General features: G+C 68.6%; 59 protein-coding genes and 1 tRNA gene (1 of these 60 only partly in view). 25 read left to right on the plus strand and 35 right to left on the minus strand.

Going from position 1 to position 54,447, the window contains the following annotated elements; all coding sequences use genetic code 11:
- Window positions 1-36 precede the first annotated feature (36 nt).
- Window positions 37-1,383 carry an ABC transporter substrate-binding protein gene (locus tag NGM10_RS00005; protein ID WP_253480389.1) on the plus strand — a complete coding sequence of 449 codons (1,347 nt, stop codon included), beginning with the start codon at window positions 37-39 and terminating at the stop codon, window positions 1,381-1,383.
- 400 nt (window positions 1,384-1,783) lie between these two features.
- On the opposite strand, the gene NGM10_RS00010 is transcribed toward NGM10_RS00005, so the two are convergent.
- The 7 genes from NGM10_RS00010 to NGM10_RS00040 form a co-directional block, all read right to left on the minus strand.
- Entirely contained in the window at window positions 1,784-2,521 is a 738-nt protein-coding gene (locus NGM10_RS00010; protein WP_253480391.1) for an ABC transporter ATP-binding protein, read from the minus strand.
- A 2-nt stretch (window positions 2,522-2,523) separates the two neighbouring features.
- Window positions 2,524-3,534, minus strand: coding sequence for an ABC transporter ATP-binding protein (locus NGM10_RS00015; RefSeq protein ID WP_253480393.1), 1,011 nt, complete (start codon window positions 3,532-3,534; stop codon window positions 2,524-2,526).
- Window positions 3,531-3,680 (minus strand): hypothetical protein, encoded by a 150-nt coding sequence (locus NGM10_RS00020; RefSeq protein WP_253480395.1) that lies wholly within the window; start codon window positions 3,678-3,680, stop codon window positions 3,531-3,533. Before NGM10_RS00020 ends, NGM10_RS00015 begins: the two co-directional genes overlap by 4 nt.
- Before the next feature lie 46 nt (window positions 3,681-3,726).
- Window positions 3,727-5,433, minus strand: a complete 1,707-nt coding sequence (locus tag NGM10_RS00025) for a branched-chain amino acid ABC transporter permease (protein WP_253480397.1) — start codon at window positions 5,431-5,433, stop codon at window positions 3,727-3,729.
- Between the two features lies 1 nt (window position 5,434).
- Window positions 5,435-6,871, minus strand: a complete 1,437-nt coding sequence (locus NGM10_RS00030) for a branched-chain amino acid ABC transporter permease (protein ID WP_253480398.1) — start codon at window positions 6,869-6,871, stop codon at window positions 5,435-5,437.
- Window positions 6,872-7,053: 182 nt separating this feature from the next.
- Complete coding sequence (locus tag NGM10_RS00035; protein ID WP_253480400.1) at window positions 7,054-7,662, minus strand: CBS domain-containing protein; 609 nt, start codon at window positions 7,660-7,662, stop codon at window positions 7,054-7,056.
- A gap of 129 nt (window positions 7,663-7,791) precedes the next feature.
- Entirely contained in the window at window positions 7,792-8,553 is a 762-nt protein-coding gene (locus NGM10_RS00040) for a GTP cyclohydrolase III (protein ID WP_253480402.1), read from the minus strand.
- A gap of 150 nt (window positions 8,554-8,703) precedes the next feature.
- Between NGM10_RS00040 and NGM10_RS00045 the strand changes: the two genes are divergently transcribed.
- Entirely contained in the window at window positions 8,704-9,048 is a 345-nt protein-coding gene (locus tag NGM10_RS00045) for a hypothetical protein (protein WP_253480404.1), read from the plus strand.
- 78 nt (window positions 9,049-9,126) lie between these two features.
- Window positions 9,127-9,933, plus strand: coding sequence for a uridine kinase (gene udk / locus NGM10_RS00050; protein ID WP_253480405.1), 807 nt, complete (start codon window positions 9,127-9,129; stop codon window positions 9,931-9,933).
- A gap of 1 nt (window position 9,934) precedes the next feature.
- Here the strand turns inward: udk and NGM10_RS00055 are convergent, their stop codons facing one another.
- On the minus strand, window positions 9,935-10,255 hold the full coding sequence (locus tag NGM10_RS00055; protein ID WP_253480407.1) for a DUF5785 family protein: 321 nt from the start codon (window positions 10,253-10,255) through the stop codon (window positions 9,935-9,937).
- A 149-nt stretch (window positions 10,256-10,404) separates the two neighbouring features.
- Here NGM10_RS00055 and NGM10_RS00060 point away from each other — a divergent pair, with 149 nt between their 5' ends.
- Entirely contained in the window at window positions 10,405-10,839 is a 435-nt protein-coding gene (locus NGM10_RS00060) for a GNAT family N-acetyltransferase (protein WP_253480409.1), read from the plus strand.
- A 42-nt stretch (window positions 10,840-10,881) separates the two neighbouring features.
- On the opposite strand, the gene NGM10_RS00065 is transcribed toward NGM10_RS00060, so the two are convergent.
- A tRNA-Ser gene (locus NGM10_RS00065) sits at window positions 10,882-10,964 on the minus strand.
- Between the two features lie 446 nt (window positions 10,965-11,410).
- On the opposite strand from NGM10_RS00065, the gene NGM10_RS00070 reads away from it, so the two are divergent.
- Complete coding sequence (locus tag NGM10_RS00070) at window positions 11,411-12,241, plus strand: alpha/beta hydrolase (RefSeq protein WP_253480411.1); 831 nt, start codon at window positions 11,411-11,413, stop codon at window positions 12,239-12,241.
- A 6-nt stretch (window positions 12,242-12,247) separates the two neighbouring features.
- Here the strand turns inward: NGM10_RS00070 and NGM10_RS00075 are convergent, their stop codons facing one another.
- Window positions 12,248-13,006, minus strand: a complete 759-nt coding sequence (locus tag NGM10_RS00075; protein ID WP_253480412.1) for a TIGR04282 family arsenosugar biosynthesis glycosyltransferase — start codon at window positions 13,004-13,006, stop codon at window positions 12,248-12,250.
- 112 nt (window positions 13,007-13,118) lie between these two features.
- On the opposite strand from NGM10_RS00075, the gene NGM10_RS00080 reads away from it, so the two are divergent.
- Window positions 13,119-13,319, plus strand: a complete 201-nt coding sequence (locus NGM10_RS00080) for a hypothetical protein (protein WP_253480413.1) — start codon at window positions 13,119-13,121, stop codon at window positions 13,317-13,319.
- Here the strand turns inward: NGM10_RS00080 and NGM10_RS00085 are convergent, their stop codons facing one another.
- Together NGM10_RS00085 and NGM10_RS00090 are read right to left on the minus strand one after the other, a co-directional pair.
- A complete protein-coding gene (locus NGM10_RS00085; RefSeq protein WP_253480414.1) occupies window positions 13,320-13,952 on the minus strand; it encodes a uracil-DNA glycosylase in 633 nt (210 codons plus the stop codon). It lies immediately after the preceding gene.
- 59 nt (window positions 13,953-14,011) lie between these two features.
- Window positions 14,012-14,497, minus strand: a complete 486-nt coding sequence (locus tag NGM10_RS00090) for a protein-tyrosine phosphatase family protein (RefSeq protein WP_253480415.1) — start codon at window positions 14,495-14,497, stop codon at window positions 14,012-14,014.
- A gap of 102 nt (window positions 14,498-14,599) precedes the next feature.
- Here NGM10_RS00090 and NGM10_RS00095 point away from each other — a divergent pair, with 102 nt between their 5' ends.
- On the plus strand, window positions 14,600-15,235 hold the full coding sequence (locus NGM10_RS00095; RefSeq protein WP_253480417.1) for an IS6 family transposase: 636 nt from the start codon (window positions 14,600-14,602) through the stop codon (window positions 15,233-15,235).
- Here the strand turns inward: NGM10_RS00095 and NGM10_RS00100 are convergent.
- Together NGM10_RS00100 and NGM10_RS00105 are read right to left on the minus strand one after the other, a co-directional pair.
- Window positions 15,223-15,828, minus strand: coding sequence for a DUF7504 family protein (locus NGM10_RS00100; protein ID WP_253480419.1), 606 nt, complete (start codon window positions 15,826-15,828; stop codon window positions 15,223-15,225). The two genes, NGM10_RS00095 and NGM10_RS00100, sit on opposite strands and share 13 nt — an antisense overlap.
- 12 nt (window positions 15,829-15,840) lie before the next feature.
- A complete protein-coding gene (locus NGM10_RS00105) occupies window positions 15,841-16,173 on the minus strand; it encodes a HalOD1 output domain-containing protein (protein ID WP_253480422.1) in 333 nt (110 codons plus the stop codon).
- 372 nt (window positions 16,174-16,545) lie between these two features.
- On the opposite strand from NGM10_RS00105, the gene NGM10_RS00110 reads away from it, so the two are divergent.
- Window positions 16,546-17,130 carry a plastocyanin/azurin family copper-binding protein gene (locus NGM10_RS00110; protein WP_253480425.1) on the plus strand — a complete coding sequence of 195 codons (585 nt, stop codon included), beginning with the start codon at window positions 16,546-16,548 and terminating at the stop codon, window positions 17,128-17,130.
- Between the two features lie 41 nt (window positions 17,131-17,171).
- Here NGM10_RS00110 and aroC read toward each other — a convergent pair whose 3' ends face one another.
- The 4 genes from aroC to NGM10_RS00130 form a co-directional block, all read right to left on the minus strand.
- Window positions 17,172-18,323 (minus strand): chorismate synthase, encoded by a 1,152-nt coding sequence (gene aroC / locus NGM10_RS00115; RefSeq protein ID WP_253480428.1) that lies wholly within the window; start codon window positions 18,321-18,323, stop codon window positions 17,172-17,174.
- A 55-nt stretch (window positions 18,324-18,378) separates the two neighbouring features.
- A complete protein-coding gene (locus NGM10_RS00120; protein WP_253480431.1) occupies window positions 18,379-19,638 on the minus strand; it encodes an alkaline phosphatase family protein in 1,260 nt (419 codons plus the stop codon).
- Between the two features lie 72 nt (window positions 19,639-19,710).
- Window positions 19,711-21,051, minus strand: coding sequence for a 3-phosphoshikimate 1-carboxyvinyltransferase (gene aroA / locus NGM10_RS00125; RefSeq protein WP_253480434.1), 1,341 nt, complete (start codon window positions 21,049-21,051; stop codon window positions 19,711-19,713).
- Window positions 21,052-21,186: 135 nt separating this feature from the next.
- Window positions 21,187-21,681 carry a universal stress protein gene (locus tag NGM10_RS00130; protein ID WP_253480437.1) on the minus strand — a complete coding sequence of 165 codons (495 nt, stop codon included), beginning with the start codon at window positions 21,679-21,681 and terminating at the stop codon, window positions 21,187-21,189.
- Window positions 21,682-21,713: 32 nt separating this feature from the next.
- Between NGM10_RS00130 and NGM10_RS00135 the strand changes: the two genes are divergently transcribed.
- Entirely contained in the window at window positions 21,714-22,013 is a 300-nt protein-coding gene (locus tag NGM10_RS00135) for a hypothetical protein (protein WP_253480440.1), read from the plus strand.
- Here the strand turns inward: NGM10_RS00135 and NGM10_RS00140 are convergent.
- Both NGM10_RS00140 and NGM10_RS00145 read right to left on the minus strand, forming a co-directional pair.
- A complete protein-coding gene (locus NGM10_RS00140; protein WP_253480443.1) occupies window positions 22,004-22,285 on the minus strand; it encodes a DUF8066 domain-containing protein in 282 nt (93 codons plus the stop codon). The genes NGM10_RS00135 and NGM10_RS00140 overlap by 10 nt on opposite strands.
- 111 nt (window positions 22,286-22,396) lie before the next feature.
- Window positions 22,397-23,404: a sodium:calcium antiporter gene (locus tag NGM10_RS00145; protein WP_253480446.1), complete on the minus strand. Its 1,008-nt coding sequence runs from the start codon at window positions 23,402-23,404 to the stop codon at window positions 22,397-22,399.
- A 104-nt stretch (window positions 23,405-23,508) separates the two neighbouring features.
- Here NGM10_RS00145 and NGM10_RS00150 point away from each other — a divergent pair, with 104 nt between their 5' ends.
- Window positions 23,509-24,684 (plus strand): M24 family metallopeptidase, encoded by a 1,176-nt coding sequence (locus NGM10_RS00150; protein WP_253480449.1) that lies wholly within the window; start codon window positions 23,509-23,511, stop codon window positions 24,682-24,684.
- Window positions 24,685-24,802: 118 nt separating this feature from the next.
- On the plus strand, window positions 24,803-25,396 hold the full coding sequence (locus tag NGM10_RS00155) for a DUF6663 family protein (RefSeq protein ID WP_253480452.1): 594 nt from the start codon (window positions 24,803-24,805) through the stop codon (window positions 25,394-25,396).
- Window positions 25,397-25,704: 308 nt separating this feature from the next.
- On the opposite strand, the gene NGM10_RS00160 is transcribed toward NGM10_RS00155, so the two are convergent.
- The gene (locus NGM10_RS00160) at window positions 25,705-25,848 is read right to left on the minus strand and encodes a hypothetical protein (protein WP_253480455.1); all 144 of its coding nucleotides are present in this window, start codon (window positions 25,846-25,848) and stop codon (window positions 25,705-25,707) included.
- 324 nt (window positions 25,849-26,172) lie between these two features.
- On the opposite strand from NGM10_RS00160, the gene NGM10_RS00165 reads away from it, so the two are divergent.
- The 7 genes from NGM10_RS00165 (at window position 26,173) to NGM10_RS00195 (ending at window position 33,160) form a co-directional block, all read left to right on the plus strand.
- Window positions 26,173-26,451 (plus strand): winged helix-turn-helix domain-containing protein, encoded by a 279-nt coding sequence (locus NGM10_RS00165; RefSeq protein ID WP_253480457.1) that lies wholly within the window; start codon window positions 26,173-26,175, stop codon window positions 26,449-26,451.
- Window positions 26,452-26,996: 545 nt separating this feature from the next.
- Window positions 26,997-27,791 (plus strand): aldo/keto reductase, encoded by a 795-nt coding sequence (locus NGM10_RS00170; protein ID WP_253483890.1) that lies wholly within the window; start codon window positions 26,997-26,999, stop codon window positions 27,789-27,791.
- A gap of 179 nt (window positions 27,792-27,970) precedes the next feature.
- Window positions 27,971-28,525 carry a GNAT family N-acetyltransferase gene (locus NGM10_RS00175; protein ID WP_253480460.1) on the plus strand — a complete coding sequence of 185 codons (555 nt, stop codon included), beginning with the start codon at window positions 27,971-27,973 and terminating at the stop codon, window positions 28,523-28,525.
- Window positions 28,526-28,595: 70 nt separating this feature from the next.
- A complete protein-coding gene (locus tag NGM10_RS00180; RefSeq protein WP_253480463.1) occupies window positions 28,596-29,336 on the plus strand; it encodes a prephenate dehydrogenase/arogenate dehydrogenase family protein in 741 nt (246 codons plus the stop codon).
- Entirely contained in the window at window positions 29,333-30,751 is a 1,419-nt protein-coding gene (locus NGM10_RS00185) for a small ribosomal subunit Rsm22 family protein (RefSeq protein WP_253480466.1), read from the plus strand. The genes NGM10_RS00180 and NGM10_RS00185 overlap by 4 nt, the downstream gene beginning before the upstream one ends.
- A 585-nt stretch (window positions 30,752-31,336) precedes the next feature.
- Complete coding sequence (locus NGM10_RS00190; RefSeq protein WP_253480469.1) at window positions 31,337-32,623, plus strand: carboxylate--amine ligase; 1,287 nt, start codon at window positions 31,337-31,339, stop codon at window positions 32,621-32,623.
- Between the two features lie 81 nt (window positions 32,624-32,704).
- Window positions 32,705-33,160 carry a DUF5804 family protein gene (locus tag NGM10_RS00195; RefSeq protein ID WP_253480472.1) on the plus strand — a complete coding sequence of 152 codons (456 nt, stop codon included), beginning with the start codon at window positions 32,705-32,707 and terminating at the stop codon, window positions 33,158-33,160.
- Between the two features lie 14 nt (window positions 33,161-33,174).
- Here NGM10_RS00195 and NGM10_RS18145 read toward each other — a convergent pair whose 3' ends face one another.
- From NGM10_RS18145 to NGM10_RS00245, 11 genes are all read right to left on the minus strand, one after another.
- Window positions 33,175-33,303, minus strand: a complete 129-nt coding sequence (locus NGM10_RS18145) for a hypothetical protein (RefSeq protein WP_256504311.1) — start codon at window positions 33,301-33,303, stop codon at window positions 33,175-33,177.
- 133 nt (window positions 33,304-33,436) lie between these two features.
- Window positions 33,437-34,612, minus strand: a complete 1,176-nt coding sequence (locus NGM10_RS00200; RefSeq protein WP_253480475.1) for a tRNA sulfurtransferase — start codon at window positions 34,610-34,612, stop codon at window positions 33,437-33,439.
- Between the two features lie 298 nt (window positions 34,613-34,910).
- Complete coding sequence (locus tag NGM10_RS00205) at window positions 34,911-36,122, minus strand: methionine adenosyltransferase (protein ID WP_253480477.1); 1,212 nt, start codon at window positions 36,120-36,122, stop codon at window positions 34,911-34,913.
- Window positions 36,123-36,221: 99 nt separating this feature from the next.
- Window positions 36,222-36,776 carry a class IV adenylate cyclase gene (cyaB, locus tag NGM10_RS00210; RefSeq protein ID WP_253480479.1) on the minus strand — a complete coding sequence of 185 codons (555 nt, stop codon included), beginning with the start codon at window positions 36,774-36,776 and terminating at the stop codon, window positions 36,222-36,224.
- A gap of 397 nt (window positions 36,777-37,173) precedes the next feature.
- Entirely contained in the window at window positions 37,174-38,247 is a 1,074-nt protein-coding gene (locus NGM10_RS00215) for a Gfo/Idh/MocA family protein (protein WP_253480481.1), read from the minus strand.
- A 138-nt stretch (window positions 38,248-38,385) separates the two neighbouring features.
- Window positions 38,386-38,589, minus strand: a complete 204-nt coding sequence (locus tag NGM10_RS00220; protein WP_253480483.1) for a DUF8005 family protein — start codon at window positions 38,587-38,589, stop codon at window positions 38,386-38,388.
- Window positions 38,589-39,776 (minus strand): ABC transporter ATP-binding protein, encoded by a 1,188-nt coding sequence (locus NGM10_RS00225; protein WP_253480485.1) that lies wholly within the window; start codon window positions 39,774-39,776, stop codon window positions 38,589-38,591. Before NGM10_RS00225 ends, NGM10_RS00220 begins: the two co-directional genes overlap by 1 nt.
- Before the next feature lie 6 nt (window positions 39,777-39,782).
- Complete coding sequence (locus NGM10_RS00230) at window positions 39,783-40,706, minus strand: carbohydrate ABC transporter permease (protein ID WP_253480487.1); 924 nt, start codon at window positions 40,704-40,706, stop codon at window positions 39,783-39,785.
- 2 nt (window positions 40,707-40,708) lie between these two features.
- Entirely contained in the window at window positions 40,709-41,698 is a 990-nt protein-coding gene (locus NGM10_RS00235) for a carbohydrate ABC transporter permease (RefSeq protein ID WP_253480489.1), read from the minus strand.
- 436 nt (window positions 41,699-42,134) lie between these two features.
- The gene (gene trmB / locus NGM10_RS00240) at window positions 42,135-43,190 is read right to left on the minus strand and encodes an HTH-type sugar sensing transcriptional regulator TrmB (RefSeq protein ID WP_253480492.1); all 1,056 of its coding nucleotides are present in this window, start codon (window positions 43,188-43,190) and stop codon (window positions 42,135-42,137) included.
- A 420-nt stretch (window positions 43,191-43,610) separates the two neighbouring features.
- Window positions 43,611-44,363 carry a proteasome assembly chaperone family protein gene (locus tag NGM10_RS00245; RefSeq protein ID WP_253480495.1) on the minus strand — a complete coding sequence of 251 codons (753 nt, stop codon included), beginning with the start codon at window positions 44,361-44,363 and terminating at the stop codon, window positions 43,611-43,613.
- Between the two features lie 89 nt (window positions 44,364-44,452).
- On the opposite strand from NGM10_RS00245, the gene NGM10_RS00250 reads away from it, so the two are divergent.
- On the plus strand, window positions 44,453-45,397 hold the full coding sequence (locus NGM10_RS00250; protein WP_253480498.1) for a mechanosensitive ion channel family protein: 945 nt from the start codon (window positions 44,453-44,455) through the stop codon (window positions 45,395-45,397).
- On the opposite strand, the gene NGM10_RS00255 is transcribed toward NGM10_RS00250, so the two are convergent.
- On the minus strand, window positions 45,394-45,792 hold the full coding sequence (locus tag NGM10_RS00255; protein WP_253480500.1) for a universal stress protein: 399 nt from the start codon (window positions 45,790-45,792) through the stop codon (window positions 45,394-45,396). The genes NGM10_RS00250 and NGM10_RS00255 overlap by 4 nt on opposite strands.
- 51 nt (window positions 45,793-45,843) lie before the next feature.
- A complete protein-coding gene (locus tag NGM10_RS00260) occupies window positions 45,844-47,196 on the minus strand; it encodes a bifunctional metallophosphatase/5'-nucleotidase (protein WP_253480503.1) in 1,353 nt (450 codons plus the stop codon).
- Between the two features lie 150 nt (window positions 47,197-47,346).
- Here NGM10_RS00260 and NGM10_RS00265 point away from each other — a divergent pair, with 150 nt between their 5' ends.
- Together NGM10_RS00265 and NGM10_RS00270 are read left to right on the plus strand one after the other, a co-directional pair.
- The gene (locus tag NGM10_RS00265) at window positions 47,347-48,510 is read left to right on the plus strand and encodes a thiolase C-terminal domain-containing protein (protein ID WP_253480507.1); all 1,164 of its coding nucleotides are present in this window, start codon (window positions 47,347-47,349) and stop codon (window positions 48,508-48,510) included.
- Window positions 48,507-48,896: a Zn-ribbon domain-containing OB-fold protein gene (locus NGM10_RS00270; RefSeq protein ID WP_253480510.1), complete on the plus strand. Its 390-nt coding sequence runs from the start codon at window positions 48,507-48,509 to the stop codon at window positions 48,894-48,896. Before NGM10_RS00265 ends, NGM10_RS00270 begins: the two co-directional genes overlap by 4 nt.
- A gap of 75 nt (window positions 48,897-48,971) precedes the next feature.
- Here the strand turns inward: NGM10_RS00270 and NGM10_RS00275 are convergent, their stop codons facing one another.
- Window positions 48,972-49,922 (minus strand): alpha/beta fold hydrolase, encoded by a 951-nt coding sequence (locus tag NGM10_RS00275; protein ID WP_253480513.1) that lies wholly within the window; start codon window positions 49,920-49,922, stop codon window positions 48,972-48,974.
- Between the two features lie 519 nt (window positions 49,923-50,441).
- On the opposite strand from NGM10_RS00275, the gene mvk reads away from it, so the two are divergent.
- The 4 genes from mvk to NGM10_RS00295 all read left to right on the plus strand — a co-directional run.
- Entirely contained in the window at window positions 50,442-51,443 is a 1,002-nt protein-coding gene (mvk, locus tag NGM10_RS00280; RefSeq protein ID WP_253480515.1) for a mevalonate kinase, read from the plus strand.
- Entirely contained in the window at window positions 51,440-52,189 is a 750-nt protein-coding gene (locus tag NGM10_RS00285) for an isopentenyl phosphate kinase (RefSeq protein WP_253480517.1), read from the plus strand. Before mvk ends, NGM10_RS00285 begins: the two co-directional genes overlap by 4 nt.
- 104 nt (window positions 52,190-52,293) lie before the next feature.
- Window positions 52,294-53,217: a DMT family transporter gene (locus NGM10_RS00290; RefSeq protein WP_253480519.1), complete on the plus strand. Its 924-nt coding sequence runs from the start codon at window positions 52,294-52,296 to the stop codon at window positions 53,215-53,217.
- Between the two features lie 88 nt (window positions 53,218-53,305).
- A protein-coding gene (locus NGM10_RS00295) for an LLM class flavin-dependent oxidoreductase (RefSeq protein ID WP_253480521.1) crosses the window boundary here: on the plus strand, window positions 53,306-54,447 show its 5' portion. 217 nt of this gene lie beyond the right edge of the window; the window shows 1,142 of its 1,359 coding nt (coding positions 1-1,142); it begins with the start codon at window positions 53,306-53,308; the stop codon falls past the right edge of the window.

The raw sequence follows: 54,447 nt of genomic DNA on the forward strand, positions 1-54,447 counted from the left end.
ATTTTATTATATTCCTCGTCGTCCCATACGTCGGAGATGTCAGAGAACTATCGAACGACGCGACGGAGCGTGCTCAGAGCCACGACGGCCGCGGGGGTGGCCGGGTTGGTCGGCGTCCCGACCTCGGCGGGCGCGCAGGACGGCCCCATCCAGATGGGGTCGATTCTGCCGATTACGGGCGAGCTCAGCGCGTACGGGAGCGGGATGCAGGAAGCGGTCAATCTCGCGGTCCAGGACGTAAACGACGCGGGCGGACCGCTCGACCGGGAGATCGAGATCAACAACACCGACAGCCAGACCGTGCCAGACCAGGCGATACAGCAGTACCAGACGCTGGTCAACGAGGACAACATCATCGGCTTCGTCGGCGCGGCCTCCAGCGGCGTGTCGGTGCCGCTGGCCCAACAGGTCGCCGACGACGAGGTGATGCAGGTGAGCAACGCCAGCACCACCCCGGTGCTCGCCAACATCGGGTACAACGAGGACGAGACGGTCAAGTACTTCGCGCGGACCGCGCCCAACGACGCCCAGCAGGGCATCGTGATGGGCCAGATCCTCAACGAGGACGACTACGTCGGCGCGGACACCGCCGCCTTCCTCCACGTCGCGAACCCCTACGGCGAGGGACTCGCCCAGAACGCCAGCGACGCCTTCGAGGGCGAGACCACAGAGATGGTCGCCTACGACCCGCAGGCGACCGACTACACCTCGACGCTCGACTCGGTGTTCGCTGGCGACCCCGACGCGGTCGGGTTCGTCGGCTATCCCGGGAACGGCCGGACCATCCTCGAACAGTGGTCGAATGGGGGCTACGGCGGCGAGTGGGTCCTCAGCGAGGGGCTCAACTCCGCGGAGTTCCTCCAGGAACTCAGCGACATCACGGCCGGGATGTACGTCGCCTCGCCCGACCCCGAGCAGACCGATGGGGCCGACGCCTTCGAGGAGAAGATCGGCGACGCCAACACCCTGTTCGCGCCCCACGCCTACGACGCGCTGTTCCTGATGGCGCTCGCCATCGAGCAGGGAGGCGAGGCCAGCGCCACCGCCATCGCCGAGAACATCCGGTCGGTCTCGCGGCCCGAAGCGGGAGCGATGGCAACCGAGACCGAAACTGCGACCGCCGAGGAGACCCCCTCGGGGTCGGTCGTCACCGTCGGGGAGTTCGACCGCGCGAAGGAACTCATCGCCGACGGCGAGGACATCAACTACCAGGGCGCGTCGAGTCCCGTCAACCTCAACGAGAACCTCGAACCGCTCAACCAGTTCGCCATCCTGCAGGTCCAAGACGACGGCTCGACCGAGAGTCTGGAGACCATCCCGCGGAGCTTCTTCCGCGGACAGCTCTCGGGCGGGAACGGCGGTCAGGAGACGACGACGGAGTAGCACTCGCCGACGCCCGTCTCTCGACGGTTCGGTCCCGCGTTTCCGGCCGAGTCAGCGACGGCGCGGCGCGGTCGCTCGGCGACTGCGCCGCGCTCGCGTCTGTATTTCTACTGTCGACTGCGCCGCGCTCGCGTCTATACTCTTACTCCTCTCGCGCGCTTCGCGCGCCCGTGGGCCCACCGACCGAGAATTTGCGAGGGTTTAAATCGGAAGCCGGGACCAATCCGGACCGGACGCCTCGCGCGGTTTCGGGCAGATAGTCGGCGAGTCAGTCGGCAGTGTCGAACAGGCGGGGGCGTCGCCCGCACCGCGGGCGACGCCCCCGCCCCTACCCCGTGACCGCCAGTCCGACTAACCCGAGAGGGCTGAGCCCCAAACGACGCGACTCGGTCGCGCGAGTCTAGTCCCCTGCCGCTTCGCCGCTCGTTCCGCCACCGCCACCCAGATAGAGGTCAATGACCTCGTCGTTCTCCAGCAGGGCCGCGCCGGTGTCCTCGAACCGGTTCTCGCCCATCTCCAGCACGTAGCCCCGGTCGGAGTTGCGCAGGGCCTTCCGGGCGTTCTGCTCGACCATCAGGACCGCGGTGCCCGACTCGTTTATCGCGAGTATCTTCTCGAACACCTCGTCGACGAGGTCGGGCGCGAGTCCCGCGGAGGGTTCGTCGACCAGCATCAGGGCCGGGTCGACCATCAGACCGCGGCCCATCGCCAGCATCTGCTGTTGGCCGCCCGACATGGTCCCGGCCTTCTGGTTCCGGCGCTCTTCGAGGATGGGGAACCGTGCGAACACCTCGTCGAGGGCGCGCTCGGGAACGTCGTCGAGGATGTACGCGCCCATCTCGAGGTTCTCCCGGACCGTGAGGTTCGGAAAGACGTTGTCGGTCTGGGGGACGTAGCACATCCCCTCGCGGGTGATCTCGTCGGGCCGGTGGCCGGTGATGTCTGCGCCGTCGAAGGCGACCGACCCCTCCCAGCAGTCGATGAGGCCGAAGACGGCCTTCATGAGCGTGGACTTTCCGGCCCCGTTCGGCCCGATGATGCAGACGATCTCGTCGTTGCGGACGTTCATCGAGACGCCGTGGAGAATCTGGGCGTCACCGTATCCCGAGACCACGTCGCGGGCTTCGAGTAGCGCCATCTCTATCCCCCCAGATACGCGTCGACGACGCGCTGGTCGCTCTGGACTTCCTCGGGGGTCCCTTCCATCAGCTTCTTGCCTTGGTCCATGACGATGACGGTGTCGCTCAGGTTCATGATGACCTCCATGTCGTGTTCGACGATGCAGAACGTGTAGCCCCGCTCGCGCAGGCTCTCGATTCGCTCCAGTAGCTTCTCGGTCAGCGCGGGGTTGACCCCGGCGACCGGTTCGTCGAGCAGGATGAGGTCCGGGTCGGTCATCAGCACGCGACCCAGTTCGAGCAGTTTGCGCTGGCCGCCCGAGAGGTTGCCCGCGTACTCGTTGGCGAGGTGGTCGAGTTCGAGGAACTCCAGCATCTCGACCGCGCGCTCGCGGACCTCGTCTTCCTCCGCCGCGACCGCGCTCCGCCGGAACCACGCGTTGGCGATGCGCTCGCCCCGCTGGTCCTGAGGCGCGAGCATCAGGTTCTCCAGCACGGTCATCCCCTGTAGCTCGCGGGTGATCTGGAACGTCCGGGAGAGTCCGGCCTTCGACACCCGGAACGGCCGACTGTACTCGTGGTCGAGCAGGTCGGATTTGACCCGCTCTTGGGCCTGATAGACTCCGGCTCCCAGCCCCGCGCCGACGACTGCGCCAACGCCGAGTCCGACCGTGGAGACCCCGGCAGCCGCCGCCGCGGCGACGCCCGCGCCGCCGAAGCTGAGTCCGGACGCGCCCATCCAGATGCCCTGCTCGGTTCCGCTCGGGCGCATTATCTCCTGGAGGTCGGTCCCCCGGTAGCGAACGCCGCCGTCGTCTGGCCTGTAGAAGCCGCTGATGAGGTTGAACGTCGTGGTCTTCCCGGCACCGTTCGGGCCGATGAGGCCGGTGATGGTCCCCTCCTCGACCTCGAACGTCGCCCCGTCGACCGCGGTGATGCCGCCGAACGTCTTGCGCAGGTCCTCGACTTCGAGTATCGGTTCCCCGGTGCCGTGCGTCTCGGGCGTGCGTTCGGTTTCTACGGGTTCGCTCATTCCTCAGACACCTCCGCGACGGTCCGCTTCTCGCCCCACAGCCCCTCGGGGCGGTAGTAGAGGATGACGATGAGCAACGCGCCGATGAACGCGAGCCGGAGCGCCTGGACCCGCGACTGGGCGGCGGTCGGGAAGAACGCCGCCACGTCGGCGGTCGCCTTCTGGAACGCCCAGTAGATGACCGCCCGAGTATCATCCCCTGTTGTTGGCGGTGCCGCCGATGATGAGGATGAGGAACGCGATGAACGTCACCCGGGGCGCGAACATCGTGTGGACCAGACTCTGGAAGTAGATGGCGGTCAGTCCCCCGGCGAATCCGGCTATCGCCGACCCCAGAACCATGCCCTGGACCTTGTAGGCGAAGGTGTTCTTCCCGAGCGAGGTCGCCACGTCCTCGTCCTCGCGGATGGCCTTCAGCACGCGCCCGAACGGCGAGTCGACCGTGCGCTCCGCGAGGAAGTACACCAGCGCGAGCGACGCCATCGTCAGCACCAGCAGGAACCGCGAGTAGTCGAACACCGCGCCGTCGGGCTGGAACTGGAGGAGCCACAGCAGGTTCTGGACGGTGTTGGACGCGGCCGCGCTCAGGCCGCCGCTGCGCAGTGGCGGAACGTTCGCCACCACGAAGTACCGGATGACGAACAGCCAGAGCGCGCCGACGCCGACGAGTCTGACGAACCCCGCACGCGACTCCGAGCGGTACCGCTTCCAGTTCGACCCGAGGTAGTACAGGCCGTAGAGGAACGCCGTGAGCAGTCCCATCGTCAGCAGGAGGCCGACGCTACTGCGCTGGTCGCCCCCGCCGCTCCCGAGCGCGATGAGCGGGACGAAGGTGGCGACGAACGCGACCGCCAGCCCCAGCGCGAGCGCGAAGTCGCGGGCGGAGAGGTCGCTGTACCGCCGGACTGCGGCGACGCCGCCGAACACCCACGTAAACAGCGAGAACGCCCCGAGGAAGACGAACGCGACGACCTCCGACCCGCCCGCGAGAAGCGACGCCGCGAACGCCGCGGTGGCGGTGACCGCGCCGCCGAGCAGGACGTAGCGCTCTTCGATACCGTAGAACCCCACGGCGAGGGCCGCGAACGCGACCAGTCCGAGCCACCACTCGAACGCGAGGAGGGTCACGACGCCCGAGGCGACCGCGAACAGGCCGCCCGCGGCGAGGAGCGAGCGCCGTTCGGCCTCGCCGGTCGCGGCCCGCGCTCGGCGGGCCGCGACGTACCCGACGCCGAGCGTCGTCAGCGCGAGCAGGGCGTCGACGACCTTCCCGCGAGTGCCCGGCCCCGAGATGGTCCGGTCGGCGGTGACCCCGCCGTCGGCTTCTGTTCGCTCGCCGGGGTCGGCGGGGATGTCGGGCCCGGGCCCGACATCCCCGCCGACCCGCGCGAGGCCGTAGGTCGCGACGGTCCAGAGGACGAACACGACGAACGCGAAGAGCGCGGCGGCCGGAAGCGTCTCGCCGGGGAGCGGGAGGTGGTCGCGGAACGGCTGTTCGAACCCCCGGAGCGACCCCGGGCCGTTGGCGAGCCAGCCCTCCGACTGGACGATTCGCTGGAGGATGACCGAGATGCCGAGCACCGCGATGGCGAGGTAGTCCTCGCGCAGCCGGATGGCGGGGAGCGCGACCAGCATGCCGAGGAGTCCGGCGGCCACCGTCGCCGCGCCGATGGCCGGGAGCCACGGCCAGTTCAGTCCGAGGATGTAGGTGGTGAACTGCTGTTCGCTGGCCGGAGCGAGTACCAGCAGGGCGGTGACGTACGCCCCGACCAGGTAGAACGCGACGTGACCGATGTCGAGCAGGCCGGTGTAGCCGAACTTGACGTTCAGCCCCAGCGCGAGTATCGCGTAGATGCCCACGAGGGTGCCCAGCGAGACGAGACTGGACGATATCGCCACGTCAGCTCCCCCCCGTGATTCCTTCCGGTTTGACGAGCAGGACGACGAACAGGATGACGAACGCGATGGGGATTCGGTAGACCGACCCGACGCCCGGGATGGCGTAGATGCCCACGTCCATCGACAGACCGACGACGTAGCTCCCGAGAATCGCGCCGTACACCGACTGGAGCCCGCCGAGGATGACTCCGGCGAACATCGGGAGCAGGAGGAAGAATCCCATGTTGACCGTGAGCTGGCTGAACAGCACACCCAGCATCACGCCAGCGACGGCGGCGAACGCCCCCGCGATTATCCACGTCGCCATCATCACGCGGTCGGTGTTGATGCCGGTTATCTTCGCGAGGTCGATGTTGTCGCTGGACGCCCGCATCGCCGTCCCGAGTTTGGTCTCCTGAAGCAGGAAGTGAAGCGACCCCATCATCCCCACCGCGATGAACAGGACCGACGCCCGCATCACCGACAGCCGGACCCGCGTCGAGTAGGCCGCCGACTCGGGGACCGACCCCGGTCCGGCGAGCAGGAACAGCGACGCGACGAACCCGGCCAGTCCGAGCGCGCTCGCGGCGAGCTTCGGCCCGACGGTCCGGGAGGCTCCGAACTCGTCGCCTCCCCGCCGCCACCGGTACCCGGCGTACGCCGCCCCGAGCGTGACCGCGAGGACGGCGGCGACCGCGACCCACGAGTAGGTCGCGGCGAACATCGACTCGGGCGGCGTGGGCGCGGTGTCGATCACGTCGAGGGTCACGCCGCCGCTCGTCGCGTAGAAGTCGAAGAACTTCGCGGCCGAGAGGCCGACCTCGTAGCCGAACACGTTGCCGACGCTGGGGACCTCGTAGGTCCGGACGTCGCCGCCGTAGACGGCCTGCGTCCCGAACCGCAACACGAACGAGAGCCCGAGCGTGACGATGAGCATCGTCGCCAGCGAGGCCTCCTTCGCGCGGAACTTCCGGAAGATGCCCTTCTCCAGCAGGGGAGCGACCGCGGCCAGAATCGCGCCCGAGAGCAACAGTCCGGCCCAGATGGAGGGGAACCCGACCACCACGACCGCGCCCAGCGTTGCGGCCGCGAGCGCGTGGGCCCCGAGCGCGACCGCCGGGTTGGGGTCGCCGGGCCACCACGACCCCTTCAGCGCCGCGGTCCCGCCGAGGAGGGACACCGCCGACAGGACCGGCACGACCGTGAGCGCGAACAGGACGACGTACCCCGCGGTGCCGAGGGTCCGCGCGTCTGCCAGCGCCTCGAACACCGGCACGGTGTCGGGTTGGTTGACGAACAGCGCGACGTACGCCCCGAGCATCAGGAACTCCCCGTGGGAGAAGTTCGGCACCTCGGCGATGTTGTACACCAGCGACAGGCCGATGGCACCGAGCGCGACGATGCTCCCGGTCACGAGGCCGTTGACGACGGCGTTCGCCAGCTCCGTGCTAGGTACCACCACTCCCCACCCCACGAGTTACCGTGCTACAAACCCCCATACACAATACCTTCGCGATGCGAACCCATTTCTGTCTTGTGGTTTTTCGCACGTCACCGCCGGGAAGATAAGCGGTCGCGAGCGCCGAAGTCAGGATTCGGCGCGCTCCGAGGGCGGGGGAACGCGAGCGCCCGAGTTGGGGGTCACACGTCCCGGCAGTCCACGCAGATGAGCTGGCCGTTCACGTTCGACAGCTCCCGGCTCAGCGTCCCGCACGCCTCGCAGATGCTCCGGTCGGAGTACTCGGCGCGGTCGCCGTCGTCGACGACGCTCCCCGTCATCTCGGGTTCGCGCCTGTCGTCGACGAGGGCGTTGCCGACGGGCTCGCCGCCGACGCCGGAGGGGTTCTCACGGAGCGACGTCATGCCCGACAGCGACGCGGAAGCCGAGATGACGTCGCGCTCGTCGAGGACGCCGACGAGTTCGTCCCCGTCGGTGACGAGGACCCGCCGGATGTCCTCGTGGGACATCGTCCCCGCGGCGTCGGACAGCCCCCGGTCGGCCTCGACCGAGATGACGGGCTCGGACATCACCTCCGAGACGGGCGTCTCGGTGGGGTCGCCCTCGTCGGCGACGAGCGCGAGTACGTCGGACTCGGTCATGATGCCGACCGGCTCGCTGCCGCGGAGGACGACGACGCTCCCGACGCCGTCGTCGTCCATCAACCGCACCGCGCCCAGGACCGTATCCGACTCGCTCACGCCGACGTATTCGCGGGACATCACGTCCCTGACTGTCACTTCGCCTTCCATGTGCGAAAGATTGCCACAGTTGTTCTAAAAGGTATCCCCGGCAGACTTATCACCGTGACCCGCCTACGTCATAAGTTAGCAGAAATCGCTGCGGCGTCCGGGGGTTTCGAGTCGGAGAGCCGACCCGGTTCAGCGGTCGATGACCACGCGGTCGCCGTCCTCGCGGCACTCTTCGAGGGCGTGCTTGGCCGCCATCCCCGCGGTCTGGGGGGTGTCTGCCTGACCGACGCCGACCTTGAGTTCGACCTCGACGGTGTTCTTGACGTGCTGGATCGCGTCCTCGTAGGCGAGTTCGTCGAGGTCCGGACACACCGCGATGACGTTGTCCCCGCCGACGAAAAAGGAGAGGCCGTCGTGGGCCCGGCGCATGTACTGCATCAGCTCGGCGTAGCCCTGCTCGATGTGGATGAACGAGTCGAAGGCGTTGAGCCGGTCGGTGTACTTTCCGGTGGCGTCGTTCACGTCGAAGTGGGCGATCTGCACGTCGTCGTCGGTCCGCTCGTCGGGGTCGAGGGTCGCGCCCCGAAGAATCTCGGTGCGCGAGTCGTCCTGCGCGCTCCCGGCGTCCTGCAGGTGGGCGGTCGCGTCCGAGAGCGCCTCGACCGGACTGGGGTCGACGCCGACCCCGAAGCTGACGGTCACGGGGTAGCGGTTCCCGACCGACTCCTGTATCATGGCGTGGTCGGTGTCGTCCATCCCGTTCGTCACCGCGACCATGTTGTCGAATCGGGTGAAGAAGACGTACCCCTCGCGGTTGCCGACCAGTTGGGAGAGGTCGGCGTAGAGCCGCGATTGGAGGGTCTGGAGGTCGACCTCCCGGCGCGGTTCGGGCGTCACTGTCCACGGGCCGTAGTTGTCGATCTGAACGAGGGTGACCTGCGTGTTCGTCACTGTTGGTTCGCGCTTGGAATCGACGGCTTATAAGCTATCCTAATCGCGATAGGTGTTCCAGAATTGGAAACGTGCCGAGTTCGATTCGCTGTTGATTCTCCCGTTCGCAGTTATAACAATTTATTTATTTTTGGTGGGTGGGACGTTCGTATGGTCGGACTCTCGGACTTGGGACGGCTCGATTGGAAACAGCGACTCGCCATCGGAGCAGTCCTCGTCCTCGTCACGGACGTGATGGTCGCGGCGCAGGTCAAGTTCGGTTGGCACGATAGACTGGAACTCTTCTGGATCGGCGGCCACCTCCACTTAGCCGCGTGGGCGTTCCTCGGAACGGCGTTCCTACCGCCAGTCGTAGCTCGAATGGACACCGACGACTGGTACGAGGTTTCTACGGTGAAACAGTTGGGGATTCTCTCGGTGGCCGGAGTCGGCGCGCTGGTGCTGTGGTTCGCCATCTCGTTCGTGACCGGTGCTGTACTCGATCTCGCCTTCTGACCACTGCTGCGGACGGTCGAAGGACCGCCGAATTCCATTCCGAGGGATTCAAACCCCCCTCAGCCCTGTACCCTTCCAATGACAATCCCCTCCTTCGTCGTCGGCATCGCCGGTGGGACCGGGGCCGGGAAGACGACGGTCGCCCGCGAGATCACCGAGGAGGTCGAGGACTCGGTCACGCGCATCCCGATGGACAACTACTACGAGGACCTCTCGCACATGGACTTCGAGGAGCGGGCGGAGGTCAACTACGACCACCCCTCGGCGTTCGAGTGGGGTCTCCTGCGCGAGCACATGGACACCCTGCTGTCGGGCCAGCCCATCGAGATGCCCCAGTACGACTTCTCGATACACAATCGAAAGGACGAGACCCGGACCGTCGAGCCGACCGACGTCATCGTGCTGGAGGGCATCTTCGCGCTCTACGACGAGGAACTGAACGAGATGCTCGACCTCCGGGTGTACGTCGAGACCGACGCCGACGTGCGCATCCTCCGGCGCATCGAGCGCGACGTGGTCGAGCGCGAGCGCGACCTGGAGGGCGTCATCGACCAGTACCTCTCGACGGTCAAGCCGATGCACGAGCAGTTCGTCGCGCCCACCAAGAAGCGCGCCGACATCATCATCCCCGAGGGGGCCAACGCGGTCGCGGTCGGCCTGCTGGAGGAGAAGGTCCGCGCCGAGACCTACACCGACTCGGGGTCGGCGTGGCGACTCGGCGACGAGGGCGTCGAACGCGAGCAGCGGGGCCGCTACGCGATGACCGACGCGAGCACGGGCGTCACGAATCCCGGCGGGGAGGGCGGAGAGGACAGAGAGGGCGAAAAGAGCGGCGGAGACGGAGAGAACGGGGAGAACGGTCGGTTCGGCGAGTCGTTCGACTGACTCAGGCGCTCTTCTTCTCGGGGTTCTCGCCCTTCGGGTGGTAGTCCCAGAAGCCGCCAGCGCGCATCCCGCGCCCGACCGCCTTGTGGAAGTCGACGATGTCCTCGAACTCGTCCTGGTCGACGTACTCGAAGATGTCGGCGACGCTCACGACGCGCTGGTAGTTGATGCGCACCGGCTCGTCGGCGTGTTCCTCGACGAACTCCTCCCTCGCGAGCGGGAAGTCCTCCTCCTCGTCGAGTTTCTTGGCGAGGACCGCCATGCCGTACTTGCGCCCGCCTTCGCTTCCCTCTTCGCCGTCGGGGTCGTGGGGCCAGTCCATACTCGATTCGTCGGTCAGGGGTCCCAAAAGGGTTTCTCTCTCGTCGTTTCGCCGCGCGGCGTTCCGGTGTGGAACGCCGCGCGCCGCTCGATGTCATCCACTCGCACACCGTCGAAAACTGTTTTCGGCCGGGTGTCCCATCGCACGGTATGACGACGACCCGAGACCTCACCCCCGACGACGCCCCGGAACTGACCGCCCTCTACGAGGAGTACGAGTGGTGGGCCGACCGCGACGAAGCCACCGTCCGCGAGGCGCTGGCCGACACGGAGGTCGCGGTCGGCGTCGAGGACGACGGCGACCTCGTGGCGTCGGCGCGCGTCCTGACCGATTACCGGTACTACGCCACCGTCTACGACGTCATCGTCGCGGCCGACCGCCGCGGCGAGGGGTTCGGCGAGGAGCTCGTGGACGCGCTCGTTGAGCATCCGGATTTGCAGGCGCTTCCGGGCCTCTCGCTACTCTGCCGGGAGGGGCTGGTCCCCTTCTACGAGTCGGTCGGCTTCGAACTGTTCGGTCCGGAGTTCGAAGTTCCGGAGGGCGGCGAAGAGGAGCTAGTGAGGATGGTGTACAAGCACGAATGAAGCGAACAGACCGACTGCTCACGGTTCGTCCGTCGGAGAATGCGGTGGGAATGGGATTTGAACCCATGAGGCATGACGCCACCTGCTTTCAAGGCAGGCGCAATAGGCCGCTCTGCCATCCCACCCTCAGTGGCCTTCATCACCCCGAGACCGTGACGCGATTTCACAGCTTCGAACCGTGAATCCATGACGGCGACTCAATCCATCGAAGCTCGCTTGAACGAACCCGGAACGGTCTAAATCGCCACCATCGGGGTGTATTGCCATGTCTGCGTGCGAGAAAGTTGAAGGTATCGTTCTCATCTCGGCGCGTGACGTCCTGCGGGGCGGGAGCATCACACCCGGAAGGTATCGAGAACCGGAGAGTTGGGGCTAACGGCGGTTGTTTCTAATCGTGGAGCGACCGAAGCGCGACCGCCTCGCACGTATCCGAACGCTGGTCCGACCGCCGTACCCACCATTTGTAGTGCTTGCCAGACTACGTTCGCCCGCCCCGTCGAATGCTCCCCGGGCGACGAGACCGGTTCCCGGGACGGACAACGCTTTCACGGCGGCCCGACCACTCCTGCGTATGCACCAATGGAAACGGGGTGTGGCGGTCGCGCTCGCGGTCCTGCTGATCGCGGTGAGTGGTGTGGCCGTCTATTTTTCGTTTCCCCAACAGGGACACACGTCGTCGGTCCGATCGGTCCAAGACGACCCGCGGATTTCGGTCTCGTCAGCGGATGGTGTGGGAGTGCTCTCGCCGACAGAGACGAACTCGACCACGGGACTCGTGTTCTATCCCGGCGCGCGCGTCGCTCCGGACGCCTACTATCGCGCGCTCGCACCGCTGGTGACGCGGGCGAACGTCACCGTGTTCGTCCCGACGATGCCCCTCAACGTAGCACTCCTCGACCCCGATGCCGCCGAGTCGATACGGACCAGCCATCCCCACATTCGAACGTGGGCCGTCGGCGGGCACTCGCTCGGCGGTGTCGCGGCCTGTCAGTACACCGACTCCAACCCGGGCGACGTTCGGGGACTCGTCCTGTTGGCCTCCTACTGCAACGGCGACGTGAGCGACCAGTCGCTGGCGGTTCTCAGCGTCACCGGGAGTGCGGATACCGTCCTCGACCGCGAGAACTACCGTGCAGGCCGAACTCGCCTCCCGCCGAACGCGACGTTCCACGAAATCAGGGGGATGAACCACACGCAGTTCGGGTCGTATCGTGGCCAACGGGGGGATTCGCGTGCGCCGCTTTCGTACGACGAGGCGCATCGGCGACTCGCCGAAGTCCTCGTCTCTTGGGCGCGAGACCACCTCGATAGCGGGCAGTCGCGGAGCATCGGCGGAGACGGGAAGGACGGGCCTCTGCAACCCATCCCCCGAGAGTCGTGGACGCTGGCGGCGAACCGGTGAGACTGTCTACTCCCGGACCAGTTCCGGGCCGTCTTCCCCCTCGACCACGCGAAGCCCCCACTCGCGGAGCAGGCTCGCGGTGTGCTCGGGCACGATTCGGCCCGCTCTGGCCCGGGCGTTCAGGACCGGGACCAGCGACAGCAGGTCCGCGCCGGTCCGGACCTCGGCCATCGACGGGAGGAACTCGACCTCGTGGCCCGCGTCGACGGCGCGAGTCGTCAGCGTCTCGACCGCCGGGGCGGCGTAGGCGTCCTCGAAGTCGAGTTCCGCGGTGGTGAACCCCGCGAAGTACGCCCCGCCGCGCTCGCTCGGGCCGACGACGACCTCGTTGCGCCGGAGCTTCATCGCGGCGCTGTCTACCTCCTTTCGCGTCAGGGTCGGCGCGGTGCCCGGGACGACCGCCGCCGACCGGACCCCCTCGCGTTCGAGCAGGTGGGTTACGGTGTTGCCCGCGCGCGCTGAGAAGGTCGAGCCGACCTGCACCTCGAACCGGGCGTCGTCGGGGTCGTCGAGCGCGTCGGCCGCGAGCGCCCGGACCTCGGCCTCCGCGCTCCGGTCGCCCTCGTGCTCGGGCGCGATGAGGTCGTCGGGCCGGTAGTTGATCAGGAGTTCGCCCCCGCTGCGCTCGACCGCGGCGAGGGTGTCCTTCAGCGCGGCGGCGTAGAGGTCGGCCGCCTCCCGCTCGGAGACCGGCGACGACTCGGGTAGCTCCGGGAGTGCGAGTCCGGGACGGGGCGGGTCGGCGAAGACCGCGAGAACTGTCATGCCCTGACTTCCGTCTTCCGCGGCCTTGAAAGTCGCCATTCGGTCGCGACCCCGCGGGGCGGGCGAACTCGGCGAGCCCACCTTTTTGTCGCTCGACGCCGTCGCTCCGAGCATGGACTGGTGGAAACCCCTCGCCGCCCTGACCGTGGCCTGCGTTGCGTTCGTCGCGGTCGGCGGGACGGTCCGACTCGTTCGCGCCGCCGTCACGAGTCCGGCGGCCCTCGCGGTGGCCGCCATGCTCGTCTTCGCGGTGCTCGCGGTGACCCAGTGGGGCGCGCGCCCCCCGCGGTGGCTCTCGACGCCGTACTGGTGACTATCGCCCCCGCCGACCCTTCGTCTGGCGGTAGTCTCGGTCCATCAGCCCGAGGAAGTGGTCGAGGAACGCCTCCCTGCGCTCGTCGGACATCGTCTCGGGGTCGGCCATCGGCACGAGTTCGAACCCCCGGCCCCGAATCGTGGTCGCGTGGACCTCGTCAATCTCGAACTCCTCGGCGGATGCGGTGGTGTACTCGGCCGCTATCTCGCGGAGCGCGCGCTCGCCCACCGGAACCAGAATCTCGGGGTTTATCATCCGTATCTCGGCGTTGAGGTAGGGTTCGCAGGTGGCGACCTCCCCGTCGGTGGGCGACCGCTCGGGATGGCGACACCGCGCGAGGTAGGTCACGAAGGCGTTTTCCAGTTCGGGTCGGTCGTCGCTCGGTAGCGACTCGTTGAGCCCGAGCCGACCCAGCACGTCCTGAAACTGCTCGCCGCGCTCGTCACCCGTGAACGGTACGCCCGTCTGGTCGGCCCCCTCGGTCGGGGCCTCGCCGACGAACAGGAAGTCCGCGCCCACGTCGCCGTAACCGTGGACGACGCGCTGGCGGGTCTCGCACAGCGCCGGGCAGTTCCGGCAGTCGGCGTCCATGCCGAAGGGGTTCGCGCGGGTCCGCTGGTTGGCGTCCATCGTCGGTACCGTGGGTCTCGCCCGGTAAAAACCGGTCGGAGCGCGCCGGAGTCCTCGGCCTACCCGCGAGCGGCCAGATAGGTCACCGCCAGTTCGTGGAGCCGGGGATGTGGCATCGCGTGGGGCCGGGCCGCGTGGACGACGCCGAGCGCGTCGCGGAACGCAAGCGACTCCTCGGCGGCGAGCGTCGCCGCGACGACCGCGGCGCTCCGCGAGATTCCGGCCCGACAGTGTATCAGCACCGACCCGTCCCGTCGCACGAGTCGGCGGGCGGCGTCGACCGCCGACTCGAACGCGGTCCAGTCGGCGTCGTCGCCGTCCACCAGCGGCCGGTGGTGGGTCGTCAGCCCCCGCTCGCCGCGGCTCACCGACAGGACGTACTCGAAGCGCCGGTCGTGGGCCCCGGGGTCGGCCGCCGGTCCGTTCCCGAGGTGGAGGTCGCGGTCGCCGATTCGCCGGACGACCGGCCGGTCGGCGACGTGGCCGAACGGCCGGACGAACACCTCGGGCGAGTCGGCGTCTCCGGGCGTCTCGTCGGCGTTCACGTCCCTCGAATCCGGTCGATGGATACTAACGCTTGCGGTCCGATTCGTCGGCACTGTTCAGATAAGCGTTGAAGGATGAGGCGGTCGAATTCGTAGTGGTCTATGCCAGAATTCAGCCGCCTCAACGAATGTAGCGACTGGATCGAGTTAGAGTTTGTGGAGCGAGAAGCGACACCGGAGCCGCTGATGAAGCTCAGTATCCACCTGCATGCGGCCGGATTATCACTCTCGGATACTGTTTCTATCTTAGAGAAGTTCGGTGTCAAACGGTGTCGCTCCACTATCCACAATTGGGTGCAGAAAGCCGATCTACAGCCGACTGACGGCAAAAGCCCGAATCACGTTGCGGTCGATGAAACGGTGATTCAACTCAACAATCAACGCTACTGGCTGTACGCCGCCGTCGATCCCGAAACTAACGAATTCCTCCACGTCAAGCTCTATCCGACACGAACTATCGTTGTGACGAAGCAGTTTCTCACCGAATTGCAAGAGAAACACCGCGTCGGTGACGCGGTGTTTCTCGTCGATGGCGCACCGTGGTTACAGGCCGCACTCTTCGAGAAAAACCTCCGATTTCAGTATGTTCGCCACGGAAATCGGAACAGCGTCGAACGTGTTTTCAAAGAACTAAAACGCCGAACCAAACAATTCGCCAATCATTTCCGCCACGCGACCCACCGCTCCGCCGAAAATTGGTTGCAAACCTTCGCCTTCGCATGGAATCAGCTAATCTGAACAATGCCCGATTCGTCGTTCACCTCGTCGTCGGGGTCGACGCACTCGACAACGGTGTCGAACAGCGCCCCGACCGCTCGAACCGCCGCGCGGTCGCAGGCCGAGGGAGTCAGGGGGAAGTAGCCCGCCGCGTCGCGCTCGCCGAGCAGTCGGAACGCCGCGGAGAGGAACTCCGTCGCGGCGTCGACGCCCGCCCGGGCGAGCAGCGCGGTCACCGAGTCGACGTACGCCACCGTCCGACCGCGGGCGGGCCACGCGTCGAGGTAGCTCGCCATCGCGTCGCGTACCGCCGCGAGGTCGCTCGGGTCGGGGACGCCCGAGACGACCGGTCCGGCCGCGGGCGCGGCGACCGCGCCCGCGGAGCGCATCGTGCTACCCACTTCCACGACGCCCACGTCGCGCGGCTGTCGGTCGGCCCGCTCGCGCCACGCCCCGAAGAGCCGGTCCGAGTCGCCGAACGTGACCGCGAGCACGGCGTCGGGGTCGGCGGCTACCGCGAGGTCGAGCGGCGTCGGGTCGTCGGTCGACGACCGAACGACGAGGACGTGCGGGTCGCCGCCGACGCGCGTCCGGACCAGTTTCGTGTTCGGCACGGCTCGTCTCCCCTACGAGTCGGCTACCGAGCGGTTACTGATTCTGATGCGACCGTCGCTCCAGACCACGACCGCGAGGTCGCACACCTCGAAGCTCACGCTCGCTTGACCCTCGGCGTCGGTGAACAGACTGTCGAGCGCGTCCGGGTCGATTCGCTCGCCCAGCGGAACGACGGTCCGGGTCGGGTCGATGCCCGCGATTTCGGCCACGACCTCGATGATCGTCTCGCTGAGCGCCAGCGGGCCGTCGGGGTCGTGGCGTGCGCGATAGACCCCCGACCGTTCGCACGCTTCGGTCAGTTCCGCCCCCTCGTCGGCTCCGTTGCCCCCGTAGCTCTTTGACATGAGTTCCCAACCTCGTGTGACGTTACGTCTTCATCAGGAATAAATTTGTGCATAATATTTCTGTAAATAATTGGGTTGTGGGTGTTTGGACACGGCTGTGTGACCGCCGAGAGAAGGCCCTCGTAATCGCCGGGAGGACGCTCGGCGGCGCCCTCCCGGTTCGAATCCGCGGATAAGTGAGACCTACTCCGATAGCTCCGTACCGCGTCGTTCGGTAAAGTCCGGTTGCCCGACTCCAACGAGCGGTGTCGAGAGCGAACTCCCCGTTACGAAAGGTTCAACCTCGCAACGATGGGTCCCCTTTACCTCTCTCGCGGGACTCGATTCGCTGGGGGTTTCATGACACGCAATACATCGCGCCGTCGCTTTCTGATGGCGACGGCCGCAGTCGGTGCCGCGGCGAGTTTGAACGTCGCGGTACTCGCACAGGACGACGGCGAAGAGTACATCCTGCTCGGCGGCAACACGCCGGGGTGGATACCGTACCGTCTGCCCGGCGACGAGTCGGCCGACGACGCCGAGGACAACCCGACGCTCGCGCTCGAAGCCGGAACGACCTACACGCTGGCGTGGGTGAACGTCGACGGACAGCCCCACAACGTCGCGATACGGGACTCCGAGGGCGAGAACCTGCAGGTCCTGCAGGTTCTCGACGACTTCGGCTCCGACCAGTTCGAGGAACTGAACCAGACCGAGGGTAACGAGACGGAGATGAACGAGACGGAGATGGGGGACAACGAGACCGACGGCAACGAGACGGCGACCACGGTCCCCGAGGAGGAGCTGGTGGACGCCACCGAGAACGTCACCGAGGAGGGCGCGGTCCAGGCCGTCCGGTTCACCGCCAGCGAGGAGATGGCGACCTACATCTGCGAGGTCCACCCCACCACGATGGAGGGCGACGTCGAGATAGAAGGCGGCGACGGGAACGGCGAGGAAAACAACAGTTCTGCGTAGTGACGCCACGCCGCGTTTCGGGGCGATTCGATTTCCGGCCGCTACTCGTTTTTCGGACTGCTCGGATGGTAGTCGGTGTCGTACTCGCCCGGCCGGTCGTCGACACGGTCGGGGTTGATGCGGCCGCCGAGGAGCATGAAGTCGGCGAGCGTCAGCGCCAGCATCGCCTCGACGACCGGGACGCCGCGGGGCGGGAGAACGGGGTCGTGTCTGCCGATGACCTGCTCCTCGCGTTCCTCGCCCGCCTCCCAGTCGACCGTGGTCTGGGGCTTGGGAATCGAGGTGGGCGCGTGGAGCGTGACCTCGCCGTAGAGGGGTTCGCCCGTGGTGATGCCGCCCTGCAGGCCGCCGTGGTCGTTCTCGACGGGTTGGGGGTCCCCGTCCTCGCCGAACTCCCACTCGTCGTTGCGTTCGCTCCCGGTGTACTCGCGTGCCTCCCTGCCGAGGCCGAACTCGAAGGCGGTCGTCGCCGGAACCGCCATCATCGCCTGCCCGAGTCGCGCCGAGACCGAGTCGAACCGGGGCGCACCGAGTCCGCGCGGGACCCCGCGGGCCTCGAAGTAGATGGACCCGCCGATGGAGTCGCCCGCCTGCTGGTACTCGTCGATGCGCTCGCGCATCTCCTCGGCGGTCTCGGGGTGAGCACACCGCACCTCGTTCTCCTCGCTGTGTTCGAGCATCTCCTCGAAGGAGACCTCGGGGGCCTCGATGTCGCCGATTTGGTCGACGTGGGCCTTCAGTTCGATTCCCTCGCGCGCGAGGAGCTTCTTCGCGACGGCCCCGGCCGCGACCCAGTTGACGGTCTCGCGGGCCGACGAGCGTCCGCCGCCGCCCCAGTTGCGCGTGCCGAACTTCGCCGAGTAGGTGAAGTCGCCGTGGCTGGGCCGGGGCGCTGTGATGAACGGCTCGTACTTCTCCGAGCGGGCGTCCTTGTTCTCGATGACCATCCCGATGGGCGTCCCGGTGGTGTAACCGTCCTGCAGGCCCGACTTGATGGAGACAGCGTCGGGTTCGCCCCGACTCGTGGTTATCATCGACTGGCCGGGCTTGCGCCGGTCGAGGTCGGCCTGCACGTCCTCCTCGGAGAGTTCGAGCCCCGCGGGACAGCCCGAGACGGTGACGCCCATGGCGTCGCCGTGGCTCTCGCCGAACGTGGTCACCTGGAAGAGGCGACCGAAGCGATTTCCGTTCATTACCGGGTGTTGGTCGGGCGGGCTATTTAGGGTTTGTAGAAGCCGCAAGCTTGGGCTACGAATCGGACGGGCCGACCAGTTCGTCCATCTTCGCGGCCGCGAACGGGACCAGCATCTCCTCGGGGTGGAGTCCGCCGTGCATTCCGACGTAGGCCAACTCGTCGGGCTCCTCGTCGCCCCACCAGACGCCGAGATTACGATGGGTGACCACCACGTCGCCGAGTCGCCGCCGGAAGGTCTCGGAGGGCGGCGCGTCCCCGAACAGTTCGCAGTCGAGGACCTCCTCGCGCGTGAACACCTTCGCGTCCAGATTCTCGCGGAGGAACGCCGCGGTTTCGGCCTCGCGTCCCTCCTGCAGATGCAGGTGGACGTTGCGCGGGCTCCCCGAGAACCGGACCGGGGTGCCGTCGTCGCGGCGCGCCAGCGCCGCGACGACCTCCTCGAACCCGTCGAGGTCCACGTTGCGCTCCGGGTCGGTGTTCACATGGCCGTGGTCGGCGGTCACGACGAGCAGGGTCTCCTCGGCGACCGCGGCGTCGAGTCCCGAGAGCGCCGCCGAGACCGCGTCGAATACCTCGCCGACCGTCTCGCGGTACGACTCCGAGCGGGTGCCCGACTCGTGGCCCGCTTGGTCCACGTCGTGGAGGTAGGCGTAACAGTACGACCGGTCGTCCTCACGGTGGGCCGCCCCGAGCGCGTCGCCGACGCGCTCGGGGAAGTCGGCCAGCGACTCGTAGGTGTACCTCGCCGCGCCCTCGGTGGTCGTCTCGAAGGGGACGACGTGGTGGGCCGACACCCCGGCGTCTTCGAGTTCCGGGTAGAGCGACGGAGCGGCCGAGACCTCCTCGGGGGCGAGGCCCTCCGGCTCCTCGCCGTCCTTCGTCAGGAAGGGCAAGGCCTCGAACTCTTGGTCGGCGCTCGGTTCGTAGACGTTCCACCCGATGACGCCGTGTTCGGCCGGGAGACTGCCCGTGTGGAAGGTGTGTATCGCCGCGGCGGTCTCGCTGGGGTAGGTGGCGGTCAGCGGGGTCACCCGCGCCGTCTCGGAGAGGCGACTCAGAAACGGGTGGGCGTCGCGAACGCGTCGCCACTGCTCGAATCCGAAGCCGTCGACCAGCACGACGAGGACGTTCTCCACCGCAGTGTCGACCCCCGCGAGCGTGTCGTCGGGGAGCGTCCGGCCGGTGTCGGCCCCCAGCACCGACGCGACGGTGTGGGGGACGTTGGCGAAGCAGTACCCCCCGTAATCGGGGAGGAGGGAGCCGTCCTCGCCGAACTCGGCTCGGAGCGACTCCGCGAGGTCGGTTCGAAGCATTCGACCGTCGATTGGGTGTCCCCCCGAAAGTACGTGTCGACTGCGTGCCAGTCCTTCGCAGGCTACGAGGAGCTACCGCTCGACCGTCGCCCCGAGGTCGTACAGCACGTCGAAGAAGTTCGGGAACGACACGTCGACGTGCTCGCCGTCCGAGACCACCGTCGGCCCGGAGCAGGCCAGCGCCGCCACCGACAGCGCCATCACGATGCGGTGGTCCCCCCGGCCGTCCACGACGCCGCCCGCCAGTTCGGAGTCGCCGCCCCGGACCGTCAGTACGTCTTCGTCCTCGTCGGTCTCCGCGCCCAGATGTCGCAGCTCCTCGGCCATCGCGCTCACCCGGTCGGTCTCCTTGTACCGGACGTGCTCGCAGTTGACGATGCGGGTCTCGCCGTCGGCGACAGCGCCGAGCGCCGCGATGGTGGGCAGGAGGTCGGGGGTGTCGCCCACGTCGACCTCGACGCCCGAGAGGGCAGAGCGCTCGACCGCGACCACGCCGTCGTCGCGGTTCCAGTCCACCTCGGCACCCATCCGTTCGAGGACGCCGACTATCGCGCTGTCGCCCTGTGCGCTGGGGTACGCGCCCTCGACCAGCACCTCCTCGCCCTCGTCGGCCGCCACGGCCCCCGCCGCGAGCAGGTACGAGATGGAGGAGAAGTCGCCGGGGACGTGGTACTCGCCGTCCGCGGGTTCGTAGGACTGGCCGCCCTCGACGCGGTAGGTCCCCCCGCCGTCGCCCTCGCCGCCGTCTCCCTTGCCGCCGTCTCCCTCGCCGATTCCCTCCTTTTCCGCCTCGACTCCGAACGCGTCGAGGAGTTCGAGCGTGATGTCGACGTAGGGTGCCGACTTGAGTTCGGTTTCGAGGTCGACCTCGACCCCCTCGTCGGTCAGCGCCCCGGCCATCAGGAGCGCGGAGACGAACTGCGAGGAGACGTCGCCGGGCATCGACACCGTCCCGCCAGATATCGCCCCCTCGATTACGAGGGGGGCCTGTCCGTTCCCGCGGGTGCTCCGGGCGCGCCCGCCGAGGGCCTCCACGGCGTCGAGCAGGGGGCCGTGGGGCCGCGAGCGCAGGGAGCCGTCGCCGGTCAGCACGGTCGCGCCGTCGGCGAGCGCGGCCGCCCCGGTCACGAGGCGCATCGTCGTCCCGCTGTTCGCGCAGTCGATGACGTCGGCCGGGACCTCGGGGCGGCCGTCGAAGCCGTCCACGTCGAGGTGGTCCGATTCCCGGGTCACGCTCCCGCCGAAGGCTTCGACCGCCCGCATCGTCGCCTTGGTGTCGGCGCTCACGAGCGGGTCGTGGACCAGCGCGCCGCCGGAGTACCCAGCGGCGAGGATGGCCCGGTGGGTGTAGCTCTTCGAGGAGGGCGCTCGCGCGACCCCCGAGAGCGTCGAGGGCTCTATCTCTACGTCCATGTCCGGCCAGACGGCCCGCCCCCGTATCAGGGTACCGGAGGTGGCAGGGTTCCCGGGTCTGGACCCCCGAACCGGGTCTGGACCCCCGAACCCGGTCCCGGCCGCGATTCGGTGACCGTGGTCCGGTGACCGCGGTCACCGGACCACGGTCACCGGAACCGTGGCGCGCCCCACGATGTCCTTGGCGGTGCTCCCGACCCGCCCCTCGTGCTCCTCGGAGAGGCCCCGATGGCCGACGAAGATGGCGTCGACGCCCTCGCGCTCGGCGTCGTCGGACTGCGTCCGACTGCTCGAAGGGCTTCGCCCTTCGGCGTACTCGACCAGTTCGTCGACCGGTTCGCCGTAGAGCATCCCCGCCTCGACCTCGACGCCCGCCCGGTCGCCGACCGCCTCGGCCTCCTCCAGCACCGCCTGCGCTTCGGTCTCGGCGTCCTCGATGTCCGCGGCGACGAGCGCCTCGTCGGCCTCGGCGAGGCTCGTCGGCGGGCCGTCGCCCCCCGCGAAGAACTGCTCGGGGACGACCACGGTCGCCGCCTCCACCTCGGCCCCGGTCGCGGCGGCGAGTTCGACCGCGTGCCGAAGGGCGTCCATGCTGGATTCTGAGCCGTCCACCGCGACGAGGTACTTCATGGTGGCCGATAGGACGCCGGAGGGCATTTGGATTGCGGCCGGGTCGGCGATGCGAGTCGGACCGAGGCGAGTCTCGGGTCCGGGAGGCCTTCGAGAGCGCGGTCGACGGCGACGACTCGGGCAGCGTCGACGCCCGGGACTACCGCGAGCGACTCGACGGCGAGGTGGTCCGGTACGAGGGGCGCAATTACACCACCAGCGCCCACAGCGTCGGCGACTGCGGCGGCGACCCGCGCGCGTTCGTCTTCCTCGGGGGCGGCGTCCTCGCGCTGTCGAGCATCCTGTTCGCGGCGCTGGGCGCGTTCGGGACGCTCCTGCGTCGTTACTCCTGAGCGCGCTCGCGGTCGGAGTCCGGCCCCTTCTCGCGGCCGTCCGTCAGTTCGCTCTCGTTCTCCAACGCGTCGGCGATGCGCTCGACCGCGACCACGAACCGGCCCGCGAGTTCGAGGAACTGCCACGCGAGGTAGGCCCCGAACAGCAGGAGGACGACCGCGATGCCGAGGAGGGGGCGGGACGCGATGACGACGCTGTACAGCAGAATCAGGAGACCGACGAGGGCCTGCAAGATTCGCAGACCCCTCCGCTCGTCGTTTCGGTCGGACATGTCGTCGGCGACACACTCCCGGCACGAGTACTTTCCGTTCCGACGCGGCGCGACCGGCGTCCGGCCCGCCGGACGCCGGTCGCGCGTGGTCCACTCCTCTCGGAGCGCCGGTCAGATTCCCTTGACCGTCTCGATAGCGCCGAGCGATTCGAGGGTCATCCAGAGCAGGAAAAAGGCGTACAGCGCCAGAAAGCCGTAGGCCTCGCGGTCGGTGAGTTCGAGGCCGGTCCGGGTGAACACGACGAACACGAGGGTCGCGAACGCCAGAAACCCCATCGTCGGGATGGCCGCCAGGAAATCGATGGTCGCCCGGCCCGCGAGCAGGACGCCGACCGGGATGGCGACGAGGAGGTTGAACGTGTTGCTCCCGAGGACGTTCGTGAGGCTGGTGACGTCCTCGTCGTTCCGGGCGGCGTTGACGCTGACGAACGCGTCGGGGAGGCTCGTCGCGGCCGCGATGACGGTCAGCCCCCACAGGAAGCTCGGGGTGTCGAAGAACCGCCCGAAGTCGAGCGCCGCGCGAACGATGCCCTCGACCCCGACCGCGATGAGCGCGAGCGACCCGACGAGCAGGGCCCACTGGCGGAGCGGGTTCACGTCGACCGACGCGGTGGCCTCGTAGTCGCTGGCGTCCTGCTGGTGGAGGAAGACGTAGATGGCGTAAGTCCCCAGCGGGAGCACCGCGAGCGGGGGCGTGAGGATGGCCTCCCTGTTGGTCCCGCCCGGGACGTAGGTCGCGCCGAGCGCGAACACGATGAACAGGACGAGCACGCTGATGATGTAGAACTGCGCGTCCTTGTGGACGATGTCGCGGGTCACTTCGAGCTTCTCGGTGGCGAGCGCCGACAGCGCCGGGATGACCAGCAGATTGAAGATGGCGCTGCCGACGATTGCGCCCACGCCCAGCGAGAACTCACCGTGGAGCAGGGTGCTGATGACGATGGAGCTGAGTTCCGGAAAGCTCGACCCGACCGCGACCACGATTGCGCCGTGGACCGCGACCGGAAGGCCGTAGTGCTTGCTGAGGCGCTCGGCCGAGGCTTCGAGGCGTTGGCTCCCCTTCCAGATGACCGCGGTCGAGACGACCGCGAGCGCGACGGCGACGAGGAGGCCGTTCATCGTGAAGATGTTGTCGACGCCGAGTGAAAGGCCGTTCCATTCGTCGTCGGTCCGAGCGCGCCGAAACCCGCATCGTTTTGGCCTCGGGGTCGCTCCCGTTCGGTATGGAACCCGACCTCTCGACGCTCGCAGACGCGCTCGAAGACGCCGGAGCCGACGGCTACCTGCTCGACGCCGACTCGGGCGACTCCGACCAGCTCTACCTCTCGGGCTTCGACGCGCCCGACGCGTTCGTCACCCTCTACACGCCCGAGGAGACTGCGCTGCTCGTGTCCGGACTGGAGTACGGCCGCGCCAAGAAGGAGAGTCGCGCCGACGAGGTGGCCCGCCTCGCCGACTACGACTACCCCGAACTGGTCGGCGAGCACGGCCGCGCCGGGGCCAAGAACCGAGTCCTCGCCGCGTTCCTCGCCGACCGCGGCGTCGAGTCGGTCGCCGCGCCCGAGCGATTCCCGCTTGGCACCGCCGACGCCCTGCGCGAGCAGGGCGTCTCGGTCGAGGTGCTCGACGGCGACGTGCTGACCGAGATCCGCGCAGTCAAGACCGACGAGGAGGTCGCCCACGTCCGCGAGGCCCAAGAGGCCAACGAGGCCGCGATGGCGGCCGCCGAGGACCTGCTCGCCGCCGCCGAAATCGAGGACGGCCTGCTGTACCACGACGGCGAGGTGCTGACCAGCGAGCGCGTCACCGAGGAGATAGAGGTCACCCTGCTCCGCCACGGTTGCGCGCTCGACGAGACCATCGTCGCCTCGGGTGCAGACGGAGCCGACCCCCACGACCGCGGGAGCGGCCCGCTCGAAGCCCACGAACCCATCGTAATCGACATCTTCCCGCGGAATAAGGCGAGCAAGTACAACGGCGACATGACCCGGACCTTCGTCGTCGGCGAACCCAGCGAGGAGGTCCGGCGGCGCTGGGAGGACACCCACGAGGCGTTCGAGGCCGCGCTCGACGCGCTCGGACCCGGCGTCACGGGCAAGGCGGTCCACGACGCGGTCTGCGACGTGTACGAGGAGAAGGGCTACGACACCCTCCGGAGCGACCCGAGCGCCGAGACGGGGTTCATCCACAGCACGGGCCACGGTATCGGGCTGGACGTTCACGAGCTCCCGCGGGTCAGCCCCGACGGCGGCGAACTGGAGCCGGGCCACGTCGTCACCATCGAACCCGGCCTGTACGACCCCGAGTTCGGGGGCGTCCGCATCGAGGACCTCGTGGTGGTCACCGAGGACGGTTACGAGAACCTGACCGACTACCCGATTCGCCTGCGGCCGGAGTAGTCCGAGCGAACAGTCCGAGCGAACACGAACATAGTCGTCGTCGCGCACGCGTCGCGTGCGCGGCGACGACCGACGCGATGCGAGTCCTTTTCCCGGCCTCGGTGCCTACCACCGAGTCATGACCGACGACGGGAGCTATCGCGTGCTCGGAGTCCCGGAGGCGGGCAGGCTCCGCCTGCTCGACAGGGAGACGTACGAGCCGGTCGTCACCGCGAGCGAGGGCCACGACGCGCCGGTCGCCGACCTCCGGCCGGGCTACCTCGTCGACGCCGACCTCGACTGGTCGGAGCCCGAGCCGACGGTCCGGTCGGTTTCGGTGCGCCGCCCGACCCTCTACGTCTTCGCCGACGACATCGACCCCGTGTTCGAGGCGGCCGAGCGGGCGTGGGCCGACGCGCGGGCGGCGGGCGAGTCGATGAACAGCCGGGTGACCCGCAACACCGACAGCGAGGTCAACGGCGTCCTCTACGTCTTCGCCGAGGGGGGTCGACCGGACACGTTCGAGTCGTTCCGCGACGGCGCGCGCCCGCTCGAACCGCTGGTCGACAGAGTGAACGAGCAGGAAGGGCAATCTCCGCGCGAGGTGTTTGCTCTCCGGCCCGCCGACGGGGAGTACGTGGTCGTCACCATCGCGCTCCGGAAGGGCGGCCGGTTCGCCGACACGCTCCGGGACACCTACGACCGACCGCGGCCCGACGAGCCGCTGGGGTAGTCCGAGTCCGAGCGACCCTCTTCGTGCCACCCCCTCGCGACGACCCCCGGCTTTTCACCCCGGCGCGCGCTGTCGGCCCCTCGTGGGCCGACAACCGCGCGAGGGGCGAGTATCGCAGGCGACGAGTGAAACGAGTCGCCGAGAAACGCAGTCGGTTGGGGAGGGCGTGGCCTGCGGTCGCGGTGCTGTGCGGTCTCCTCGGTACCGGAGGTAGCTAGCCCCGCCCGACCGATGAGGTCGAGTCGGCTACCGCTCCCGGCCCCGACGGTCTCACTCGACCAACGAATCAGCGCGTGACGGTACCCCGGTCACTCCGTCGCCTCCCCGCGTCGAACCGAGATACCGGAGAGCGAAAGCCCCCGTTCGTGGGCCGCGTTCATCACCGCGACGAGGAACTCTGTCGTGATCTCGTCCTCGGCGACGCCCTCCAAGAGGAGGTGTGTACGCTCCATCTACTGAACCTCCGTCGGTCGCCGGGTCGTCGTAAATCGATGCTGTCGAGCGGGAGCTTTTTGTCCCGTGTATGCATAGTGCGTCATGCTCTCGTACCTCAGTTACGGGAGCGTTCCGCGGACCCGGTGGCCCTTACACCGGTCCGTTTCGATTCACCGGGACCTCGCCGTGAGCGACTGGTCCGCGTTTCGCTTCCGTGACCGACAGTTCTGTTGGCCGGTACTTAGATGTTACCAACAAATCTGTATATTAAATATCCCGTACTGTATCTGGGCACGGTTCTATGAAAATAGTAATACGGGGTGCTGAGAGTGTGAAATCTAATGCGTCCGGCGCTTCCCGAGTGGATGACTCCGGTCGACCGGGACATACTGGAGCTACTGGAGAACCGCGGTAATCGGGAGTTGGTGCTGAATCCGCGGCTCATCGCGGAGAACACCGACTGGAAGCGCGCTACGATTCGGGAACACGTCAGAACCCTCTACGACCACGACTTGCTCGAATACTACGACGAATCCGGTTCGATTTACCAACTCTCGGAGAGAGGTCGGGCGTTTCTCGCGGGCGAACTGGACGCCAGCGACCTCGAATCCGACGAATAACACCTCGACGGTCTCGTCGCCGACGAACGGCGGTCCGTGACCCGCCACAACCGGGAAGTACGCGACCGTCGAATCCGAAGCGTATGCTACGAGGAGAGACGAGACGCGAGGACCGGCGGGAGGAAGGGTCGGCGAACGCGAACAGGAGGGGTCCCCTCGGGCGACTGCTCCCCTTCGCGCTCGCCTTCGTCGCTGGCTTCCTGTTCGGTCGGCGACGGGGCGGAGGGAGCGACGGCGGGGATGACGGCGGCGACCGAGACGGGGATGACGGCCGACTCGCCCGGCTCAGGTCCGTCCTCCCGGGCGGCGGTGAGGCCGGGGAGGCCGTACCGGAGGAGGCCGAGGAGCGGGCCGAAGCAGTCGAGGAGCGGGTCGAGGAGGCCGTCCCGAATGCGACGACGCCGGGCGAAACCGAGAGCGAGGGCGAAGCCGCCGACCAGCCGAGTTCGACGGGGAGCGTCGCGGGCGAGGAGTCGGCCGCCGAAGCCGAATCCCCGGACCTCCCCGACGAGGCGCAGGCCGTCGAATCCCCGACGACCCGGGGGATGCCGATGCTCGGCCTCGGCACCTACGGGATGGACGACTACGACGAGTGCGTCGAGGCGGTCACGACCGCCATCGAGATGGGGTATCGCCACGTCGACACCGCGGAGGGCTACGACAACGAGGACGCCGTGGGCGACGCCATCGCCGAGGCCGACGTCGAGCGCGAGGACCTGTTCGTCGCGACCAAGGTCAGCCCGGACAACCTCGATTACGACCACGTACTGACGAGCGCCGAGGAGAGCCTCGAACGCCTCGGACTCGACTATCTCGACCTGCTGTACGTCCACTGGCCGACCGGCGAGTACGAACCCCTCGACACCCTGCAGGCGTTCGCGGAGCTGCGCGAGGAGGGCGTCATCGAGGAGATCGGCGTGAGCAACTTCGAGCCCGAGCAACTGGCGGAGGCCGTCGAGGTCTCCGAGGAGCCGGTCTTCGCGAATCAGGTCGAGATGCATCCCCTGCTCCGGCAGACCGAACTCCAGTCGGTCTGCGCGCAGGAGGAGGTGGACGTGGAGCTCGTTGCCTACTCGCCCATCGCCCGCGGCGACGTGGACGACGTGGCGGAGTTGCAGGACATCGCCGAGGCCCACGACGCCACGCCCGCACAGGTGAGTCTGGCGTGGCTCCGCGAGAAGGGCGTCACCGCCATCCCGAAGGCCGCGAGTCGGGACCACCTCCGGGAGAACTGGCTGAGCCTCGCGGTCGAACTGGACGACGAAGATGTGGAGACCATCGACGCCATCGACGACGAAGAGCGCATCGTCGACCCCGACCGCGCGCCGTGGAACCAGTAGCAAACTAAGGCCGTTTAAGGTATTTTATCATAAAAGACCATTAACTTTATGCGGGCGAGCGCGGTCGGTCGGCACGCAATGGGACGACTACCCCGTCTCGGCGTGTACAGCGCGACTTCGGAACGTCCGTCCGACGACCCGATTCGACTCGGCGGAATCGGCCTCCGGAGCGGTGAGGGATGAGCGCCGAGGCCGACGAAGCCGACAGTTCGGGCGACGGAACCGAGCACGTTCCCGCTGGCAGCGAACCCGCCGAACCGTTTCCGACGCCGCCCCGGCGGTTCGGCGACCGCGAGGACCGGACGCTCCGACTGGGAGTATCCCACGACAGCGCCGCGCTGTCGGCGATGTACGACGACTTCGGCGTGGCCGACCGCGCGCAGGGGATTCCGCCCGCCGACCCCGACCGGCGGCGTCGCTGGCTCGACCGCATCGCTCAGGGAATCGAGGTCGTCGCCTGGCACGGCGACGACGCCGTGGGCCACGGCGTCCTGCTCGCGGGCGGCCCCGGCCACGAACTCGCGCTGTTCGTCCATCCCGAGTACCGCGGGGCGGGTGTGGGGACCGCCCTCGCCCGGACGCTGCTCGGCCGCGGTCGGGAGGCGGGCGTCGAGCGCGTCTGGCTGTCGGTCCGGCGCGGGAACCGCGCGGCTGTTCGGCTCTACCGGCGCGTCGGGTTCGCCCCGACCGGCGACGCCGCGGGCGAACTGGAGATGACGCGCCGACTCGGGTGAACCGACGAAGACCCACCGCCTCGGTTGGGGAGCGAACCCCTTTTGAGACCCGGGCGGCAAACGGGTACCGATGAACGCACTCGTCGTCGGGGCGGGCGAGATGGGCCGGTGGTTCGGCCGACTCGCGGCCGCGGAACTCGACGCGGCGGTCGCGTTCGCCGACGCCGACCCCGCGGTCGCGAGCGACGCGGCCGCGTCGCTCGCGACCGCCCGCGCGGTCCCGGTCTCGACCGACGAGCGATTCGACGCGGTCTGCATCGCAGTCCCCATCTCGGCGGCCGAGGAGGCAATCGCGGAACACGCCCCGAAGGCCGAGCGCGCCCTGCTCGACGTGACCGGCGAGATGGCCCGACCCGTGGCCGCGATGGCCGAGGCCGCGCCCGACCGCGAGCGCGTCAGCCTCCACCCCCTCTTCTCGGCGACCAGCGCGCCGGGCAACGTCGCGGTCGTCGCCGACGCGTCGGGGCCGATTACTGCCGCGATTCTGGACGCCCTCCGCGAGCGGGGCAACGCCGTCGTGGAGACGACGCCCGAGGAGCACGACGAGGCGATGGCGACCGTCCAGTCGCGCGCCCACGCCGCCGTCCTCGCGTTCGCGCTGGCGGCCGACGAGGTGCCCGAGGGACTCGCGACCCCCGTCTTCGAGGACCTCTCGGCGCTGGTCGAGCGAGTGACCGGGAACTCGCCCGGCGTGTACGCCGAGATTCAGGAGGCGTTCGGCGGGGCCGACGCGGTCGCCGACGCCGCCGCCAGACTCGCGGCGGCCGATTCGGAGGCGTTCGAGGAACTCTACCGGGAGGCCGGAGAATGACCGACGAGCGACGCGAGCGCATCCGCGAGAACGCGAAGTACCTCCGGAACGTCCGACCCGTCGACCCCGGGGAGGTCGCCGAGTACGTCGAGGGGCGGCCCCACCCCGCGGTCGTTCGCCGAATCCTCCGCGAGGAGGCGTTCTCGCTCGGACTCGTCGAGCGCGAGGACGGCACCTTCGAACCCGTTTCGGAGGAGGCGGTGACCCCGACCTTCCGGGGCGTCGAGTCGTTCCCGACCGAGTACGCCCGGGAACTCGAGGACCTGCTGGTCGAGCGGTTCGGCGCGAACTGGCAGCGCGACGAGTCGGGCGACCGACTCCGCGAGACCATCCGAAAGCTCAAGGAGGACTACTTCCGGAACAACCCGGTCGAGTACGACGGCCTCGCGGCGCTCGGGTACGCGCTCTACCACCTGCCCGACAACTACGCCGTCGTCCAGTACGTCCTCCACGAACTCGCCGAGAAGGGCCTGCTCGGCCGCAAGCTCCGGATTCTGGACGTGGGCGCGGGCGTCGGCGGTCCCGCGCTCGGGGTCCACGACTACCTGCCAGACGAGGCCCTCGTCGAGTACCGCGCGGTCGAACCCAGCGCCGCCGCCGAGGTGTTCGACCGCGTCGTGTCGGCGACCGGCCGGAACTTCCACACGACGCTCGTGCGCGAGACCGCCGAGGGGTTCGACCCCGGGGAGGGCGAAGAGTACGACCTCATCCTGTTCGCCAACGTCCTCAACGAACTCGACGACCCCGAGGCGGTCGTCGGCCGATACCTCGAGTACCTTGCCGACGACGGCGCGCTCGTCGCCATCGAACCCGCCGACCGCGAGACCGCCATCGGCCTCCGGGAGGTCGAGCGCGCACTCGTGGACGACGCCGGGGTCGCGGGCGTCTACTCGCCGACCCTCCGGCTCTGGCCGGGCGAACGCCCGACCGACCGCGGGTGGTCGTTCGAGGTGAAACCCGACTTGGCGGTCCCCCACTTCCAGCGCCGACTCGACGAGGCCGGGGGCGCGACCGGCGAGTTCGTGAACGTCGACGTGCAGTACTCCTACGCCATCCTCCGGACCGACGGCGAGCGCCGGGTCGAGTTCACCGGGGACCCGGAGCGGTCGGCGAAGATGGCCGAGATGGACCGCCACGTCACCCGGCGCATCGACCTCGTGGCGGTGAAGCTCAGCCGGTCGCTCGCTGAGGGCGAGCGCAACCCCGTGTTCAAGGTGAGCGACGGGAGCGAATCGACCGACCACTTCGCGGTGCTGACCACCGAGACCGGGCTGAACCGGGGGCTCCTGGAGGCCGAGTACGGCGACCTGCTCTCGTTCGAGCAGGTGCTGGTCCTCTGGAACGACGACGAGAACGCCTACAACCTCGTCGTGGACGAGGATACGGTGGTCGACCGGATTCCAGCGCCGGTGTAGGGTTCGGAGTTTCGTTCCGGTGAGTCCCGGCGTTTCTCGGATTTCCACAGCTCACGGGACGCGCCGCGCGCTCGGTCGCGGTCGCGGTGCGGGACGCGACCGAGTGCGCACGCGGGGAGGTCCGGGGGCGCGGTTGCGGTGGGGGCGCGGTCGCGGTGCGGTGCGGTCCTCATCGGTACCGGGAGTAGCTAGCGTCACGCGTCTGGACCTCTTCTCGAACACGTCGGAGCTAGCTTCTGCCGTCACCTAGGAGACCGCACCGCACCGCGACCTCAGGCCACGTCCTCCCCAACCGACTGCGTTGCTCGGCGACTCGTTTCACTCGTCGCCTGCGCTACTCGTCCCTCGCGCGTGTCGGCGCGGCCCAACACAGCCGGGCCGCGCCAGCACGCGCCGAGTGGAATGGTCGGATAGTTACGCCCCGGAAGCGAGGGCTTCGAGACACCTTGCCCGAAAGCGAGGGCTTCGAGACACCCTGCCCGGAAGCGACGGCTTCGAGACACCCCGCCGAACGTCCTCGTCACAGCCCCCGGCCACGATTGCCGACTCGGCGGGGTTTTAGCCCGCCCGGCCTCTAGCCCGGGTATGGCCGACACCTTCCGCTCGTTCGAGGGGCTCCGCGGCGCGCTCGCCGACGCGGAGTTCGACCGCCCGCCAGCGCTCGTGGCCAACGCCCACGTCACCGGCTTGAGCGTGGCGCGCGCGCTGAAGGCCCGCGACGTGCCCGTGATCGCCATCGACCGCAACGAGAAGGGGGTCGCGCCCTACTCCGAGGCGGTGGACTTCGCGGGCCGGGTGACCTACCCGCTCGACGACGAGGACGGATTCCGCGAGGACGTGGAGGCGCTCGCGGCCGAACTGGACCGCGAGCCGGTCGCGTTCGGGTGCATGGACGAGTGGGTCCACGCGTTCTCTCGGACCGACCCCGAGGGCGTCCGGCTCCCGTTCGCCGACCGCGACACCGTCAACGCCGTGCTTGACAAGGAGTCGCTGTACGCCGTCGCCGAGGAACTGGGCGTTCCGTACCCCGAGACGTACCGCATCGCCGAGACCGACCCCGGAGAGACGGGCGGCGAGTCGGGCCCGGAGCCCCGCCGCGACAGCGTCGCCGCCGAGGAGGCCGCCGACCGCCTGGAGTTCCCGTTCGTCCTCAAGCCTGCCCTCAAGCGGAAGTTCGAGGAGGCGGTCGGCACGAACGTGATCGAGGTCGGAGACCGCGCGGAGTTCCTCGACGTGGTCGAGAACGCCCGCCGGGAGGGAATCCGCGTGATGGCTCAGGAGAAGGTCCCGACCGTTCGGGGCGAGGACCACTCGCTGGCCTCCTACGTCCCCGAGGACGGCGACCCGGTGAGCGTCGTGGGCAACGCGAAGGTCCGGTATCCGCTGGGCTACGGCACGTCGTGCGTGGTCGAGCGCGCCGACGCCCCCGAAATCGAGGAGAACGCGCTGGCGGTCCTCGACGAGACGGGCTACCACGGCATCAGCGAGGCCGAGTTCGTCTACGACGGCGCTCGGGAGGAGTACGTCCTGCTCGACGTGAACACCCGGCCGTGGAAGTGGATATCGATGCCGGTGCAGGCGGGCGCGAACCTCCCGCTCGCGGCCTACAGCGACGCAGTGGGTGAGAAGTACGAACCAGACGACCCCAGAGACGCGACGTGGGTGTACCTCGCCGACTACCTCAATCTGCTCGGGAGCGACCCGACGTTCACCGACGTGCTGGGTCGCTCGGAGTGGCTCTCGCTACTCTCGGGCGAGTTCGAGACGCGTCCAGACCTCGTGACCGGCGTGTACCGGCCCTCCGACCCCGGCCCGGCCTACCAGCTCCTGCGGACCGAGTTCGGGACGCAGGAGTACTACTGCTCCTGCTGAGCGCCGCGAACGGCGTCGTTCTCGCCCGCCCGCTCGCGGTCGAACGAAATCGCTTTACCGCGAAGATGCCACCCACCGAGTGTGACTCGGGTCTGTCTCGTCGGGTCGGCGGGCGTCGACCTGCGCACCGAACTCGTCTCGCGGGAGACCGCCCGCGAGGCGCTGTCGACCTACGACCTCCGCGAGCCGTTCGACAACTCGCTCGCGCTCGAAACCATCAGCCTCGGCTCAGCCGTCGCGTTGCTGAACGACCTCAACTGGTACCTCGTCCGGTTCGCCGACGACGCGCTCGTGCTGGAACCCAGCGTCAGCGAGACCGAGTGGCTGTCCCGGGACCTCGCGGCGGCGGTCCGCGACGGCGCGGTCGACCCCGAGACGACCGACGAGTACCTCAAGGTCTACGGCCTGACCGAGGACGGCGAGCTGGTCGAGCCGATGTTCCTGACCCGCCGCGACGGCGAGATGCCCGACTACGACCTGCGCGACGTTGCGGATACGGTGGTCGTGCGCGTCACCGAGTCGGAGTTCGGCGGGTAGGGTCGCGTTCGCCGTCAGGCCTCGCGCTCGTTCTCGTCGACGTGGTCGGCGAGGTCGTCGACCAGTTCGCGGAGTCGGTCGGTCTCCTCGGCCGACCACCCGAAGTACAGCCACGTCCCGTAGTCGTCGCGCCTCCGACCCATCGGCCGCCGTTTTCGGTGGACTCGCGCGTCGGGGAACGAGTCGAGCGCCCGGTCGCGGCCGTCGGCCGCGACCGGGCGGACCCTGCAGACCCACCGCGAGAAGAATCGTCTCGCCGAGCGAGACGGGTCAGACCTAGACCAGCGTGAGGTTCTCGGCGGCCTCCCTCGCCCGCTCGTAGAGGCTCTCGGGTTCGGCGCGGTCGACGATTTCCGGCGTGGCGTTCGTCTCGGGGAAGTCGGGCGCGATGCGGTTGCACCCGGCCGGAATCGTCGAATCTTGGTAGGTCCCGATTTCGCGGGCCAGCTCGGTGATGTCGGGCTTGTCCATCGTGAGCAGGGGGCGGTAGACTGGGAGGTCGGTCGCCATGCTCGTCACGCCGAGGTTCCGGGCGGTCTGGGAGGACTTCTGGCCGATGGCCTCGCCGGTCACGATTCCGGCGGCGTTCTCCGCCTCCGCGACGTGCTCGGCGACTCGGTACATGAACCGCCGGTAGACCAGCATCCGGGCGGGGCCGACCGCCTCGGCGAGGAGGTCCATGGCGTCGCCCGCGGGCACCTTCCGGACGCGCATGTCGTAGTTGGGGGCGTAGTCGGCGAGTCGCCGGACGGTCTCGACCGCGCGGGCCTCGTGGTCCGGGCCGCCGAAGTCGCCGAGGTCGAGGTAGACCGGCACGATGGGCGACCCGCGCTTCATGACCTCCCATCCCGCGACGGGCGAGTCGATGCCGCCGCTCATCAGCGCGACGACCTTCGCCTGGCTTCCGAGCGGGAGGCCGCCGGGGCCGGGCCGGTTCTCGGTGAAGACGAACGCCTCGTCGGCCCTGCACTCGACCGAGAACGTGGTGTCGGGGTCGTCGAGGTCCACCTCGGGGTCGGGGAGTTCGCCCCAGACGGCCGCGCCGCCCGCCTCTTCGAGGTCCTTGCTCGTGAAGGGGTGGGCGTCGGCCGTGCCCGCGCGCCGGGCGCTGACCGCGAAGGTGTCGCCGACCGCCTCGCGGTTCTCGCGGGCGGTCCGGGCCAGCGCCTCGACGATGGCGTCCTCCTCTGCCGGGACGACGAGTGCGGGACTGGCCGACTGGACGCCGAAGGCGTCGGTCGCGGCGTTCGTCGCCGCGTCGACCGACTCGGGGTCGGCGTGGACGAAGATGCGCGACCAGCGTCGCTCGACCGTCGCGTCGATGCACCGGTCGTCGACGAGTGCTTCGATGTTGTCCCGGAGCCGTCGCTCCATCTGGGCCTGCACCTTCCCGCTCTTGACGCCCACGTCGGCGTGGCGGACGAGGACCGTGTCGGCTCCCGGCGGTCGCATGGTCGGGGGTAGACACGAGGCGGATAAACGGCCTTCGATTGGGATTCGGGGAATCGGGCCACGAGTTTGTCAGCGGTAGCTCGACCGGAGGGGTCGAGGCGAGGGTGTACCGGTGAAGCTCGCGACGGCCGTCGCCGAGGAGACCGCACAGCACCGCACCACGAACCTCCCCAGCCGATTCCCTCGCTCCTTGCGGTCGCTCAGTCATCCCTCGCGCGGAAATGGCGCGGCGCGAACCACGCGCCGCGCCAGCGCGCGCCGAAGAAACGCTGGCCCTGCCGAGACACGCTGGTCGGCCTCAGAACGTGCTCAGTTCGCCGTCGATGACGCGCTGGGTGATGGCGGTCACGTCGGCGAGTTCGCGGTCGACGATGTCGACGACGTCGTCCTCGATGTCCGACAGCAGGACGCCGTCCTCGGTGACGACCTGCGCGTCGGCGACGTGGGGCTGGTCGATGGGGCGGCCGATCTGGCTGAGCAGGCGGATTCGGAGGTCGCGGATGCCGTCGACCTCGGCGACGACCTGCTCGGCGATCTGGGTCCCGAGGAGGTTGTATATCTTCCCGATGTGGTTGACGGGGTTCTTGCCCGAGGTCGCCTCCATCGACATCGAGCGGTTGGGGGTGATGAGACCGTTCGAGCGGTTGCCCCGACCCACGGAGCCGTCGTCGCCCATCTCGGCGCTGGTGCCGGTGGTGGTGAGGTAGATGCTGTCCTCGCCGTCGCCGTCTCCGTCGGCGGTGTTGACGTAGACCGTCACCTCGCGGTCGGTGTACTCGCGGGCGACCTCGCCGACGAACTCGCGCACAGCCTCGACCTCGGCGTCGTAGTCGTCGCGGTCGGAGACGTACTTGTCGATCATCGCCGCGGCGACCGTGATGTCGATGTCGTCGCCCTCGCGCTTGCCCATGATCTTCACGTCCTGACCCAGCGCGGGGTGGTCGTCGGCGAACTCGCCGTTGAGGCGGCGCTCGGCGTTCAGCACGATGCGCTCGGTCTCGGTCAGGGGCGCGTGGCCGACGCCGAAGCTGGTGTCGTTGGCCATCGGGACGGTCGCGCCCTCCTCGCCGAAGACCTCCCTGAGGTCGCCGCTGCCCTCGCCGAGTTTCACGTCGACGATGATGTCGGTTCCGAGGTCGAGTTCCGGGAAGTTCGACCCGAGGTACTCGCGGGCCGCCCGGAGCGCGATGGTCTCGGTCGGGATGGTCACGTCGCCGTACTCGCTGGTCGCCCGGCCCACGATGAGCAGGTAGATGGGTTCGACCATCTCGCCGCCGCCGAACTCGGGGTTCGCGCGCCCGGCGACCAGCTGGGTCTCGTCGGTGTTGTAGTGGAGCACCTTCCCCACGCGGTCGAGATAGGCCTGCGCCAGCGCGCGCGAGACGCTCTCGGCGATGCCGTCGCAGATGGAGTCGGGGTGTCCGAGCCCCTTTCGCTCGACGATCTCTATCTCCTGGTCCTCGACTGCGGGGCGGTCGATGGGTTCGACCTGAATGTTCCTGTCGGTCATTGTTTACTCTTTCCGGGCGGTGGATTCTATAACTTGCGAAAACGAAGATGGGTGTCGGTGATTACCACCGATTATCCCGAACCCCGGCAGTACTCGCGGCTACTCGCTCCCGTCGGCGTCTTTTTCGAGCAGGAGTCCGAGATACGAGGTCCGAATCTGGTCGCCGGGGTCGAGACCGAGGTCGCGCAGGACCGCGAACGCGCCCTCGCGCGCCGACTCGATGTCGTCCTCGGCTTCGGTCTCGACCTCGACGAACTCCCCCAACCCCTCCACCGAGTCGAGCGTGACGGTGTAGCCCCCGACCGCGAACCGCTCGCGCTCCTTGCGCACGGTCGCCGCGGGGTCGAACCCGAGCGCCGAGAGGATGGCGTCGGCCGCGTCGCCGTCTTCGACCGCGGTCTCTATCTCTCGGCGGGTCTTGGATTCGGCCTCCACGAGCGGTCCCTTGTAGGTGAGTTCGGTGGCCTGCTCGCCCTCGGCGGGCGTCTCCTCGCGGACCCGAAGCGCCTCGTCCGTCTCGGCGAACTCGCGGTGCGGGGCGTCGTAGTAGGTGTCCTCCTGAGCGACCTCGTTCACGGAATCGGCCCCGAGTTCGGCGAGTCGCTCGCGGACCGCGTCGTGGTCGGCGCGGACCTTCACTTCGACCTCGTACATCTCGTGTCTCTCTGGGGGCGTCGGGGTTTTCGGGATTGCGTTTTCGCGTGGGGATGAGAGGTTCGTTCGCGGGAGAGGTGGCATCGACCGACTGGCACAGCGCGACAGCGAGACCGGGCAGTAGCTAGCTAGCTACTCCCGGCACCTATGAAGACCGCACCGCGACCGCACTGCGCCCCGTGCCTCCCCGCGTCTTCGTGAGCGGAGCGAACGAAGGCTCGTGGGAGCTTCGCTCCCGCGGCGCGCGTCTGCGCGCTCGGCGAGCGCGCAGACGCGGCGCATCCTGATGGATGGTCGAATCGCGCGAAACTCGGAGAGAGCGAACGACAGCGAAGGGAGCGAACGAGAGCGGAGACAGAAGGGGAAAGAGAGGAGAAGACGGCGACCGCCGGACTTCTCAGTCCAGCCGAATCGCCCGGCCTTCCTCGTTCGAGCGGTAGATGGCGTCGATGACGCGCTGGACTTCGAGGCCCTGCTCGACCGTGTTCCGCGAGGGGGCGACCCCGGCCCGGACCGCGTCGAAGAACGCCCGCTGTTCGGCCTTGTGGGGGTCCTCGTGGCGGGTCTCGATGGTCGAGTCCGAGAAGTGGTCGGTGCCCTGTCGCCCCGTCTCGTAGAGGGTCAGCGAGTCGTCGGCCTTGTCGAAGCACGCGCCAGCCTCGGTGCCCCGGACCACGAACTCCTCGTCGGGCGAGCGGTTGGCGGCCCACGCGACTTCGAGCGCGATGGTCTTGCCGCCCTCGCAACGCAGGAACGCGCTGACCGAGTCGTCGACGCTGAACTCCCCGGACTGGGCGTCGTCGCCCCACATCTCCAGATAGGCGTAGTCCTCTCGCGTGCCGAACTGCGAGCGAATCGTCCCCGAGACCTCCTCGACCCTCGGGAAGTCGTGGAAGTGGAGCGCGAGGTCGATGGCGTGGACGCCGATGTCGATGAGCGCGCCCCCGCCCGCTATCTCGCGGTTCGTGAACCACGACCCCCGGCCCGGAATCCCGCGCCGCCGGACGTAGTTGGCCTCGACGTGACGGGTCTCGCCGAACCGGCCGTCGTCCTGGTAGCCCTTGACGACCTCGACGGGGTTGCGAAACCGGTTGTGGAACCCGACCATGCAGAAGCTGTCGGCGTTCCGCGCGGCCTCCGCGATGCGCTCGGCGCTTTCGAGCGAGTGGGCGAGGGGCTTCTCCAACAGCACGTCGACCCCGGTCTCGAGCGCGGCGACCGCGTACTCCTCGTGGAACTTGTTCGGCGTCGTGACCACGACCGCGTCGACGTCCCCGGTAAAGAGGTCCTCGTAGCTCTCGAACGACTCCACCCCGTACTTCTCGGCGAACCGGGCCCGGGCGTCGGGGTTGATGTCGACGCCGCCGACGATGTCCACTCCCGCGAGGTCCACGATCCGGTCGGCGTGGTAGTGACCGATGTTCCCCAATCCGACGAATCCGACTCGAACCGGCTCTTTCGAACTAGACATATGTACTAGTGGTAGCCAACCGTGAGGTACTGTTAGGCTTTTCCCTTCTTTCGTGCGTCAGCGCCGCGTCAGGTCCTCCCGCTCGGTGACTCGGGACCACACCCCCGCCGAGACCGGGACGTTCGGTCATCTCCCTGTTCAGTACAACTGCCGTTCGGTCTCCTCGCGTTCGGTCTCGCGCTCGGTCTGCTCTCGACTCTCCCGGCGGGCCGCGACGAGCGCCCGAATCGCGGGGACGAACTTGTTCTTCACGTCGAGCGCGAACGAGACGATGCCGTACGCCCAGAAGAAGAACAGCACCGTCACGCCGACAACGTAGAACCACCCCATCGTCGTCAGCATCAGTCGTCACCCTCCGCTTCGGTCTCGGCCGCGCCGGGTTCGACCGACGCGAACTCTAGGCTGTGGCTGATGGCATCGCCGGACTCGGTGTCGAAGAGGTGGACGCGCTCGCGGTCGAGGACGACCTCCACGTCGGTGTCCTCGGCGATGTCCGAGGAGGGGTCGACGCTCATCAGCAACTGGTTCTGGGGTTGTTCCGCCTGCGCGTCCATGACTCGCTCTTCGTCCCCGATGAGCAGGTAGACGAATATCTCGTCGCCCATCGGTTCGAGCACGTCGGTCCGGGCGTCGATGGGCTGGGTGGGATTGGCGACGCCTTCGCTCTTCTCGCGGAGGTAGACGTCCTCGGGACGCACCCCGAGGGTCATCGCGTCGCCCCGCGCGACGCCCGCGAGCTGTCCGGGGTCGAACTCCACGTCGAAGTACGGCGTCGAGAGACCGCTCGCGGTCACCTCTCCCTCCACGAAGTTCATCGCGGGCGACCCGATGAACCCCGCCACGAACAGGTTCTCGGGCTCGTTGTAGCAGACCAGCGGCGGGTCGATCTGCTGGAGTTCGCCCTGATTCAGGATGGCGATGCGGTCGGACATCGTCATCGCCTCGGCCTGGTCGTGGGTGACGTAGATGATGGTGGTGTCAAGTTCCTTGTGGAGGCGCTGGAGTTCGGTCCGCATGTGGACCCGGAGCTTGGCGTCGAGGTTCGCCAGCGGCTCGTCCATCAGGAACACCTCGGGTTCGCGGACGATGGCGCGCGCGATGGCGACCCGCTGGCGCTGGCCGCCCGACATCTCGTCGGGCATCCGTTCGAGCATGCCCTCCAGCTGGACGATGTCGGCCGCGCGGTCCACGCGGCGGTCGATCTCGTCCTTCGGGTAGTCGCGCAGGCGCAACCCGAAGCTGATGTTGTCGTACACGTCCATGTGCGGGAACAGCGCGATGTTCTGGAACACCATCGCGATTCCCCGGTCCTTCGGCGGGAGGTTGGTCACCTCCCTGTCGGCGATGGTGATGGTGCCCTCGGTGGGCTTTGTCAACCCCGCGATGGTTTCGAGCGTGGTCGACTTCCCGCATCCCGAGGGACCGACGAGCGTGACGAACTCGCCGTCCCGGATGTCGAGGTTCATGTCGTTGACTGCCGTTACGTCGGCGTAGCGTTTCGAGACGCCGTCCAAGATGACTTTACCCATTGTGTATCACTCCTTGAGCGCTCCCGCGGTCAGCCCGCTCACGATCTTCTCCTGTGCGACCACGACGATGATGGCGACCGGAAGCACGCCGACGATGCTCGCCGCGGCCATGAGGTTGTACAGCTCGGAGTACTGGCCCTGATAGCTCAGGATTCCCCAGACCAGCGGTGCCCACCGGTCGGCCTCCCCGGTGGTCATGAGGAACGAGAAGAAGAACTCGTTGTACACCGAGATGAACGTCAGCACGCCCGCGGTCGCGACCCCGGGAGCCGACAGCGGCATGATGACCCGGAACAGCGCGCCGAGCCGGGTCGTGCCCTCGACCCGCGCGGCGTCCTCCAGTCCGTCGGGAATCTGGCCGTAGAACGTTGCGAGGATGAAGATGGACAGCGGCATGAACAGCGCGCTGAACGGGAGTATCATCGCGAATGGGGTGTTGAACAGTTCGGGACTCGACACCCCCAACAGCGAGACGTTGCCCGTGAACAGCCGGAACAGCGGGATGATGAACGCCGCTGGCGGGAAGTACGACACCGCGAGGATGAGCAACATTAGCGGTCCCCGGCCCGGGAAGTCGAGTCGCCCGAACACGTAGCCCGCGAGGCTCGCCAGTACCAACACGACCGCAGTCGTCGCGACCCCGAGCACGAAGCTGTTGAACACGAACAGGTGGAACGGCACCCGCTGGAACACCTCGACGAACGCGCCGGGGTTGAAGCCGTTCGGAACCGGTGGGAAGCCGAAGTTGGCGATGGCGTCCTGGGGGGTCAGCGCCAGGACCAACAGCCAGTAGAACGGGAACAGCGTCGTGAACAGGAAGAAGACGGTGGCGACGTAGAACATCGCCCTGTAGGCCTTCTCCGGGTCCTGAATCGCCGAACTGGCCCACCGGGAGAACGGTCCTTGCTTGGTTTCGCTTTCGGTAGCCATGGTTACGCTGCCGCCTCCTCGGTGTCGGCGTACTTCACGATGTAGACCGAGACCACGATGCCGATGAGCGCCGCCGTGATGAACGCGACCGCGGCCGACGTGCCGTACATCCGGGAGTCCCGGAAGGTGGTGACCACCAGACACGACAGCGACGGCACGGTGTTACACCCCGAGACGGTCTCGATGATGCCGTACACTCGCATCGCGCCGATGGTCCGAAACAGCATCGCGACCAGCACCGACGGCAGGACCAGCGGCAGGGTGATCATCTTGAACTGTTGCCACCGCGACGCGCCCGCGACCCGGCCCACGTCGTAGAGGCTCCGGTCGACGCTCTGGAGTCCCGCGAGGATGATGAGCGCCATGAACGCAGATGTCTTCCACACGTCGGCCACCACGAGGATGATGACCGAGTCGACCGCGTTGGTCAGCGGCGTCTGGGTGAAGATGCCCAACTGCTGGAGCGGGGTCACGAGAAAGCCGATGTTGGGCTGGAACAGCAGGAAGAAGATCATCCCCTGGATGACGATGGGGACCGCCCACGGCAGGATGATGGCGACCCGGACCCACCGCCGACCCCGGAAGTCCTGGTCGAGCACCAGCGCCTGGGCGAACCCCACGAGCGTCTCGAAGAAGACGCTCGCAACCGTGAAGATGAGCGTCACCGTCAGCGCGCTGCGGAACGGCGCGTTGAGGTCGAGGAACGGCCGCACCAGCACCACGTCGCGCTGGCCGGTCAGCAACGCGACGTAGTTCTCCAGCCCCACGAACTCCCCCAGCGCGCTCGCGCCGACGAGACTGTCGGCGTACAGTGACATCCGGAACGTGCTCAGTAGCGGCCAGAACGCGATGACCGCGAGGAGCAACAGCACCGGGGTCAACAGCAGGTAGGCGAATTGCGTGTCGTTCAGGTTCTCCATCCACCGCACTGCCGAGACGTACGGCCCCGAACGTTCCGTGTCTCGGATGCCGTCTTCGGTGGGTACCGACATAAAAATCGTGTAGGATTTGAAGCGACTTATGCTTATGCGCTCCTCGAACCCCGGCGGCGTCGCCGTCCGAGTCGGTTCCAGCCCTCCTCAACTGTTCCGACGTCGGAATCGCTGGTCGTCGCCGTCCACGCGCCGACTCGCTCGGCGAACTGTCGTCTAGACGTTCCGCGACTGTCGTGTGCCCCCATCTGTCACTCCCAAAACCGATTGACGGTATTCCACAGTATAACACCTGTGGCCACCGCGGTCGGAGGCGTCCCCGAAAGAAGTCCGAATCGGCCCCATCAGTCGGGTCTTCGTGTCGATGCTGGGGTAGTGTCGGCGGGATAACGTGACCCGAACGAGAGGCGCGCGCGCCGGGACGGGGGCGTGCAACGACCGAGACGGACACCCGGACGCCGACCGCGAGGCGCACACTCGGACGCCGTTCGGTGACCTACCGTTCTGGCGGGGCGTTCCGTCCGATGCGAATCTCGTGGGCCTCGACGTTCTCCAGCGCTGCGACCTGCCCGCCGACGGTGACCTCGCCGTCGGCGGTCTCGACGGTCATCCCGGCGACGCGCTCGCCGCCCTCGAACGAGAAACCGACGACCTTCCCCTCGACCACGCGCGAGGACCCGGTCTCGATGTCCCGGCCCTCGATGGTGGCGTAGAACTCTCCGTCCAGTTCCTGAAGCTCCTTCACGCAACGCCGGATGGAGGCGTAGCGCCGGGGGAACGGTCGGTCCTCGCCGTCGGCCGCGAGGGTGCGCTCGGCGGTGGTCCACAGCACCGTGCCGAAAAAGCCCGAGACCAGAAAGCCCAGGGCCGAGCGGTTGAAGATGACGCCGTAGCGGTCCTTGTCGTCCCGAAGCGCGTCCTGCGTGGCGTAGACGGAGTACTCGCCGTCGGCGACGGCGACGACCGGGGTCGTGATACCCCTGCGGGCGCGGGCGGTGGTCGCCACGTCGAGGTAGTCGAACTCGTCGGGGTCGGGCGCTTCCGAGGCGGGCGTGACGAGGAGTTCGACGCTGACGCCCGCGTCGACGGCGTCGCCGAGTCGGTCCTCGAACCGGCGGAGCAGGTCGGGGGTCAGCGACAGCGCGATCTCGAACTCGGCCTCCTCGATGACGTCCTCGAGGTAGCGCAGGATGGTCGAGCGCGACTTGACCAGCGAGACGGCCTCGGTGTCGCGTGCGGGGGCGGTGTACCGCGCTTCGAGTTCCGAGACCATCTCCATCAGCGACGACTGGACGCCCGAGAACGCCTCGTCGGGGTCGACCGCGATGACCTTCATCGGCCGGGATTCCCGGAGTTCGACGAGTCCCCGGTCGCTGAGGCTCCGGACGGTGTCGTACACCCGCGGTTGGGGGATGTCGGTCCGGTCGGCGATCTGGCTGGCGGTGAGGTCGCCGTGTTCGAGCACGGTGAGGTAGGCGTCGATCTCGTACTCGCCGAGGTCGAACCGGTCGCCGACTCGCTCCATCGTCGCGCGCAGGTCGTCGGAGGTCATGTGGGTGGGCATTCTCCCGAGGGGTAAATGGTTTATTCGGTTTCGAGTAGCACTGCGTTCCGGAAACGAGTTTTATTAGGTCGAGGAGTAATTGGGCGACCGCCGCGAGCGCCGCGAAAGCGCGGCGCTCGCGGCGGTCCTCCGATTCGCTCGACGCGGTCGAGGTCGACACAACACGGGCTTGTCCCGTCCTGTCTTATAAACCCTCGGCGGTCCGGTGGGCCGAACGCGGGGGTGCGTCGGGTGGACCGACCGCGCGGGGCGGGTCCGGTGGATCGACCGAGAACTTCACTCGCGAGGCGGTGCGCGACGCGCACCGCCTCGCGAGTACCCGTCTCTCCCGGCGGTTTCTGGTCGGTCTGTTACCAGCAATGAGGCGGCGAGCCGGAGGCTCGCCGCCCCGTGCGCAGAAAACGGGGGTCACATGTACATCCTATCTTCGGGCATCTCGGCATCCGCGCGCTCCGAGAGGCGGTTCGAGAGCTCCTCGTAGTACTCCCGGACCTCGGCGGCGAACGCCTCCAGCGGTTCGGTGTCGACGTCGAGCCCGTAGACCTGCTCTACGGTTTCGAGCAGTCGAATCGCGGCGTCCACGTCCGGGGCCTGCGCGTGGACCGGCGTGACGAACACCGCGGTCCTGAGCGACGACCGCATCCCTCTGGCGACGAGTTCGGCGTTGACCCCGTCGAGGAATCCCCGGCCCATCGGGGGGACCTCGGTTCCGGCCCCGGCGTCGGCGAGGCGGCGCTCGCGGTAGTCGTCGGTGGCGACGTAGAACACCTGGTGTTCCTCGGGCGCGTGGGGCATCGTGATACCGTTGAGGACCGCTATCTCCTCGACGTCGTTGGTCTCGGTCCAGTCGAGGACGGCGTCGCTGAACGGCTTGGCGGCCCAGACGGGGACGAACAGCTCGCCGACCAGCACCGTCAGCTCCCGGTCGGCGTGGGAGAACAGCCGAGTGTGGTGGCGCGGCCGACCGTTCTCGAACGGCGTTATCGCGGGCAACTGGTCGGCCGTGACGTGGCCCGTCTCCTCGAAATCGAGCTGGTCGACGAGGAAGTCCACGGCGGTCAGCCCCGCGAGTCCGAACTGCGAGAAGCCAGCGAGCAGGGTCTCTTGGGGCTCCTCGGCGGTGATGTCGAACGATGCCGACTGGTGTTGGTCGGTTGCCATACCTCGGAGTACGACGAATCGCGTCTTAGGTTTGCGGGGCGGCGTGAGCGGTCCGAAAGGTTTTGCCAGTTCCGAGAGAGGTTGGTGGCATGGCGAGCGCACAGGACGCGGTTCGGAGCGTCGTCGAGCGGTTCCTCGACTCGCCGGTCGCCGACTGGACCGCCGCGATACTCGCGCTGGTCCTCGGATGGTACGCCGGAAAGCTCGTCGTCCGGCTGGTCGGCCGGTCGGTCGCCCGCCGGTTCCAGCGTCCGAGCCTCACGAAGACCGTGCTGGGTGGAATCCGCGCTGGCGTGATGGTCCTCGCCGTCATACTCGCGGCCCGGGCGCTTCGGTTCCAGGCCTCCGACATACTGCTGTCGGTGACGGTCTTCTCGGCCGTGCTGGGGCTGGTGCTCGCGCCCATCGTCGGGAGCGTCATCAACGGACTGTTCGTGCTGGCCGACCAGCCCTACGAAATCGGTGACATGATTGAGTTCGTCGAACTGGACACCCGCGGCTACGTCGAGGACATCACCATCCGTTACACCAAGGTGTTCACGCTGGAGAACTCGTTTCTCGTCATCCCGAACGCCAGCATGCGCGAGCGCGACATCGTCAACTACTCCGCGGAGGACCCGCGCTCGCGGCTCTCGCTCGAAGTGCTGGTGACCTACGAGGGCGATCTGGAGGAGGCCCGCGCCATCCTCGAACGCGCGGCCCGCGAGACCCCGGGGGTGATCGAGAGCGGTCCCGACATCCGGGTCGGGGGCGCGCGCTACCCCTCTGCGCCGGTGGCCTACATCAAGGAGTTCGCCGACCACGGCGTCCTGCTCCAGCTCCGCTACTGGGTGACCGAGCCCTACTACATGCCCCGCATCCGGTCGAAGATACAGGAGACGGTCTGGGACCACCTCGACGACGCCGACGTGGAGATCGCCTACCCCCACCAGCACCACGTCTTCGACGAGACCAGCGGCGTCGCGCGGGTGGACGTCGAGGGACGTCGCGACCGGTCGTCGGCCCCTCCCGAGGAGTTCGACGGGCGCGATTAGCCGACCGTGACGACCTCCGCGTCGAGCTTCTCGCGGAGGAAGCTCTCGATGTCGGGGTCGGCGGTCAGCTTCCGGAACATCCGCCGCCACCGCCCGACCTGCTTGTGGCCGATGACGACCACGTCGGCCTCGTCGGCCGCGACCTCCTCCAGAATCGTCTCCTCGACCAGAAAGCCCTCGCGGACGACGTACCGGCTCCGGGGAATCCGGCCGACCGCGGACTCGACCGCGCGCTTGAGTTGCGTGCGGCTCACGTCCCGTCCGCGCTGATAGAGGTTGACGTGCAGGACGGTCAGCGACGCCTCGCGCTCGTCGGCCACCCGGATGGCCTCCGAGAGCGTCCGTCTGGAGTGTTCGGTCAGCGGGTACCTGACCGGGACCACGACTCGTGTCATTGCCGGTATCGACGCCGTCCGACACCTTTTACGTCCCGGCTGTCGGGCGCGCTACACTTCGACCACTCGCCCCTCGACCGCGGGGAACTCGCCCACCTCGCGGGCGTACTCGACCAGCACGTCGTACTGGACGCCGTGGCGCTCGACCCGGTGTTCCTCGCGCAGCGACGGGAACTCGTCGTCGGTGTGGAGGATGTAGTCCGAGAGCGCGACCGCGTAGGTCCGGTCGGGGTCGAGCGGTTCGCCCCCGACCGAGACCGACTCGACTGCGCAGGCGTCGGGGTCCCACGCGATTTCGACACCGCTGACCTGGGCGTGCCACCAGTCGCGCTCCGCGAAGTCGAGGTCCGGCCCGGCGGCCCACTCGAACGCCGCCCGGAGGTCGTCGCCCGGCACCTCCGCGACGACCACGCGCTCCTCGAAGGGGGTGACGCTCACGAGGTCGGCGGCCGAGACCGCTCCCTCTAAGGACGTGCCGGTCCGGACGCCGCCGCTGTTCTGGAGGCCGACCTCCGCGCCCGTGGCCCAGCGATAGGCGTCGGCGACGAAGTTGCCGAGGCGCGACTCGCCGCCGAACAGCGTCGTCTCCCCGCGGTCGATGGGCGATTCGACCTCGGCGACCACCTCGTCGAGACCCGCGTCGGCGAGTCGCTCGCGCATCGCGTCGGCGACCCGCTCGTCCACCGGCGCGTCAGCGGTCTCGTGGCGGGCCACCTCGCCCGTTTCGAGGTCGATTTCGAGGACGACCGATCCGCCGTCGCCGGGCCGGGTCAGCAGGGTGCCCTCGACCCGCTCGCGGCGCTCGGTCGGGACGTGTCCCCCGAGGATGGCGTCGGCGTCGACCGCGCGCGCCAACTGCTCGTCGCTCCGGCCGAGGTGCGAGAGGACGACCGAGTAGTCGGCGTCGAGGTCGGCCAGCGCCTCCCGGGCGGCGGGAACCGGGTCGGCGAATTCGAGGTCGGTCGCGAAGGGGTTGAGCGAGGCGGTCCGGGTCGTGGTAACCCCGACGAACCCGACCGTCGCGCCGTCGGCCGCGACGGTCGTCGCGGGCGCGACACCGGCGTCCCCGCCGAACCGCTCGCTCGCTCCCGCGTCCTCGAAGACGTTCGCGCTGACCCACGTCTGGGGCGAGTCGGCGACGAGTCGCCGGAGCGACTCGTCGCCGTGGTCGAACTCGTGGTTGCCGAAGGTCTCGACGTCCGGTTCGACGGCGTCGAAGAAATCGAGCGCCTGCTGGCCGTCCTCGACCAGTGCCAGCACGCCCGGCGAGGTGTTGTCGCCCGAACCGGCGACGACGGCGTCGTCGCCGTCGAGTTCCCGCAGGAGCCCGGCGAGTCGACCGACCCGCTCGGGGGAGTCGTAGACGTTCTCGACGTCGGAGTAGTGGAGGAGACGAGGGGCCATTTGATTCGGGTCGGAACCCGCGGGCCGAAAGCGTTTCTACTCGCGGCGGGCGCGCCCCTCTCTCGGGAGTCGATTTCCTCGACGGACACGGATCGTGTCGGCCGACCGATACCGGTGGCTTTCTTAACCGTTCGTCACGTACGCAATCGTATGACAGGCGTACGAGTCGCGGGGGTCGGCCTCACCCACTTCGGCAAGCACCCCGAGCGGACGGGCCGGGACCTGTTCGCGGAGGCGTGCCAGCGCGCGCTCGACGACGCGGGCGTCGAGCGCTCGGCGATAGAGGGACTGAACTACGGCAACTTCATGGGCGAACTCGCCGAGCATCAGGGCCATCAGGGGCCGCTGATGGCCGAGGCCGCGGGAATCGACGCGCCCGCGACGCGCTACGAGAGCGCCTGCGCGTCCTCGGGCGTCGCGCTCCGCGAGGCGGTCAAGGACGTGCGCAACGGCGAGGACGACGTGTTGCTGGTCGGCGGGGCCGAGCGCATGAACAACCTCGGTACCGCGGGCACCACGGAGGCGCTCGCCATCGCGGCCGACGACCTCTACGAGGTCCGGGCCGGGATGACCTTCCCCGCGGCGTACGCGCTGATGGCGAAGGCCTACTTCGACGCGTACGGCGGGACCCGCGAGGACCTCGCCGAAATCGCGGTCAAGAACCACGAGAACGCGCTCCCCAACGAACACGCCCAGTTCCAGCGCGAGATATCGGTCGATGAGGCCCTCGACGCCCCGATGGTCGCCGAACCCCTCGGCCTCTACGACGCCTGCCCCATCACCGACGGCGCGAGCGCGCTCGTCCTCGTGAGCGACGAGTACGCCGACGAACGCGGTCTCGACGCGCCGGTCGCGGTCACCGGAACGGGACAGGGCGGCGACAAGATGGCCCTGCAGGACCGTGAGTACCTCGCGCGCACCCCGGCCGCCGAGAAGGCCGCCGAGGAGGCCTACGCCGACGCCGGAATCGCCCCGACCGACGTGGCCGCCGCGGAGGTCCACGACTGCTTCACCATCGCCGAGGTGCTGGCGCTCGAAGCGCTCGACTTCTACGCGCCCGGCGAGGGCATCGGCGCGGCCGCCCGCGGCGAGACCACCCGCGACGGCGACCTGCCGGTGAACCTCTCGGGCGGCCTCAAGGCCAAGGGCCACCCGGTCGGCGCGACCGGGACGAGTCAGGTCGCGGAGATGACCCGCCTACTCCGGGGCGACCACCCCAACAGCGACGCGGTCGACGGCGACGTAGGCGTCGCCCACAACGCGGGCGGGACGGTCGCCAGTACGACCGTTCATGTGCTGGAGGTGGCGAAATGAGCGACGAAAGCGTCCGCGACGAGGGGTTCGACGACTTCCTCGACGCGGTCGAATCCGGCGAGGGCTTCTACCTCGAATGCCCCGAGGGCCACGGGTCGCTCCCGCCCCGGCGGGTCTGTCCCCACTGCGGGCAGGGCGACCTCGCCGAGGTCGCCCTGCCCGAGTCGGGCGCGGTCGCGACCCACACCACGGTCCACGTCCCAGCGCCGGAGTTCGCCGACGACGCGCCCTACGTCACCGCGGTGGTCGACTTCGGCGCGGTCCGACTCACCGGACAGATTCGGGACATCGACCCCGAGGAGGTCGGAGTCGGAACGGCGGTTGCGCCCGCCGTGGACGAGACCGAGACCACGGGCGAGCGGATTCTGGTGTTCCGCCCGCGGTAAGGTCGACGCCTCGAACGCGGCGGCGACGCCCCGACCGCGGCGGCGAGGCTCCGGGCGCGCCCGGAGCCTCGCCGCCTACTCGGCCGCGCTCTCGACCGGTTCCTCGCTCAGTTCGTCCAACAGCACGTCGAGGAAGGGGCCGGGATGCTCGGCGTGCGGGAGGAGTCGCGCCTCGTCGAACACGACGAGCTTCGTGTCGGCCGCCTCCGCCAGCTTCTCGCCCTCTCCGAGCGGCGTCACGGTCGCGTCCCGACCCCAGACGATTGTTACCGGCACCTCGACGGCGGCGAGTTCCTCGCCGAGGTCCACGTCGGGGTCGAGGTAGCCCGAGACGAACGACGCGGGCGCGTACCGCGCTCCCTTCTGGTGGGCGGTCTCCCACTGGTAGTCCACGTCGCGTTCCGTGTAGCTCGCCTCCGAGGAGTAGGCGTCGCGGTTGTCGAAGAAGTGGAGCGACCGCTTGCTCGCGAGGGCGTTGAACAGCGCCCGCCCCACCAGCGGCGACCGGAACAGCGACCGGACCCACGTCCGTCGCGGGCCGGTCTCGGCGGTCGGACAGACCAGTACGAGCCGGGAGAACGGCTCGGACTGTCGCTGTGCGAGGACGGCGTACGCCCCCGTCAGCGACGACGCCACGCAGGCGGCGTCGTCGGTCAGGTCCTCGGCGAAGTCGGAGACGAAGGCGGTGTACAGCGCCGCCGAGTAGGTCAGCGGCGGCCGGTCCGACCGCCCGAACCCCGGCAGGTCTGGCGCGAATACGTGGTGGGTCTGGGCCAACTGGTCGAACATCTGGTCGAACTCCTTGCTCGACGCGGCGGCGTGAACGCCGTGGAGCAGGAGGACGTCCGGGTCCTCGGGGTCGCCTGCCTCGGTGTAGGACACGTCGAACCCGCGCCAGCGGTAGGTCCCCTGTCGGCCGTCGAGCGCGGGGTCGAGGTCGCCCGCCTTCCACGCGAGCAGTCGATTGGCGAGCGCGGCGGCTCCGAGTCCTCCCACGGTCGCGGCCACGGCTCTCGTGAGCTTCATACCGAATACGTCACCGCGAGGAAAGTTAGCCGTTGCGCCGGGGGCGTATCTCAGCGACGACGACTGCGACCGACCACCCAACTACGACCCCCCGACCGACCACCCGACCATGACCCCCGACCGACCACCCGACCATGACCCCCGACCGACCACCCGACCATGACCCCCCGACCGACCACCCGGCGCGCGCTGGCGTCATCGCGCCGACGGCGCGATTGCTCGGAAGACGCGGTTTGTCTTCCGGCGCGGCGCTCGCGAGCGCCGCGCCATCGTTCGCGCGAGGGAGGCGGCCGCGCGGAACCGCGCGGCCGCCGAGGCTGGGGAGGCGTGAGGCCTGCGGTCGCGGTGCTGTGCGGTCCTCATCGGTACCGGCAGTAGCTAGCTTCGGCGAATCGCGACACCCTCGCTCCGATTCTCCCCAAATAGTCTCGCTCCGACGAACGACGAGTCATCCCGCTTCGAACGACCCGTCGAACGCGCTCCGCAAACGTGTTAATCCCCGGCCCGGAACCCACGAGCATGGTCGTTTCGAGCGCTCCGGGCAAGGTCTACCTGTTCGGAGAACACGCGGTCGTCTACGGCGAACCGGCGGTCCCCTGCGCCATCGAACTCCGGGCGCGGGTGGCCGTCGAGGCCCGCGACGACGACCGAATCCGGGTTCACGCCGAGGACCTGAGCCTGAACGGGTTCACGGTCGAGTACAGCGACGAGAGCGACGACGCCCCCGACGTGGACGTCTCCGAATCGCTCGTCCGGGCCGGAATCGAGTACATCGACGCCGCGGTCGAGCAGGCCCGCGAGGCCGCGGGCCGACCCGACGCGGGCTTCGACATCACCATCGAGAGCGAGATTCCCCTCGGCGCGGGACTCGGGTCGTCGGCCGCGGTCACGGTCGCGGGCATCGACGCCGGGACGCGCGAACTGGGCGTCGAACTCCCGCCCGAGGAGATAGCCGACCGCGCCTACCGCGCCGAACTCGAAGTGCAGGACGGCGAGGCCTCCCGCGCCGACACCTTCTGCTCGGCGACGGGCGGCGCGGTCCGGGTCGAGGGCGACGACTGCCGGGCCATCGACGCGCCCGACCTCCCGTTCGTCATCGGGTTCGACGGCGGCGCGGGCGACACCGGCAGGCTCGTCGCTGGCGTGCGCGCGCTCCGCGAGGAGTACGACTTCGCGGCCGACACCGTGGCGGGCATCGGCGACCTCGTGCGTAGCGGAGAGGACGCGCTCGCGGCGGGCGACCTCGACGAACTGGGCGAACTCATGGACTTCAACCACGGACTGCTGGAGGCGCTGGGGGTCTCCTCGCGGTCGCTCGACGCCATGGTCTGGGCGGCCCGCGACGCGGGCGCGCTGGGCGCGAAGCTCACCGGGGCGGGCGGGGGCGGCTGTATCGTCGCGCTCGACCCGACCGACCGGACCGAGACCGCGCTCACGTTCACGCCCGGCTGCGAGGACGCCTTCCGGGCCGAGCTCGACACCGACGGCGTGCGGGTGGAGGACGAGGAGGACGTGCGATGACCACCGTCCTCAAGCTCGGCGGCAGCGTCGTCACCGACAAGGACCGCCCCGAGGCGCTCGACGGCCCGGCGCTCGACGCCGCGGCCGACGCGGTCGCCGACGCGCTGTCGTCGGGCGACGTGGACGACCTCGTGGTCGTCCACGGCGGGGGGAGCTTCGGCCACCACCACGCCAGTGAACACGGCGTCTCGACGACCGAGGGGACCCGCGACGCCGGGGCGGTGGTCCAGATTCACGGCGCGATGAAGACGCTCGACGAGTTCGTCCTCGCGCGCCTCCACGACCGGTCGGTCCCGGCCGTGCCGGTCCACCCCCTCTCGGTCGCCTCCCGCGACCGCGGCGGCGACCTCTCGCTCCCGACCCGGGGGGTCGAGACCATGCTCGGTGAGGGGTTCGTCCCTGTCCTCCACGGCGACGTGGTCGCCCACGAGGGAGCGGGCGCGACGATACTCAGCGGCGACGAGGTGGTGACCGCCGTGGCCGAGGGCGTCGGGGCCGACCGCGTGGGGTTCTGTTCGACCGTGCCGGGCGTGCTGGACGGCGACGAGGCGGTGATTCCCGAAATTCGGTCGTACGAGGAGGTCGCCGACCTCCTCGGCGGCAGCGACGCCACCGACGTGACCGGCGGCATGGCGGGCAAGGTTCGGGCACTGCTCGACCTCGGCGCTCCTGCAACGATTTTCGGCCCGGACGACCTCCGGGCGTTCCTCGCGGGCGAGCAGCCGGGGACGCTCATCCGGGGCTGAGTCCGAACGGTCGCAGTCGCGACCGTTCGGACCCGTCGAACCACCACCGACTCCGGCCTGCCGGAACCGGGACCGATAACTGCCCGGCTCTCCTCGTCTCGGGCGTGAACCACCGCTTCGTCACCGCGGGCCTGTTCGTGACCCTCGCGACCCTCTGGGGCTTCTCGTTTCTGGCCATCGAAGTCGGCCTCGAATCGCTGGAACCGGTGCTTTTCGCCGCGTTCCGATACGACATCGCCGCCGTCCTCCTGCTCGGCTACGCGGTGGTCAGCGAGACCGACCGGTGGCCGACCGACCGCGCGAACGTCGAGGCCGTCCTCGGCGGTGGCGTCTTTCTGGTCGGCATGAACGGCTTCCTGTTCGTCGGCCAGCAGACCGTCCCGAGCGGCGTGGCCGCCATCATGCAGAGCCTCGTCCCCATCCTGACCGCGGTGTGGGCGCTCGGACTCCTGCCCGAAGAGCGCGTCTCGGCGACCGGCGCGGTCGGCATCGCGCTGGGATTCGTCGGCGTCGCGCTAATCGTCCGACCCGACCCCGACAATCTGGCCGGGGACCTCCTCGGCCGCCTGCTCGTGTTCGTTCAGGTCGCTGGCGTGGCGCTCGGCGGCGTGCTGGTCCAGCGCGCCCGGCCCACGCTCGGCAACGCCGCGCTCTCGGGGTGGTCGATGCTCGTCGGCGCGGTCGTGCTCCACGCCGTCAGCACCGGCATCGGCGAGCCGTTCGCGCTCCCGAGGACCGCCGAGGCGGGCGCGGCGGTCGCGTACCTCGGCGTCTTCGCCACCGCGGTCGCGTTCCTCATCTACTTCACCCTGCTGGAGGTCCGGGGGGCGCTCGAAACCTCGCTGGTCGCGTACCTCGTCCCGGTCGTGGCGACCGTCGTCGGCGTCGTGGTGCTGGGCGAGTCCATCACGCCCCTGACGGTCGCCGGGTTCGGCGTCGTCTTCGTCGGGTTCGTCGTCCTCAAGCGGCGAGCCATCCGCGACCTCGTGTCCGGACCGAGGGCGGTCGAGGACCGCGCGGAGGGGTGAGCGGCTCCGTCTCTTCCCCGTCCGAGGTCGTCCCGGTTTCTCGCCGGTATCACCCGCCTTTTGCACCGCCCGGACCTCGGTTTCGCCAATGAGCGACCGCATCCATCTCAATCTCTTCACGATGAACTCGGTCGAACACGTCACGACCGGTAACTGGCGGACGCCGGGCGACCAGTCCCACCGCTACACCGACACCGACTACTGGCTCGACGTGGCCCGCACCGCCGAACGCGGGGGGTTCGACGCCGTCTTCTTCGCCGACGTGCGGGGCATCTACGACGTGTACGGCGGCGACAGCGACACCGCGGTCGAGAAGGCGGTCCAGACGCCCGCCAACGACCCCCAAGCGCTGGTGCCCGCGATGGCCGCGGTCACCGACCACCTCGGGTTCGCGGTGACGCGTTCGACCACCTACGTCCACCCCTACCAGCTCGCCCGCGAGCTCTCGACGCTCGACCACGTCACCGACGGCCGGGTCGCGTTCAACATCGTGACCTCCTATCTGGAGAGCGCCGCCCGGAACCTCGGCCTCGACGAGCGGATGGACCGCCAGACCCGGTACGACCGCGCCGACGAGTTCATGGACGTCTGCTATCGGCTCTGGGAGGAGAGCTGGGACGACGACGCCGTGGTCCGCGACCGCGAGCGGGGCGTCTACACCGACCCCGAGAAGGTCCGGGCCATCGACTTCGAGGGCGAGTACTTCTCGGTGCCCGACGCCCACAGCTGCGAGCCCTCGCCCCAGCGCACGCCCGTCCTCTATCAGGCCGGGTCGTCGGACCGCGGCCGGGAGTTCGCCGCCGACAACGCCGAAGCCGTCTTCGTGAGCCAGCCCACCGAGGAGGGCGTCCGGAGCTACGTCGAGGACATGCGCGAGCGCGCCGCCGAACGCGGCCGGGACCCCGACGAACTCCGATTCTTCCCCGGCATCGTCCCCATCGTGGGCGAGACCGAGGAAATCGCCCGGGAGAAGTACGAGACCTACGCCGAGAACGTCGATTACGAGGCCACTCTCGCCCTGCTCGCGGGGTTCATCGATCTGGACTTCTCGGAACTCGACCCCGACCAGCGGGTCGAGCACATCGAGACCGACGCGATTCAGGGGGCCATCAACGCCTTCACGAAGAACGACCCCGACCGCGAGTGGACCGTCGGCGAGGTCGCGGAGTTCGCGGGACTCGGCTCGACCTCGCCCGTCGTCGTCGGCGACCCCGAGCGGGTCGCCGACGT

This window comes from Halorussus salilacus (assembly GCF_024138125.1).
Classification (GTDB): Archaea; Halobacteriota; Halobacteria; order Halobacteriales; family Haladaptataceae; genus Halorussus; species Halorussus salilacus.

Coding starts and splice junctions, on each gene's coding strand:
- NGM10_RS00005 (WP_253480389.1), top strand. CDS start 37: ATGTCAGAGAACTATCGAACGACGCGACGGAGCGTGCTCAGAGCCACG.
- NGM10_RS00010 (WP_253480391.1), bottom strand. CDS start 2,521: ATGGCGCTACTCGAAGCCCGCGACGTGGTCTCGGGATACGGTGACGCC.
- NGM10_RS00015 (WP_253480393.1), bottom strand. CDS start 3,534: ATGAGCGAACCCGTAGAAACCGAACGCACGCCCGAGACGCACGGCACC.
- NGM10_RS00035 (WP_253480400.1), bottom strand. CDS start 7,662: ATGGAAGGCGAAGTGACAGTCAGGGACGTGATGTCCCGCGAATACGTC.
- NGM10_RS00045 (WP_253480404.1), top strand. CDS start 8,704: ATGGTCGGACTCTCGGACTTGGGACGGCTCGATTGGAAACAGCGACTC.
- udk (WP_253480405.1), top strand. CDS start 9,127: ATGACAATCCCCTCCTTCGTCGTCGGCATCGCCGGTGGGACCGGGGCC.
- NGM10_RS00055 (WP_253480407.1), bottom strand. CDS start 10,255: ATGGACTGGCCCCACGACCCCGACGGCGAAGAGGGAAGCGAAGGCGGG.
- NGM10_RS00060 (WP_253480409.1), top strand. CDS start 10,405: ATGACGACGACCCGAGACCTCACCCCCGACGACGCCCCGGAACTGACC.
- NGM10_RS00070 (WP_253480411.1), top strand. CDS start 11,411: ATGCACCAATGGAAACGGGGTGTGGCGGTCGCGCTCGCGGTCCTGCTG.
- NGM10_RS00075 (WP_253480412.1), bottom strand. CDS start 13,006: ATGACAGTTCTCGCGGTCTTCGCCGACCCGCCCCGTCCCGGACTCGCA.
- NGM10_RS00080 (WP_253480413.1), top strand. CDS start 13,119: ATGGACTGGTGGAAACCCCTCGCCGCCCTGACCGTGGCCTGCGTTGCG.
- NGM10_RS00085 (WP_253480414.1), bottom strand. CDS start 13,952: ATGGACGCCAACCAGCGGACCCGCGCGAACCCCTTCGGCATGGACGCC.
- NGM10_RS00095 (WP_253480417.1), top strand. CDS start 14,600: ATGCCAGAATTCAGCCGCCTCAACGAATGTAGCGACTGGATCGAGTTA.
- NGM10_RS00105 (WP_253480422.1), bottom strand. CDS start 16,173: ATGTCAAAGAGCTACGGGGGCAACGGAGCCGACGAGGGGGCGGAACTG.
- NGM10_RS00110 (WP_253480425.1), top strand. CDS start 16,546: ATGGCGACGGCCGCAGTCGGTGCCGCGGCGAGTTTGAACGTCGCGGTA.
- aroC (WP_253480428.1), bottom strand. CDS start 18,323: ATGAACGGAAATCGCTTCGGTCGCCTCTTCCAGGTGACCACGTTCGGC.
- NGM10_RS00120 (WP_253480431.1), bottom strand. CDS start 19,638: ATGCTTCGAACCGACCTCGCGGAGTCGCTCCGAGCCGAGTTCGGCGAG.
- aroA (WP_253480434.1), bottom strand. CDS start 21,051: ATGGACGTAGAGATAGAGCCCTCGACGCTCTCGGGGGTCGCGCGAGCG.
- NGM10_RS00130 (WP_253480437.1), bottom strand. CDS start 21,681: ATGAAGTACCTCGTCGCGGTGGACGGCTCAGAATCCAGCATGGACGCC.
- NGM10_RS00140 (WP_253480443.1), bottom strand. CDS start 22,285: ATGTCCGACCGAAACGACGAGCGGAGGGGTCTGCGAATCTTGCAGGCC.
- NGM10_RS00145 (WP_253480446.1), bottom strand. CDS start 23,404: ATGAACGGCCTCCTCGTCGCCGTCGCGCTCGCGGTCGTCTCGACCGCG.
- NGM10_RS00150 (WP_253480449.1), top strand. CDS start 23,509: ATGGAACCCGACCTCTCGACGCTCGCAGACGCGCTCGAAGACGCCGGA.
- NGM10_RS00155 (WP_253480452.1), top strand. CDS start 24,803: ATGACCGACGACGGGAGCTATCGCGTGCTCGGAGTCCCGGAGGCGGGC.
- NGM10_RS00160 (WP_253480455.1), bottom strand. CDS start 25,848: ATGGAGCGTACACACCTCCTCTTGGAGGGCGTCGCCGAGGACGAGATC.
- NGM10_RS00165 (WP_253480457.1), top strand. CDS start 26,173: ATGCGTCCGGCGCTTCCCGAGTGGATGACTCCGGTCGACCGGGACATA.
- NGM10_RS00170 (WP_253483890.1), top strand. CDS start 26,997: ATGCCGATGCTCGGCCTCGGCACCTACGGGATGGACGACTACGACGAG.
- NGM10_RS00175 (WP_253480460.1), top strand. CDS start 27,971: ATGAGCGCCGAGGCCGACGAAGCCGACAGTTCGGGCGACGGAACCGAG.
- NGM10_RS00180 (WP_253480463.1), top strand. CDS start 28,596: ATGAACGCACTCGTCGTCGGGGCGGGCGAGATGGGCCGGTGGTTCGGC.
- NGM10_RS00185 (WP_253480466.1), top strand. CDS start 29,333: ATGACCGACGAGCGACGCGAGCGCATCCGCGAGAACGCGAAGTACCTC.
- NGM10_RS00190 (WP_253480469.1), top strand. CDS start 31,337: ATGGCCGACACCTTCCGCTCGTTCGAGGGGCTCCGCGGCGCGCTCGCC.
- NGM10_RS18145 (WP_256504311.1), bottom strand. CDS start 33,303: ATGGGTCGGAGGCGCGACGACTACGGGACGTGGCTGTACTTCGGGTGG.
- NGM10_RS00200 (WP_253480475.1), bottom strand. CDS start 34,612: ATGCGACCGCCGGGAGCCGACACGGTCCTCGTCCGCCACGCCGACGTG.
- NGM10_RS00205 (WP_253480477.1), bottom strand. CDS start 36,122: ATGACCGACAGGAACATTCAGGTCGAACCCATCGACCGCCCCGCAGTC.
- cyaB (WP_253480479.1), bottom strand. CDS start 36,776: ATGTACGAGGTCGAAGTGAAGGTCCGCGCCGACCACGACGCGGTCCGC.
- NGM10_RS00215 (WP_253480481.1), bottom strand. CDS start 38,247: ATGTCTAGTTCGAAAGAGCCGGTTCGAGTCGGATTCGTCGGATTGGGG.
- NGM10_RS00220 (WP_253480483.1), bottom strand. CDS start 38,589: ATGCTGACGACGATGGGGTGGTTCTACGTTGTCGGCGTGACGGTGCTG.
- NGM10_RS00225 (WP_253480485.1), bottom strand. CDS start 39,776: ATGGGTAAAGTCATCTTGGACGGCGTCTCGAAACGCTACGCCGACGTA.
- NGM10_RS00230 (WP_253480487.1), bottom strand. CDS start 40,706: ATGGCTACCGAAAGCGAAACCAAGCAAGGACCGTTCTCCCGGTGGGCC.
- NGM10_RS00235 (WP_253480489.1), bottom strand. CDS start 41,698: ATGTCGGTACCCACCGAAGACGGCATCCGAGACACGGAACGTTCGGGG.
- trmB (WP_253480492.1), bottom strand. CDS start 43,190: ATGACCTCCGACGACCTGCGCGCGACGATGGAGCGAGTCGGCGACCGG.
- NGM10_RS00245 (WP_253480495.1), bottom strand. CDS start 44,363: ATGGCAACCGACCAACACCAGTCGGCATCGTTCGACATCACCGCCGAG.
- NGM10_RS00250 (WP_253480498.1), top strand. CDS start 44,453: ATGGCGAGCGCACAGGACGCGGTTCGGAGCGTCGTCGAGCGGTTCCTC.
- NGM10_RS00255 (WP_253480500.1), bottom strand. CDS start 45,792: ATGACACGAGTCGTGGTCCCGGTCAGGTACCCGCTGACCGAACACTCC.
- NGM10_RS00260 (WP_253480503.1), bottom strand. CDS start 47,196: ATGGCCCCTCGTCTCCTCCACTACTCCGACGTCGAGAACGTCTACGAC.
- NGM10_RS00265 (WP_253480507.1), top strand. CDS start 47,347: ATGACAGGCGTACGAGTCGCGGGGGTCGGCCTCACCCACTTCGGCAAG.
- NGM10_RS00270 (WP_253480510.1), top strand. CDS start 48,507: ATGAGCGACGAAAGCGTCCGCGACGAGGGGTTCGACGACTTCCTCGAC.
- NGM10_RS00275 (WP_253480513.1), bottom strand. CDS start 49,922: ATGAAGCTCACGAGAGCCGTGGCCGCGACCGTGGGAGGACTCGGAGCC.
- mvk (WP_253480515.1), top strand. CDS start 50,442: ATGGTCGTTTCGAGCGCTCCGGGCAAGGTCTACCTGTTCGGAGAACAC.
- NGM10_RS00285 (WP_253480517.1), top strand. CDS start 51,440: ATGACCACCGTCCTCAAGCTCGGCGGCAGCGTCGTCACCGACAAGGAC.